Genomic DNA, 57,671 nt, shown 5'->3' on the forward strand with positions numbered 1-57,671 from the left:
GGCTGGGACACGGCAATCGGCCGGATCACCGACAGCGTTTTCTCGGATAACACCAAGGCCTGGAGCGGTGATCACTGCATCGATCCGGACTTAATCCCCGGCATCCTCTTCTGCAGCCACAAGGTCCTGAGCGAATCTCCCCGTTTGATGGACCTCGGCCCGACCGCCCTTGATCTGTTCGGCGTCGGCGTGCCGGAAAACATGGACGGCGTGCCTCTCAGAATTGACACCGATTCCTCCCCCCTCGCGAGCGCCGCATGAGCAAGAGGACCCGGCGGACGGCGGCGGCGTTCTGGCTCGGCGGCCCAATTCTCTGCGCAGCGGCCGTCCTGCTGTTCCCATCCGGTTGCTGGAAGCAATCCACCCCGGCACGCGGCAAGAAAATGCTCGTCCTCGGCTGCGACGGCATGGAACCGAAGCTTGTCCGCCGCATGATGGACGAAGGCCGTCTGCCGAACTTTTCCAGGCTCGCGGCAAAGGGCTCATTCCTTCCCCTGACCACCAGCATCCCTCCGCAGAGCCCAGTGGCATGGTCGAATTTCATCACCGGCGCGGGGCCGGGCGTCCACGGGATATTTGATTTCATCCATCGCGATCCCAGCCGGCAGGCGGCGCCGTATTACTCCACCAACCGCGTGGTGGAGGGAAAGCCGGCGAAGCCGTGGACACTGGGTCGCAAATACCAGATTCCCGCGGAGGATATCACGCCGTGGGTATCGACCAGCCATAACGAACTGCTGCGTCGCGGCACTCCCTTTTGGGAATTTCTCGGAGCGGCCGGCATTCCCGTGCAAATGTACAAGCTCCCTGCCAATTACCCGCCCAGCGAGACCGACCACGAGCATGTCTGCTGCCTCGCCGGCATGGGCGTGCCCGACGCCATGGGAGAACTAGGCACCTACCAGCAATTTTCAACGCGGCCGCGGCAGGAATCCCGCGCCCCGGACGGCTATCGCCTGCCGCTCCGCCGCGACGCCACCCTCGGCGCCTTCGTCGGCAGGTTGTACGGACCCACCAACGATTTTCACCAACGCACCCCCCAGATGACGGTCCCTCTGCGGATCTATCCGGATCCGAAGAATGACGTCGGCAAGGTCGTGTTTGTGAACGAGAATCCCACCGGAAACGAGACCGTCGAGCTGGTCCTAAGCGTGGGCGAATGGAGCGATTGGACGACCATTCGGTTCCTCAAGACACCGATGGGGCCGTCCTTCGACGCCATGGCCCGGTTCAGCCTTCAGCGCGTACGGCCGGACGTGGAACTGTATGTCACGCCGCTGAACTTCATCCCCACGTCCTCGCCCGTCACGTTCAGCGAGCCGCCCGGATTTCAAAAGGAGATTGGCGAGGCGATCGGTCCCTACCACACCCAGGGTTTCGCGGAGGCGTTTAACGCCCGCAAGCACCAGCTCCTGTCGGACGAGGAGTATCGCAGGCAATCGGCGACCGTTCTGGAAGAGAGCGAGCGCATGCTCGACTACGCGCTCGAGCGCTTCGACGAAGGTCTCCTATTCTTCTATTTCTCCAGCACCGATCTGCAGGCGCACATGTTCTGGTGGGACTCGGACGAGAAACATCCGGTCCGCAGCCCCGCCGACGCGAAGAAATACCAGGCCGTGGTCGAAGACGTTTATGTGCGAATGGATCGAGCACTGGGTAAGTGCATGGAGAAGCTGGGACCGGAGGCGACCGTGATCGCCATGTCCGACCACGGTTTCTGCAATTTCCGGCGCTGTGTCGGCCTGTGTACCTGGCTGCGCGACGAGGGATACCTCGTCCTTCACGAGAATCAATCGAACGCCCTCCTCGGCTCCGACTGGACAAAGACCCGGGCCTACGGTCTGGGGCTGAACGGCCTCTACCTTAACCTCAAGGGCCGCGAAAAATACGGCATCGTCGATCCCGCCCAGCGCGACGCCCTGCTGAAGGAAATCAGCGCGAAGCTCCTCGCCCTGAAAGACCCCGTTACCAACCAGCCGGTGATACGCCGGGTGTATCGTGCCGAAGAATGGTATAAAGGCCCGGAAGTAAAAAACGCTCCGGACCTGCTCATTGGATACGAGCGTGGGTATCGGGCGAGCTGGGCGACGTGTCTGGGCGAATTCGACAAAGCGGTGGTCACCGACAATGATAACGCCTGGAGCGCCGACCATTGCATCGCGCACGACATTGTGCCGGGGATCGTCCTGTCCAACCGCCGCATCGCCGCCGAGGCGCCGGCCTTGATCGATCTGGCGCCGACGATCCTGGCCGAATTTGGAGTGAACAAGCCCGACCAGATGGTCGGCAGTAACATCTACGCGACGTCGCCCGATCGAATCGCGGCGCGATAAGTATGGCGGCCCGGGACCGATGGGCCCTTGGAATCAAAGCGGGAGCGTGTAGCCGTGTTTGGTGGAAACGTGAAATTGGATAAGGCGCTACTGGAACGGGCCAGGCGTTACGCGAAAGCCGCCGGCTACGGCAGCATCGATGAGTTCGTGGCCCACGCCCTGGAAAACGAACTCACCCGCCTGGATGAAGCCAAGGGCGGCGGCCAGGAAACGGACCCCGCGGTATTGGAGCGGCTGCGCGGCCTGGGGTACATCGAGTGACCGGCCGAACCGTCAGGATCGCGCCTCCCGACAGGAACCTCTTTGGACATCATTCGTAAGATCTCGATCTGGCTGGGGGACTTCGCTTTCGGACTCCTGGCGCCCTTTTCGCCGGTCGTCGCGCTTTGGATCATCTCCGCCGTCACCGGCGTATTGATGCTGCTGATCTGGCGCTACACGTCGAATCAGTCGGCGATCGCCGACGTCCGGCGCAAGATCTCCGCGCACCTTCTCTCCACCCGGCTCTTCAAGGATGACCTGTCGGTGACCTTTCGCGCCCAGCGCCAGATCATCTGGCAGGCGGTCCGTTTGCTGGGACATTCCGTGCAACCGATGCTGATCATGATGGTCCCTTTCGTGCTCGTCATGGTACAGATCGGATTACGCTACGAGTACCGACCTGCGATTCAAGGACAAGCCGTACGCGTGAAGGCGACGTTGAAGAAGCCCGACGCGGTGCTCGCCGCCGGGAGCGTCCTCCAGTTGCCGGGGAGCCTCCGCATGGATCCCCATGACCCGTGTCGAGTCAGCGCCCTGGCGACGGTGGACTGGCGGCTGACGCCCACGTCCTCCGGGGTCTTCCTGCTTCATTTCGGAAATGGAGCGGATGTCGTGTCCATGCCGCTGGTGGTCGGCTCGGCGTTTACCCGCGTCAGTCGATTTCGGGGCGGGAGCTTCTGGGACCGGCTCTTGTACTCGGGGGAGGATTCGATTCCGGATTCGTCAATCTTCAAATCGATCGAGATTTTTTATCCAACGCGATCCACGCCGATCTTCGGCTGGGACCTCCACTGGCTGATCTCGCTGCTGATCCTCTCGATCGTCTTCGCGCTGATCTTCAAGCCCATGCTGAAGGTGCACATCTGACCGACGCCGGCGTCCGGATTACTCGGTGCCTAGCACCGCGAAGAACTCCGTAGATCCGGTGGCGACCCTGAGGCGAACACCTTTGGCCAGGGCGTCCTGGGTGAGAATCTTGCCTAACTCGTCAACGTCCTGCACCGGCTGGTCATTGGCCCGAACGATCAATTGGCCGGCCTTCAAGTCGGCGTTGTAGGCCTCGCCCGTCGGATCCACCTGGGTAATGATCACGCCGCTGATATCCTCGCGATCGAGACGAAACCGCTTGGCCAGGCGCTTGGTGACGTTGCGAACCTCCAGGCCCAGCGTCTCCACGCTCAGCGATTTCTCGACGACCGGCTCGGAAGGATCGGCGGTCTCCCGGGCCTCCGCCTGCGAGGGCCGAATCCGTCGACTGGTGCGAAGCGAGCCGGAGGGAGTAAAGTCCGGCGGCTGTTCGCCGATCGTGACGCGCAGGTCGCCCGCCGATCCGGAACGCCAGACATTGAGAACCACTTCCGTGCCCGGCGCGGTCAAGGCGATCACCTCCTTGAATTGATCGTGATTGGCGACGGCCTTGCCGTTGTACGAGAGCACGATGTCTTCGGCGCGAAGTCCGCCGCTCTCTGCGGGCGTCTTTTCGCCAACATGGCTAATGAGGGCGCCGGACAATTCGACGAGCCCGTAGGCATTCGCCGTCTTGCCGTCCACGGGTTGAATCTCAACCCCCAGGAATCCACGAACAACCTTCTTTCCGGACTTGAGCTGGCCGGCGATGCGAACGACGGTATTGGACGGAATCGCGAACCCGACGCCCTGGTGACCGCCCGAGTCGGTGGCGATGGCCACGCTGAGGCCGATGACCTCGCCCCGGGTGTTAATCAGCGGACCGCCGGAATTTCCCGGGTTGATCGGCGCATCCGTCTGCAGCCAGTTCTTGTAGTCAATGTCGACGTCGACTTCATTGCGCCCCGTCGCGCTGATGATCCCGTGGGAAACGCTGTGGCCGAATTTAAAGGGGCTGCCAATGGCCAGGACGATGTTCCCGACCTCTGCCATGTCGGAATCGCCGAAACGGGCGGGGTGCAGGCGGCCGGCGTCGATCTTGATCACCGCGACGTCGGTCATGGCGTCGGTGCCGACGACCCGGGCCCGAAACTCGCGGCCGTCGGCCAGCTTGACGCGGACGACGTCGGCGTCGGCGACCACGTGATTATTGGTGACGATATGGCCCTCCTCGTCGAGGATCACGCCGCTGCCGGCGCCGGTCGTCGGTACCGGTTGAAACTCCTGATCGCCGAACAGCTTCTTGAGTTCGTTATTGACTTCCCGGTTGACCGTGGCGGCCCGGATGCTGACCACCGACGGCTTGACCGCGTTCGCAATGAGGCTAAAGGCCCGTGAGAGCCGATCGAGTTCCCCCAGCGCCGCGCGATCGACCTCCGAGAGCTCCGGCGGAAAATGAAGCGGCGCGGGGTTATCAAACCCCCGGACGTTCCCCGCACCGAACACGAGGAAAAAGATCAACGCCCAATGCCCGGCAGAGCTTTCACGTTTCCTTCCAGCCAACGCCCCTTCACGAATAGTCAGCATGGGTCACCCCTCTGGCGAATCTCGGATTTAATATCCGCTCCACGACGAGGCCTCGCGGCCCCCGTCTATGAACACGCCGCCGCGTATGCTCGGCGGCCAACACGACTCACGCGTCGCAAACGGCGCGCAGCCATAACACACGTTCACGCGTCTGCGTCGGGTACAAGAAGTTATGGGAACCCGCCCCGAAGCGAACTGTGTCATCGCTTGTCAATATGGTATCCATCCCAACTCAAATAGTCACCCATACGGGTTGGGAAATCCGGTCGTCCCCTGTCGGAAAGCCCGTGAATACCGGACTCCAAGAGGTCCGAATCTCCGGCAATTCCCGCCTTCTTCCGATATCGGTGAGCCCAGCCTGAATTCACGAATAACAATGATGCGGATACGCGAAGGCGGAGTTAACAGCCGAGTTGTTCTTCCTGACTTTGAATGATCGAAGTCAGTTTTCGAACTTGGAGACCCGTGACGCTCGGCCAGCTCACCTCGGCGTCGTCGTGCAACAGTTGTCCGATTCGCCGGCACGCCAGGAGCACGGTGGTGTGGTTCTTATTGCCCATCATCCGCCCGATCTCGGGAAACGACAGATCGGTGTGCTTCCGGGCCAGGAACATCGCGACGTTTCGGGCCAGGGCGATGGTGCGGCTCTTGCGGGAGGTGTGCAGATCGGCCGGCGTGATGCCGAAAAAGGCCGCCGCGCCCTGCTCGATGTCGCTGACCGTCAGGATGCGGCCCGTCTGGCGAAGATGGTCTTCGAGGGCCTGGCGGGCGGTATCGAGAGTGATCGGGGACTTCATCAGGGAGGCAAAGGCAAGGAGCTTGACGAGGCAACCCTCCAACTCGCGGACATTGGTTTGTATTTTGTCGGCGATGTAGTGGATGACGGGCTCGGGAATGACCTTGTTCATTTTCTCGGCGCGGCGGCGGAGGATGTCGCCCCGGGTTTCGAAATCCGGCCGCTCGATCCGGACGATCATTCCCGACATGAGCCGGTTGATCAACGATTCCGGCAGGTCCGCGATCATGCGCGGGTGCGCATCCGAGGCCAGTATGACGCGCTTTCCAACGGCTTGGATGTCGTTAAAGGTGTGCAGGAACTCTTCCTGCGTGGCCTTCTTGTTGGCGAGGAACTGGATGTCGTCCAAAAGAAGGACATCGATCTCGCGGTAGCGGTGCCGAAAGGCGTCAAGCCGATGCTCGCGAAGCGCAAAGAGAAACTGGTTGGTGAATTCCTCGCCCGAGGCATACACCCAGCGAATCGAAGGCTTCGTCTCGGCCAGGCTGTTCGCGATGCCCTGGAGGAGGTGCGTCTTACCTAAGCCGCAGGCGCTGTGAAAGAAGACCGGCCCGGCGTCGCGATCGGGATTCTCCACGACGGAACAGGCCACCGAGTACGCCAGCCGATTCGTGGCGCCGACGACAAATTCGTCGAGTCGGCCGCGCAGCTTGCGACCCGGTCCGATCGCGGCGGGCGAGCCGTTTTTGCCCGGGCGGACGGACCGCTCGGCGTTTTTTTCGATGAAGGCGGCCTGGGAATTGAGCTGGCTTTTGCGCATATTGCGGAAGAGCACGGGATCGATGGAAAAGCTAACCTCCACTTCCTTGCCGATGACTTCCCGCGCGGCGAGCGAAATAGCGTCGGAAAAGTGGTCCTCGATCCAGCCACCGATGAACAGATTCGGCACGCCGACCTTCATGAATCCGTCGGCGCACGTCAGGTGCGTCGAGTTCTTGAACCAGACCTTGTACCGCTGGGCCCCAATTAGTTCTTCGATGCGACTGCGAATCTTCTCAACTGGCTCTTTGAGTTGGACGGACACGGCGCGCTCCTTCCACGTAGCGCAAACGTGCGACACGTTTGCAACAAGGACCCATGACGATTATGACAAAGGCAAGCTCGGTAAAAGAGGTTCGCTCCGTGCTCCTCCGGCCTTCCGCGGTCTCTCGCCGACTCGTCGCCGGCCCACGGTGAAACTTGCCGAGCGGCAGTTTACGTTTCGCCGCGCGGCGCGTCAATCAGGAAACTTTAGCGAAAATTTTATAGTCGCGATTTGCATCGTGTGCGCAAGAGCTTGCGCGATAAAAAAAATTTGATCCACCTGTTATAAACACGTGTCTGCCGCTTGTGTACAGGGAGTGGACGAAGGGGCGACAATTCACCGCATCCTTAGGTGTTCGCTCACTTTGAGTCATGCAGTCGAATCATCGCCCGGCGACGCATCGTCTCGACGAATCCGGCGCCGCGATAAAGTCGCATGGCCGGCTCGTTTTTCGCGTCCACCGCAAGCGTAACCTTTTCAAACCGCTCATGATACGCAAGTCGGAGAGCATCCTCTATCAATAGTCGGCCCAAACCCTCTCGGCGCCGGGCAGTGTGAACACCCATATACGCCACTTCCAAGATACGCCGTAAAGGGTTTTCGCCTAAGAGGATGCAACCGGCCGGGCTTCCCTGCACGCGGGTCAGCCGCCAGCGATGCGGCTGAAAAAGGCCCACTGACTTGTGGCCGGCGATGATATCTTCGATCTCCCTCAGGCCGGTCATTGCCGGGCAATCGAGGCTGCCCCGGTACGTTGCTTGAATCAACTCCGCGAAGTCCTGATGGCCGCTGGTCTTGTAGTCGCCCCAGCAAAGATCGGTCCGCACCGGCGACTCTTTCCACCCCAAGGCCATTCTCGGTACATCGCACTCCATGTAAATGAGATCCGTAATCGAATGAAAGCCGGCTTGCGACAGAATCTGGTCATTCTCCCGATCGTCCAGGTTCAGCAAACATTGAGCCAGCCGCAGGTTGCGCTGCGCCTGATCGGCTAGGATGTGATCGATCAGATCTTGCAGCGCGTCCCGCAATCCTCCGCACAGGCCGTATGCCGACAGGAACAGCAATCCCGTGCGGCCCGGCGACTCGAGGCAGGAACAAGCCGCGACAATTCGACCGCCCTCCTGTGCGAGCCATTGTTGGCCAAGATCGAGGGAAAGGGCGCGGGCGTGGTTAATGAACGTCGCGACGTGGATCTCGGTTTCCGATGGCGTTTGGCCCGGCGAGGCCAGCGTCAGCCGAAGCACCTGGCGGGCTTGAGCGGCGGGAACTCGCTGAATCGCGTACTTCGACATGGCGGAAACATCCCGTTCAGGGCGATGCGGGTCCGCAGATTGTTCGGATTGCGGCGAGAATGTCCATAGGGACCGGCCAGATCGCCCCGGCGCCCGTCACCACAGCGACGCGAGGACCAAGGGGCCGCCATCGTCCTGGTTGCGTCGGGCCAAAGATGGCGACCGTGGGAGCGCCGACGGCCGCCGCGAGATGCGCGACGCCGCTGTCGTTTCCGATGAAGAGATCTGCCGCCGCAAGCAGATCCGCGAGCGCGTAGAGCGCGCGACCTTCCACCGTTGGCGCCGCGGATCGCAGCCGGCCCAGGTCCGCAATCGAAAATTGTTCCGACTCGACAGGCCCGAGGATAAAAACCGAGTCCCATTTTTCAGCGGCTAGCGCGTCGCTGAGGTACAGAAAGCTCTCCAACGGCCAACATTTCCTGGCGGAACCGCTGCCCGGATGGATGAGGGCGATTCGCCCGCTCGTCCCGGTCATCCTGCGCAATTCTTCTCGCGCGGCGGCGACCGCTTCTCGTTCGAGTTCGATCCGCGGCGGACCGGCGTTCGTGTGCAACCCGGCGGCGCGAAGATCATCCAGCCATTGATCGCTGACATGCCCCGGCCAATCGGTTCGGGGCCGCGGATCGACCGTCACAACGCGCCGTACACCCATCCGGCGGAGCTTCTGCGGCAAGGAACTCTCGGCTCCACCCAGCAGGTCCACGACCAACGTGAATGTCGACAACCGGTGACAAAGCTCATCGGGAAGCCGGGCGCCGTCGGAGAATAGTGCATGACCGCCGCCGGTATTCAGGTCGATGAATTCATCCACGCCGCCCCGGCGGGCGAGCACCGCGAATTCCGTCCGCCCCATGAAACCAACGCGCGTCGCGCCGCTCAATCGCAACGTGAGAACGACGCGCAGGGTCATGACAAAATCGCCCAGCGCGCCGCCGTGGATGATCAGGGCGTCTTTGCAGTCGCTTTCAGGGAACATGGGAAGAGGGCCGCCCCTTCGTCTCCAATCGCCACAACAGGATGTTATCGACGATCCGCTCCGTGGATTCAGGCAGATAGCCGCTGCGGTTCCAGATAAAATGACCGTCCAGCCCGGCAATCACGTCGAACGGACAAGCCAAAACGACAACGCGGCCGTCGAGCGTGCGCGTGAACATCGGCGGAGGCGCGCCGCCGCGCGTCAGCCCCGCCCCGGCATCGGTCGCTACAAGATCGGTCAGGGGCCGGCCGTTGCGGAACGAGCCGCGAAAGATGGCATGCTCCGTGGGCAGGACGCCTCGTTCGCCGATTTCGATCTGATCCACCCATTCGCCGACGGACTGGATGCCAGCGGGCTGACCGTCGCCGGCATCAATGAGCAGAAACCCGCCGCCCTTCAAATACTCCGTAAGACGATCGGCAATCTCCCGCGGCAAGCCGCCCGGCGCCTTGACGGTCAGGTAGACCAAATCCGCTTCCGCGAAAGAAGGAGCGTCCGGGGTGATATCCGGAGCGACGAACAGATCTATCCCGGCGCGGTGCCGCAGTCCGATGCTGTAGCGCTGCCACGCGCCCGAGTGCGCGTTCCAATGTCCATCGTGCGACAGGCGCGCGAGGCGCAGCGCGCCCGCCGGCGGCGCCGCGCGACCGGGCGGCTGGCTCTCCCGGAGTATGCGCGGGAGTTGTGCGTAGGGCGGCGCGCTATAGACGCGAACATTGGCCATGATACGGAACAGGTCTTCAAAGCGGCCGCGATCCTGATGCCATGCGCCCGCGATGTCCTTGGGGCAAAGGAAGACCATGACTCGCGAGCCGTCGGACAACCCCCTCAACGGCACAATATGTTTCCACGGCGTCTGCCCGGCCCCGAACTGCGCATGATAAACGGCATGTCCTTTTTCCAACTCCTGAAAACGATAGCCGCGATCGCCGAACATTTTTTCAAAAAGCGCGGTCGCTGAGGCCGTGAACGCCCTGGAGGCGCCGTCGGAATGCAGGAAAACGGTCCCGCCGGCATCGAGGTAATGACGAATTCGCTGGTGCGTCGATTCCGGCAGCTCCAATCCGCGCCGCCCGCTGAGATAGAGCAGCGGCGCGTCCTGCATCTCCCGCAACTCGGCGTTCACGGATATCCGCTGCCAGCGGTGCAAGCGCTCAAACGTGCGCGACAGGTAGCGCGTCAGGTTGGCGACATCGCGGAAATAATATCCCGCGTCGCGATCTTGTTGGCCCCACACCATGCGCTGAATCACGACCGGTGCCTGCCCATGGACGAGAAAGATGAGGGCGAAAGAATCGGCGACGACATTTTCCCCCCAACCTCGGCGAGAGACTGCGTCAACGTACTGTCGATACCAGTCTTCGCCACCGAGGATCGCCTGCCCACTGGCCAAGCCCAGCCGCTCCAATCCAAACAGCTCATACCCGTCGTTCATCGTCGGATTCGGTGGATTTTCGCGCAAGTAGTCGTCGCCCCGCGCGATGGCGGCGCAGATTCGCTGAACCGGCTCCTCCGATTTCTTGTCCGGTCGAATGCCCCCAAAAAGCCGGTACGCGCCGCCGGAGCGCGTGTACAGTTGGTCGAGAACAATATAAAGGCTGTTGCATCCGGCGATCGTCATCGACGACGTCGGCGTCGATTCTCCGCGATAGCTCCACCCGCCGGAATCGTCCTGCGTTTCGAGCCAATGATGGCTGATCGTTTGGTAGGTTTGGGGACTAACCTCCAGCTTCGCGACGCCTGCGGCCCAGACGCCGAGGTTACCGAACTGCGTATTGGAGTGGTCCCAGCGCCCTCCCGCCTGCGTGTAATTGTACCCCCCGTCGGGCTGCATCGCCTGGACCAGCCACCGCAAATCGGCCGTCAGCAGTTTTCGAAATCGCTGCCGGTTCGGGCGGCTGATGCGCCGCTCCAGAAGCGCGCTCCACGTTGCCGACCGCAAGCTGTGAACGTAGGTCCCCATCTCGTTCGTGTCATCTTGAGCCAGCGCATCGAGGAGCATGGCCATCTTTGGCTCCGTCGTTTCGACGCCCGCGGTGACCAGCGCCAACGCCGCCAGCGCCGACGGCCCGCCGCGCAGCATTCCCTCCAGCTCCGGTGTGATATGCCCACGCGTGACGATCTCGGAGACGCGATTTTGGGCAATGGAGAGGGTCCAGCCCTCCGGCGTCTTCAGACGAAGAGTGCCGCCGGCGTTCTGCACAATGGTCCCCCGAACTTTCAAGGTCTGAGGAGGATCGTCCGTGGAAACGTACGTCACCTCGTCCAACTGGCTAATCCGATCCAGGAGGGCCGCCACGCCCCTGCGGATCGCGGCGTCCACATCGCGATCCGAAACGCCTTCCGCAAAAGACGGAATGCAACAGCCGATGACGATCAGATAAGCAATGGCTCGCGCGCGATAGTGCATAAGCATGGTGAGCCCCGCCGTGCAGCGATGGCCGACGGTCAGCGGCTGACGGCGACGTCGGAGAGCTTGCCCAACGCCTCTACGCAGAAGTCGATGTGCGCCGGCGTGTTAAAGGCGCCAAACGAAATCCTCGTCGTGCCGCCGTCTGTGTGGGTGCCAATCGTCTCGTGCGCCATTGGAGCGCAGTGCAAGCCTGAACGGGTCAGAATGCCAAATTCGGTTTCCAGAAGAGCCGACAATTCACCGGGCTCCAGCCCGCTCAGCCGAACACTGAACACGCCGACCCGCTCCTCCGCGTGCTGCGGGCCATAAACAACCAAACCGGGGAGTTCACGGGCTTTTTGCAGGAAGCGGGCACAAACCGCTCGATCATGTGCCGCCAGCGATTCAATGGATTGATCCTCGATCCATTGAAGTGCCGCCGCCAGGCCCGCCAAACCGATCGCATTGTGGCTGCCCGACTCGAACTTGTCCGGCATGAAATCAGGTTGCACCGGCCGCTCGCTGACAGAGCCCGTCCCGCCCTGCACCAGCGGCGTAATCGCTCCTTCGAGGCCCGGCCGTATATACAGCGCGCCGGTGCCCAGCGGACCAAGCAACCCCTTGTGGCCCGGAATCGCCAGCAGATCGATTTTCATGGCCTGCACGTCAATGAGAACATGACCGGCGGTCTGGGCCGCGTCGACCAGAAACGGAATCCCGCGCCGCTGGGCCTCCGCGCCGACAGCTTCGATCGGCTGCAATGTGCCGGTCACATTACTCGCGTGCGCGAGGACGATCAATTTGGTTCGCGGCCGAATTGCGGCGAGCAGGTCTGCGGCATCCACTCGCCCTGTCTCGCAGTCCGCCGGTGCATGAGTGACTTCGAGGAGACCCTCGTCCGACAACGCCTGAAGCGGACGCAATACGGAGTTATGCTCCATCCGCGAAGTGACGACGTGATCGCCCTTCCGCAAATAGCCTTTGATCGCCTGATTGAGCGCGGTGGAGCAATTGTGGGTGAACACGACATGATCGGTCGCCGGCGCGTTGATCAGCGTCGCCAGGCGCCGGCGGCAATCGGCGACGAGTTCCCCGCTCGCCAGTGCCTCCCGATACGCCCCGCGGCCGGCCGACGCGCCCAGTTCCTCGGCATAACGCCGCATGGCCTCGAAGACCTCCGGCGGCTTGGGAAAGCTCGTGGCGGCGTTATCGAGGTAGAGTCGCGAGGTCAAAGGGCCGGCTCCAATGGTTGGGGGAGAGTGCGTTTTCCAGTATTCTATGCGATTCGAGGCGGACAGGCACCCCCAGGAGCGATCCCCATGGCACGTAAGCTGATATTAAAAAAGGCGGTGCCGCCGTTGGATAACCGAGGGCGATGCGATTGGGCCGCACGGGATCCCCTCCTCGCTGCCTACCACGACGAAGAATGGGGTCGCCCCATCCGCACCGATGCCGGCCATCTGGAGCGAATGGCGTTGGAAGTCTTCCAGTGCGGCCTCTCATGGAAGATCGTACTGACCAAGCGGCCCGCGTTTCGGCGCCTCTTCGAACGGTTTGACGTGGGTCGCGTGGCATCTTTCAAGGCCCGAGACGTGGAGCGCCTCTGCCGCGACGCGTCGATTATCCGCAACCGGCTAAAAATCAAAGCCATCGTGGCCAACGCGCGGGTGTTTCTCAAGATCGCCGAAGAGCATGGTTCGTATCGGCGGTGGTTTGATGCTTTGCCCGCCACCGACCCTCGCGCACAAAAGGCCCTCTTCCCGCTCTTCAACGAGACCTTTCGGTTCATGGGTCCGGAGACGACGAAATGTTACCTAATGGGGGTCGGAAAGATCGCACCGCCACACGAGCCGCAATGCTGGCGTTTTGAGTGATAACTTTTTTAAGCATAGGGACTTCGGGGAGTCCGCCAATCGTCGCCAAATCGGTAGAAATGGCCCGCACTGGCAAAATCCGCTTGCATTTACCGATTAAACGAGTAATACTTGGTCGTAGAAGGGCCCGCCGAGAGGTCCTGATCAACCATTAATGTGACTGGGGCTCGGCTACACATTTTTCGCAGCGTGATTGCAGACTGACGACGGAGCGTGAGGAACAGTCTGACCCAGGATGGTCGAGCAGGGATCGCAACCGCGCAAGCGGCGCGCCGCCGCTTCCTCGCGCAGGATACCGGGTCCAGGAGGATTCCAAGGATGAAGGTTATGGAAGAAAAGTCCCGACATGAGATTATCACTCGGGCAAAGATCAGTTACGCGGAACAGAAGACCAATGTGTCCATGCGGGCCTGGATCGATCGCGAGCTGAGCGAGCTGGGCCTGCCGGCCATGAGCGACGAGGAATGCCGCAATTACGCCCTGTCAAACGGGCCGCGGATTTTCTAGTCAGCGCCGAACGCGCATTCGGTCCCCCTTCGAGTCGCCGCTCATAATCGCTCGGTAATGCTCTTTCCCTGCAGAAAGTGCAACAGATAGTCCCGGCCGCCGGCCTTGCTGTCGGTACCGGACATGTTGAAGCCGCCGAACGGCTGCACGTCCACCAGCGCGCCCGTGCATTTGCGATTCATGTACAGATTGCCGACGTGAAACTCGTGGCGGGCCCGTTCCAGTTCCATGCGATCGCGGCTGTAGAACCCGCCCGTCAGGCCGTATTCCGTCCCGTTCGCGATGGCCAGTAAATCATCGAGCCCGCGGCCTTTGATGACTGCGAGGACAGGACCGAAGATCTCCTCCTGGGCAATTCGCGCGTCGCGCGCAATGCCGGTGTAAATCGTGGGCGGGATGAAATAACCGCCGGTTGGTACCTTGGTCCCGCCGAGCGCCAATTGGCCTTCCTTCTTGCCGACGTCGATGTATCCGTTGATCTTGTCGAAGGCCGAGGTATCGATGACCGCCCCCATGAAATAGTTTTCGGGGCCGGTCGGGTTGCCGATCGTGAGACGCTTCGTCCGCTCGACGACTTTCTCCACCAGGACGTCGTGGACTTTTTCATCCACCACGAGGCGGCTGCAGGCCGAACATTTTTGACCCTGGAAGCCGAAGGCCGCCGCGACCACGCCCTCGGCCGCGGCATCAATGTCCGCCGACTCCGTCACGACGATGCAGTCCTTGCCGCCCATCTCCAGCGTCGTGCGCTTCAGCCAGATCTGGCCGGGATGAACCTTAGACGCGCGCTCGAAGATCCGCAGGCCCACGTCGCGCGAGCCGGTGAACGCGATGAAGCGCGTCCGCGGATGATCGACCAATGTATCGCCGACTTGACCCCCGGGGCCGGGGCAGAAATTCAGCACGCCCGGCGGCAGCATGACCTCCTCCATCACCTCGACGAACTTCGCGGCGATAATCGGCGACGTGCTGGCGGGTTTGAGCACGACCGTATTTCCCGCGACGATCGCCGCCGTCGTCATGCCCGCCATGATGGCAAAGGGGAAGTTCCAAGGCGGGATTACGACGCCCACGCCGAGGGGGATGAAGCGGACCTCGTTCTCCTCCCCCACCTGCGGAACTACAGGTTGTGAGCCGCCCAGCCGCATCATCTCGCGGGCGTAGAATTCGAGAAAATCAATGCACTCGGTCGCGTCCGCGTACGCCTCGATCCACGACTTCGAGACTTCATAGACCATCCAGGCCGAGAATTCGTACACCCGGCGGCGAATGATGGCGGCCGCCTTAAGCAGGTACCGCGCGCGAATATCCGGCGGGACCCGCGACCAGCTCTTGAACGCCTCATCCGCCGCGGCAATGGCCGCGAGCGCATGTTCCTGCGTCGCCTTCGCGGTCGTGCCGACAATCTGCTCGCACCTCGCCGGATTCAACGACTCGATCTTGCCGGTCGTCTCGATTTTTTTTCCGCCGATCCGCAGGGGATACCCACGTCCTAATTGGGATTCGACCAGCTTGAGGGCGTCGAGCATCTTCTGCCGCGGGCCGGGTTCGTTGAAATCGACGTAGGTCTCCGGTTCGTAAGGGATCAACATAGGCAGTTCACCTGTGGCTTATCTAATGGCGCGATTCCCAACGACATGGTTATAGCACGAAAACACGACGGATTCGACGCCCCGATGCACGAAAAGGCGGGTCCGGAAATGCGGCGAAGGCCCGATTGGTTGCGGCGCGGCCGCCCCGCTAAGATGGCCCTTGGGGATGACTCTCCAAGGGTGCGGGTATGCCCAAACGCGGCGAGCTATTGATTTTCGCGGGTTCGGCAAGCGTCAATTTCACCGCCGCCGTTTGCAAGCAACTTCATGTCCGGCCGGGCAAGTGCTTCACTCAGAGATTCTCCGAGGGCAATACTTTTGTGCGGGTCGGTGACAACGTCCGCGGCAAGGACGTTTTCTTTGTCCAATCGATCAGCTACCCGGTCAACGACAATTTCATGGAACTCCTCTTTTTCATCGACGCCTTCAAACGGGCGTCGGCGCGAAGCGTGACGGCCGTCATCCCGTTCTTTGGATATGGCAAAGGCGACAAGAAGGACGAGCCGCGCGTGTCGATCCGCGCGCGGGTCTGCGCCGATTGCCTGGAAGCCGCAGGGGTCGATCGCATCGTTACGATGGACTTGCACGCCCCGCAGATCCAGGGCTTCTTCCGCGTGCCGGTCGACCATCTCTACGCACTGCCCGTGATCCAAAAGCATTTCAAGGGGCGGATGAAGAACGACTGGGTCGTCGTGGCCCCGGACGTCGGCGCCGCCGGAATGGCCAACGCCTACGCCTCCGCGATGGGGGCCAAGACAGTCATCGCCGAAAAGACTCGTGTGGACCACAAGGAGCGGGCGGTCGTCAAGCGCCTGATCGGCCACGTCGCGGGCAAAAACGCGCTGATCGTCGATGATTTCACGATCACCGGCGGGACGCTCATCGCCACGGCCCAGCGACTCAAGCAGGAGAAGGCCAAGGACATCTACGCCGCCGTGGCCCACGGCGTACTCGGCAAGGGAACAGCGGCCAAACTCGACGCCAGCCCCATCAAGGAACTGGTCATTACCGACAGTCTGGAGTATCGCTTCGAGCCGCTGCCCAAAAAGGTGAAGGTCGTTTCCGCCGCGCCACTGTTCGCGAAGGCGATCCGGAACATTCACAACCAAACGAGCGTGTCGGAGCTTTTCAAGTTGTAGTCGGGAGTCTACTGTCAGCCCCCCGCCACCAGTCGACACAACTGCACGCAAAGATACCCGCCGATAGTCCCCAGGGCATACCCCGCAATCGCCAGCAACACCCCCACCGGGGCCAGCACCGGGCTGAACGCCGCCGCAACGACCGGGGCTGAGGCTGCGCCGCCGATGTTTGCCTGCGAGCCCATCGCGAAATAGAAAAACGGCGCGCGGACCAGCCGACCGACGACAATGAGCACCGCCGCATGGATCGCCATCCACGTAATGCCGACGGCGAGGTACCAGCCCGCGTCGCGCAGGTGCGCAAAGTCCGCCCCCGCCCCGATGCACGCAATGAGAAGATACAACATCAAATTGCCCATCGATGATGCGCCCACGCCCTCCAGTGTCCGCACCCGCGTGAACGACAGAATCATCCCGATGCCCGTCACGATGAGCATCTTCCATACAAAGGCATCCGCATAGTCGCGAAGAGCAGCGAACGGCCCCGCCGCCAGCCATTGACCGACGCCATGGGCGACCGCCGTCGCGCCAAACGCAACGGCCAGGACGGCCAGCCAATCTCCCACCTTCGCGTTGCGCATGACACGCGCGTGAAAGGCCTCCATCGACCGTTGCAAGTCATCGATTGCCGACCGATCGGCCCGAAACCACCGATCCACGCGCTCGCTGCGACCCGCAAGGTACAACAACAGGCCCATCCAGGTGTACCCGACGGCGATATCCACAATGACCATGGGGCCGATGAGCGCCTCGGCATGCACCGCGCGGCTTACGGCCAGGCCATTGGCCGACCCCCCAACCCAGGTGCCCGCAAGATAGGACATCGCCAGCCAGGCGTCAGCGGGAAGTACGCCCTTCCAAAGCGCCAGCGCGATTGGCCCGCCCAGCACGACGCCCACGGTCGCCGCAAGAAACATGATCAGGGCCCTGGGTCCAAGTCGGAAGATCGCGGGCACGTCGAGTGAAAGGGTGAGCAACACGAGGCTCGCCGGCAGAATAAAGTCCTTGATCCAGCGATATAGTTCGGAATGATTGGGGATGATGCCGAGCGTCGAAAAGAGTGTGGGAACGAAGTAGCAGAAAGCAATGGCGGGGACGACCTTAAACAGGCGGCGCAGGCGGGCATGATCCTGTGCCCACACAATCGCGGCGAGCGTGGCGACCAGCACCGCAAGGATGGCGATGGGTTCACGGAGCAACGGCGGATCGATGGCGGCAACGACCCCCGTTCCGTTCGCCGACCAGGAATCTCGCATCCCGTCGATGGTAGCTTCGTGCCGGCCTTGCGCCTATGCGTTTACACACATTCCCGATATGCAGTCCCGCGCAGACGGCTGCCAAGGTATGGTATAATCTAGCGACCTTGGAGGGCGTTGGGGCGTGTACCGCGCGATTGCGATTCTTGCCTTTGCCAGTGTGGCGGCCTTGAGCGCCGAAGCGCGCGCCCATCCCGGGCCCCACCACGACATCGAGCGATTAACGAAACTCCTTGCGAAAGAGCCGGGTCGAGTAGACCTTCTAATGGATCGGGCCCGCGCCTACCGGTACGACGGTCAGGCGGCCCGCGCGCTGGACGATCTGGACCGCGCGGAGCGCGTGGGCGGCGATGTTTCAATGATTGCGTTGGAGCGCGGACTGGCCCTGGCCGAATTGGGCCGCGATTCCGAAGCGGAAACCGAACTCACGAAGCATCTTCGTGGGCCAAATCCCAAAGCGAGCGCCTATGCCCGGCGCGCCGCGCTGCGCGAGCGCGGCGGTCGTCCGAACGAAGCCACTCGCGACTACACGGCAGCCCTGGCCCTCGCGGCCGACGTAGAGTGGTACCTCCGCCGGGGACGCTTGCAGGAAACGCAGGGCCTGCTCAACGACACCGCCGCAGGGCTTCGCGAAGGACTGGCACGCTGCACCGGGGCTGTGGCGATCCGGTTGGAATTGCTTCGATTGGAGACGACCCAAGGGCACTTCGAATCCGCGACGCAGCTCATTGACGAAGCGATCGCGCAGGCCGACGTCAAGACCGAGTGGTACCTGAGGCGGGCGGACGTCCAAGCAGCCGCCGGCAATTCTGTGCAAGCCGCATGCGATCGAAAAGCGGCACTGGCCGAGGCAGACCGGGCGGTCGCGCGGCGTCCGACCGCGCTGCGCCTCTTGACGCGGGCCAGGGTTTTTGTCGCCCTGGGCCAGCCCGAAAAAGCGGCCACGGATCTGCGGGCCGCCCTGCGCAAGGCTCCCGGGCTCGTAGAGGCGGCGGAGTTGTTGACGACAATTCAAGGACCAACACACACGAGCGTGCCGAATGCCAGGAACTAACCGACAGCGGGCATGGCCCGTTCTTTTTCTATTTGTCATTGCGTCAACGGCCTCCGCCGTCAACGTCACGTATCAGGAAGGCGTCAACGGCTACACCGGTACGGCCGACACGTTCCTCCAACAAGCCGCGCCGGCTTCGAACAATGGCGCGCTCGACCGCTGCGAGTGGGACAGCGACGACCCCGTCGGCACAGGACAGGACAACGTCGCGCTGATCCGCTTCGAGAACATCTTCGGCAATGGTGCCGGACAGGTCCCGCCGGGCTCGCAAATCTTCTCCGCGACGCTCTCCCTCGTCGTCTTCAACTCAGGAGATGCCGGCACAGTTCGCGAGGCGGCCATCGACTGGAGTGAATCGACAACATGGAACACCTTCGGGCCAAGCCCCGGCGTGCAGGCCGGCGACTACGGCGCCAGCGTGGCTACTGTCGGCGGATCGATTACGACGCAAAACATTACCGTCACCAGCAGCCTCGCGACCTGGTCGGCCGATCCCGCGGCCAATCGCGGGTGGATCATCCTCCCGACGGGCAATGGTGGCGTCGAGTTTCGATCCAGCGAATACGCGGTCAATCCTCTCCTTCGGCCCAAGCTCAGCATCTCGTACGGCACGCCTCCTCCGCTCGCGCTGGTGCGACAACCGTATCTCCAAAGGGGCACACCCACGTCCATGACGATCTGCTGGCGGACCAACATCGCCAGCGACAGCATCGTGCATTACGGCTCAAACCCGGCGATGCTCGATCAGACGGCGTCGAGCGGGGCCAGCGTGACGGACCACATCGTGACGATCAACGACCTGTCGCCGGCGACGACCTACTATTACGACGTCGGCTCAACTGCCGAGGTGCTCGTCGGCGGAGACGCGGATCACTATTTCGTCACATCGCCGAGCGCGGGCCAGCCCACCGCGTTCAAGGTCTGGATCGTCGGCGATTCCGGCACGGGCGACGCCAATCAGGCGGCGGTGCGGGATGCGATGCTTGCCGCGACCGGTGCGACGCCGCCGGACCTTTACGTCCACGTCGGCGACATCGCCTACAACAGCGGGACCGATCAGGAATTCACCGACAATTTCTACGCACCCTACGAGGCGATCCTTCGCCACACCGTCTGCTGGCCGACGCTCGGCAATCACGAGGGCGCATCCTCCGACTCGCAAACTCAGTCCGGCCCGTATTACGAGGGCTACGTCCTGCCCGCCGCCGCCGAGGCGGGCGGGCTCGCGTCGGGCACCGAGGCGTACTACTCCTTCAACTATGCCAATGCGCACTTCATCTGCCTCGACTCCCACGACACGCCGCGCACGCCGGGCTCGGCCATGCTGACCTGGCTCGCCGCCGACCTCGCGGCAACGGACCAGCACTGGATCATCGCCTTCTGGCATCATCCGCCCTACAGCAAAGGCTCGCACGATTCCGATGACCCGTTCGATTCCAGTGGCCGATTGGTCGAGATGCGCGAAAACGTCCTGCCGATCCTCGAAGCGGGCGGCGTCGATCTCGTCCTCGCCGGTCACTCGCACATCTACGAACGCTCCTACCTCGTAGACGGAGCCTACGACACCCCGACGACCGCGGCGGGACATATCGTCGACGCCGGAGATGGCCGGCTCACCGGCGACGGGGCCTATCTCAAGCCCTACGGACTCGCCGCGCACGAGGGCGCGGTCTATGTCGTGGCGGGCCACGGCGGGGCGAGCCTTGGCGGCACGGGAGGACACGTCCTCATGTATTTCGACGAGCTGGCATTCGGCTCGTGCCTGTTGACCATCGACGGAAACCATCTCTCGTTGCAAAACCTGCGCTACGATGGTGCGATCACGGATACGTTTGATCTCATCAAACCTCCGCCCGGCGACATCGACGCCGACGGCGACGTGGACTTCGTCGACCTCGACCTCTTCGTCGCCGTTTTGCTCGAACAGGAAACGGACACCGGCCGCATCAGTCGCGCCGACCTGGACGGTAGCGGCACGCCCGACGGTCTCGACGCCCAGCCATTCGCCGCGGCATTACTCGGGTTATAGTAACGGGATGCCCCGCCGCTCGGCCGCTTCTCTTCCCCAAGCCTCAAGCCTCAAGTCTCAAGCCTCTTACATGGTGCCCCCCTACTGGCACTACGCCATCATAGTGCTGGCCGGACTCATTGCCTATTGGCCCAGCTTTCGCGGCGTCTATCTGCTCGACGACGACCTGCACATCGTCGCCAACCCCGAAATTAAACAACTCTGGCCCATCACGCGGCATCTGTCCGATCCGGATCGGCCGGTCGTACGACTCTCGCTAGCCATCAACTACGCGCTGGGCGGCATCGAACCGTTTGGGTTTCACATCTTCAACCTCGCCATCCACTTCCTGGCCGCGCTGACGCTGTACGGACTGATCCGCGGAACGCTCGCGCTCCGCGCGCCAAGTCCTGCTCAAGCCTCAGGCCTCAAGTCTCAAGCCTCATCCTTGGCGTTCACCGTTGCCCTGCTCTGGGTCGTGCATCCCCTGACGACGCAGGCCGTCACCTACATTATCCAGCGCGCCGAATCGACGATGGCCCTCTTTTTCCTCCTCACCCTCTACTGCGTCATGCGCGGCGCTCGCTCGGCCCGCGCGCCGCTCTGGTACGCCGCCGCCATCGCCGCCTGCGCCGCGGGGATGGGGTGCAAGGAAGTCATGGCGACCGCACCGCTTGTCGTCCTGCTCTACGATCGCATCTTCCTCGCCGAATCGTGGAAGGACGTGCTGCGCCGCCGCTGGCCGCTCTACGCCGGCCTCTTTCTGACTGGCGCGATTCTGCTTCGCGGCGGGGCGGCGGCGGGACTGACGGGAGCGGAATCGGCGAACGCCGCGACCGTCGGCTTCGGGTTTGAAGGCGTCACGCCCTGGCAATACCTCCGCACGCAGCCCGAAGTCATTCTCCATTACCTGAGGCTCGTCGTCTGGCCGCACCCGCTCTGCTTTGACTACGACTGGCCGCCGGCCACGCTCTCCTCCCGGACGATCTCGGCCGGTCTGGCGATCCTCGCGGCGGTCGTGGCATCGGCCTGGGCCGTGTGGCGAGGCCGCCCAATCGGCTTCCTCGGCGCGGCGTTCTTCCTGATCCTCGCACCCACATCAAGCTTCGTGCCCATCAAGGACCTCGCCGTCGAGCATCGCCTGTACCTGCCGCTCGCGGCGGTCATTGCCCTGATCGTCTTCGTCCTGCACCGACTCCTCGGCTCGGCCGATTCGCGCTCAACGCCGCTGCACGCCGTGCTGCTTGGCGGTGCGGCGCTACTGTTCGGACTACTTACTTATCAACGCAACACCCTCTACCAAAGCGAGATCGGCCTTTGGACCGACGTCGTCGCGCAGCGACCGGGTAACGCCCGGGCGTGGGATCATCTGGGCAATGCACAGATGGACGCCGATCAGACGGACAAGGCCATCGCTTCCTTTCAGGCCGCGCTGCGGATCGTGCCGAATTGGGCGCTGGTCGAGAACAACCTCGGTAACGCACTGGCCAAGGCCGGTCGGCTGGAGGAGGCCGCCGCCGCATTGCAGTCCGCGCTGGATCACGCTCCCGTCCTTACTCATGTCCACCTGAACCTCGGCATGGTCCTGCACAAGCTCGGCCGCCTGGGCGACGCGGTGGAGCACTACCGGCTGGGGCTGGCCGCGTCGCCGCAACTGGTCCCGTCGCAGAACAACATGGGGATCGCCCTGCGCGATCTGGGCCGGCTGGCGGAGGCGGAGGAAGCGCATCGAACCGCGCTGCGCTATGCGCCAAACGACGCCGACACGCGCTACGCGCTGGCGTATGTTCTGGAGTTGCAGGGCAAGCGCGCCGAAGCGGCGGCGGAGTATCGCGAGGTCCTGCGGATCGAGCCGGGCCACGCGAACGCGAAAGTGCGGTTGGCGGCGCTTGGACAACCGAAGTGATCGCCGCCTCTTTACGCCGAAGGCGTTACATCCGTTAGCCCGGGGTTGGTCGCACCAGCGACTTACCCTGGGTCGCCGACACGCGCATGCAACCCAACCCCATCGGGGTTGCGCCACAACCCCGTTGGGGTTGAGACCGTCTTCGCATCGCAAACCCAAGGTAGCCCCGGCGCGCCGGGACAACCCTGGGCTAATGGATATAGCCCCGTTGGGGCATTTGCGGCGCACCGGCTATTAGCCGGTGCCACACGATAACACGCCATTGGCCAGGACATACTGCCGCTTGCACCGCGAACATGCGGCGTTGGTCGTGATTTCCGGCAACCGCTCGCCGCATTCGCAGACCCAGCCCGCCTGTTTCGCCGGGACGCCGAGCATCAGCGCGTAATCCGGCACGTCGCCGGTCACGACCGCGCCGGCGCCGATGAAACAATGCCGGCCCAGCGTGTGACCGCAGAGGATTGTCGCGTTGGCGCCGATTGTCGCCCCCTGGCGGACGAGCGTCTTGTGATAATGCTCCGCGCCCCGCTGGGGGTACTTCGAGCGCGGGTCAGTGATGTTCGTGAAGACCATCGACGGGCCGCAGAAGACATGGTCCTCCAGCTCCACGCCTTCATAGACCGAGACGTTGTTCTGAATCTTGACGTGGTCGCCGATGCGGACGTTCGGGGCGATGTTGACGTTCTGGCCGATGGAGCAGTTCTTTCCGATCCGCGCGCCGGTCTGCACGTGCGAAAAGTGCCAGATCTTCGTGCCGGCGCCGATCTCCGCGCCGTCGTCGACGTAGCTGGACGCGTGTACGAAATAGTCCTTGCCCACGTGCTGCCCTCTCCGGTCGGTCTCCACGAGACTCTGCGTCGCCTGCTCCAGGATCTCCAGCACCTCGATCGCGCTGGCCGCGTCGGCGATCTCCGGCGGGCCCTTATCGAGCCGCTCGACAAAGTAGGCCATCTCCGCGGTCAGCGGCGGCGTGGCGTCGTACGCGATCGACTCGGGCGGACCTTTCGGCTTGACCGGCGCACCGGCCATCCAATCGATGTCGGCCGGGTATCCATAATAGTGCAGACCGCCGCCGGACGCCGAGTCCACAAACGTGAGCATGCCCTTGTCGCCGATGATCACGAGCCGGTGCTCCTTGAACGGGTGCAGCCAGCTCACGAAGATGTGACCGGTCACGCCGCCGGGGTACTTGAGAACCGTGAGCGTCGAGTCGTGCAGCGGCCGGTCGAGGAACATCGCCCCGTGCGTGCCGATGTCGATGGGCCGCGCACCGATCAGGTATTGGAAGATCGAGATGTCGTGCGGGGCGAAGCTCCAGAGGATGTTTTCCTGCTGGCGGATGATGCCGAAGTTGAGGCGGTTGCTGTAGAGGTATTGCAGGCGGCCGATCTTGCCCGCGGCGAGCAGTTCCTTGATCCTGCGGATCGCGGGATGGAAGAGCAGGACGTGACCGACCATGAGGGGGACGCCCTTTTTGTCCGCGAGGGCCTTGAGGGCCTTCGCTTCGGCGGAGGTGAGGGCCAGCGGCTTTTCGACGAGGACGGGCTTGCCGGCGGTGAGGATCTGGCGGGCGATATCGAAGTGCGTCTCGGCGGGCGTGGCGACGGTGAAGGCGTCGAACCCGGCGGCGAGGGCGTCCGCAACTTCGCCGAAGGTCGGGATGCCGGGGTAGCCCTGGCCAAGCGTGGCCAGGGCCTTCCTGTCGCAGTCCACGACGGCGCCGAGATGGCCGAAATCATGGAGCGTCTTGACGTGGTTTCGGCCCCATCGACCCGCCCCGACGACGCAGATACGCTTGGCCATGGGCAGGTTTTACTCCGGCGGTGGACTTCGGGCAAACGACGGGAACCACAGAGACACAGAGGCGCAGAGATATTTTTTCCTTTTTTCTGGAAGCGCCACTGGCTGGGATTTGGTGGGACGGGAGAGTTTGGTCTGCGGAATGGGAGGACGTTCAGCATGGTCCCCCCCCGTGGGTGAATGAGCCTGAAGGAGGCTGAATGAGCCGGAACGTGATCCAGCCATGACGCACGCAGAGGCGCGGAGGCGCAGAGTTTTTTTTGTTGGTGGAACAAGGCGGAACCAGGCGGAACGGGTCCACCAATGGCGCAGATGGGGACAGATGGAGGAGGTGAACAGGAGAGCAGGTGACCGGGGGGGAGGGGGGGCCGAAATTGAGCGGAATTGAGCGAGAAAACGGACGGGATTTGCACTTTGTTGGCGACATGGTCTCGTACCTCGATGCGGGCGCGGAGTTCCCTTGCGTACGGGGATATTCTCCCGCAGCACATGGTACCTAACAACAACCTAATACAATAGCGCATTGGAAAAGAAAGTCAAGTGAAGGTTTGAAGTTCCTCAGGCAGGAGACCTGGCTTAATTGCAAAATCGCATGGGGAAAAGATGGTGTTTGCAAAGCCCTTCGCGGAGGAGCGAATCGGCGCGATCCTTCGGCATATCCTCAAACTGCTGAGACTCGAACCACTCAGAGAAGGCCTTGATGTCGTCGTCGCCGGCCGACCACGACGTTTTCATCCCAACGGAACCTGGAAATACGACGCGGCCTTTGCGCCGGATGGGGCCCTCACCACAGCCGCCTCCCAGCAAGTGAGAATAATCCGGACCCGCATTAGCGAGGTCGCCAGGTCGCGACACGCCGTTTTCCAACGCGAATTTACGATAGTAAACCATTAACTCTGGGCGGGAGACCTTGGCGGATTCCAAGATTGCCGCGCGCAGTATTTCTTTGTCCAATTTCAACGCGACAGCCCGTCGCAATGCCCACAGCCATTGGCGGGCGACGTCCACGTCCTGTTTCAAATACTCAATAAGGTTGGCGGGCGGGTTTTGCAACTCGATCTTTTGGATCGCCTCGTCTAACGATCCAATCAGGCAGCGATCGCCGGGATAAACCGTTTTTTCTCGCATCCGTTGGAGAATCGGCAGGGTCTCCACATCGCCCGCGTCGGCGAGGATTTCGACCACATACCAGGTCCGCTCACTTCGAGCGATGATTTCCCTGAGCGACGCCAATGTGGTTTTGTCTATCAGGGGAACTATTCGATACGCCGCAGTTCTGCCGCCCATGCCGCCGCGTTTGATGACATCCATTAACATTTCCCGCCGGGCCCCATCCGACGGCAGTAATTCGAGAAGGGTTTCAATGGCCGTCGCCGCCTCGGTGTAATGGATGGTCGAATCAGGCCACGTCGCCAATCGAATCAGGAATGATCGTATCGCAGGAGACGAACGAAACGCCGGATTCCACAGCGAAAGGTCCGACGCGACAAACATCTGGACACGATGTACGTCATGGTAATAACTACTAGGGGCGGGATATGCTCCCGAAGTCTTGGAACTTCGTTCCACGCACTCGTTCATGTCAGACGCGACAAGCTCGGCGACGCGATCGTTTCCTTTTTCACACAGGACTTCCGTTGCTTTGAGTCGCAGAAGGCCGGGCCGGGCGGTGCCCATGAGGTTGATGATCTCTGGGGCGAGGCGCTCGAATGCTCCGGGCGGTAGCCGTCTGAGCATGTCCAAGGAATCCCAAATTTCACGGGCTGTTTCATGGGTTAATCGGCATGACAGATCGCCGAATATACTGGTTGGCGCGCGCGCTGGCGTGTTCGTCGTCGGGCGCAATAGTTCCTTTAACGGGGTCTTGGGACGTGAATCGCTGATGACGACATCAAAATCTCCCCCTTCTACAAGACGTATCGTCATGACATCGGGGCAATCCCTACGGGCATCAAACCCATGTGTTATCACCAGGGGTCGGCGCACGTCGCTGCGATACCAGATGTCGCGGGAGTTCCTCGGGCCGTCGGCACGCTGGAAGACGAGGTTCCGTAAGGAATCCACGACCTGACCGGCGGGGTCATACGTCAGCACATCGACCAAGACGTAATCGGGGGGCTGGATCCTAGAATTGGGGTCGACACGCAGCGGGACTTCAACCGCCATCTGGTACAACCACATCCTCGCCAATTGGGAACAATCGTGGAACCCTCCCGGGCCGAGCGTTCTCATTTCATTCAGCTGCGCACCGTATTCAGGAAGGTATCCATCACAATCGTGCGGGTCCCATTCGAAGTCGAGAAAACGATAGCTATTTGTTGCACCGCGCAGCAATTCGGCGAACAAGGCCAGAGGATTGGGCCCTTCCAATTCCTGCTTGTTCTCAACGGGTTGTTCGGCTGCGAGTGCTTGGAATATGATCCATCCGGGCAGCCCCACGGCCAATGCGATCAATGCGATAGCAATGATTCGATGCCGAGCCCGCATCCGCGTACGCACGATGATGCTCCAAGAGACTATTTCATTCTACACCGTGTCGCCGTAATAGTCATACGATTATCACGCTGATCGGTTCAGGACCATTTTTAGATACTGCCCCGTATAGCTCCGCTCATTCGCCGCGATCTCCTCCGGCGGGCCTTCGGCGACGATGCGGCCGCCGGCGTCGCCGCCTTCGGGGCCGAGGTCGATGATCCAGTCGGCCTGTTTGATCACGTCCAGGTTGTGCTCGATGACCACGAGGCTGTGACCGGCGGCCACCAGGCGGTTGAGCACGTCCACGAGTTTGTGGATATCCGCGAAGTGCAGGCCGGTCGTCGGCTCGTCGAGGATGTAGAGGGTGTGACCGACGGCGGTCTTGCCGAGTTCGGCGGCGAGCTTGACGCGCTGGGCCTCGCCGCCCGACAGGGTGCTGGCGGCCTGACCGAGGGCGATATAGGCGAGGCCGACGTCGGAGAGGGCCGTGAGGAGCTGCATGATGTTGGCGAAGGGCTCGAAGAAGGCGAGGGCCTCCTCGACGCGCATCTCGAGGATGTCGGCGATGGACTTGCCGCGGTACTTGATCTCCAGCGTCTCCGGGCTGTAGCGCGAGCCCTTGCACTCGGCGCAGGGGACGAAGATGTCGGGCAGGAAGTGCATCTCGATCCGCCGCGTGCCCTGGCCCTGGCAGGCCTCGCAGCGGCCGCCCCTCACATTGAAGCTGAAGCGCTGGGCCACGTAGCCGCGGACCTTGGCCTCGCGGGTCTTGGCGAAGAGCTGCCGCACGAGATCGAAGACGCCGGTGTAGGTCGCGGGGTTGGAGCGCGGGCTGCGGCCGATGGGCGACTGGTCGATCTCGATGACCTTGTCGATGTGGCTGATGCCGAGGATCTGCCGGTGCGCGCCGACGGGCTCGCGGCTGTCGGAGAGTTTGCGCCGGAGCGCCGGCAGGAGGACCTGACTTACGAGCGAGGACTTGCCCGAGCCGGATACGCCCGTGACGCAGCAGAAGACGCCGAGGGGGAAGCGGACGTCGATGGACTTGAGGTTGTTCTCCGCCGCGCCCTTGATCTCGATGGCTTTCTTGGCGGAGACGGGGCGGCGCTCCGAGGGCATGGCGATGGCGAGCTGCCCGCGGACGTATTGGGCGGTGATCGACTCCTTGGAGGCGAGCAGTTCGGCGCGCGGGCCGTTGACGAGGATGCGGCCGCCATGTGCTCCCGCACCGGGGCCGACGTCGACGATCCAGTCGGCGGCGGCGATCGCCTCGACGTCGTGCTCGACGACGAGGACGGTGTTGCCCAGGTCGGTCAGTTGCCGCAGCGTGCGGATCAGCCGGGCGTTGTCGCGCTGGTGCAGGCCGATGGTCGGCTCGTCGAGGACGTAGCAGACGCCGACGAGACCGCTGCCGACCTGCGTGGCGAGGCGGATGCGCTGGGCCTCGCCGCCGGAGAGGGTGGCGGCGGAGCGGGAGAGGGTGAGGTAGCCGATGCCGACATCGATCATGAACTGGAGGCGCTGGCGGATTTCGCGGATGATGGGTGCGGCGATGGTTACGTCCGCGCCGGTGAACTGCATGGAGGAAAAGACACCGGCCGCGGCGTCGATGGAGAGCGCGGCGATCTCGTCGATGTTGCGGCCGTCGATCCGCACGGCCAGCGCTTCGGGGCGAAGGCGGGCGCCCTTGCACGACGGGCACGGGCGCTGCGACATGAATTCGTGCAGGCGGGTCTTGAGGGCATCGCTGTCGGCGGCAGCCCAGCGGCGCTTGAGGTTGGGAATGACGCCCTCGAAGTGATGGCCGTGCTTCTGTTCGTCGCCGGACTTCGTGCCCCAAAGCAGAATCTCCCGCAGAGGCGCGGAGAGCGCGGAGTATGGCGCGCCGGGCGGGACTTTGAAGGCCTCGCAGAACTGTTTGAGCAGCTTCGCGTGTATCGGCGTGAGACCTTTGCCGCTTCGCCCCCACGGCGCGATCGCGCCAGCTTCGAGAGGAATGCCCGGGTCGGGCACGACGGCCGCGGGGTCAAACTCAAGGACGATGCCCAGACCGTCGCACTCCGGGCAGGCGCCGTGCGGTGAGTTGAACGAGAAGAGCCGCGGCTCCAGGGGCGGGAGGCGGACGTCGCATTCCGTGCAGGCGAAGCGCTCGCTGTAGGTCTCGTCGCGCCAGCGATCGGGATCGTTGGGCGCGGCCGAGGCGACGACGACGAGACCGTCTGCGACCTTCAGGCTCGTCTCGACCGACTCGGCGACGCGCGAGCGGACGTCGGACTTGACGATGATGCGGTCGACGACGGCGTCGATGCGGTGCGTCTTGGCGGGATCGAGCTTTGGGGCTTCCTTGGCCTCAAAAAGCTCACCGTCGATGCGGACGCGAACGAACCCCTCGCGCTGAATGCGGCTGAGCACGGCCTTGTGCTCGCCTTTTTGATTGCGAACGAGCGGGGCGAGGATCATGACCTTCGTTTGCCCGGGCAGGGCGAGGATCGCCTCGACGATCTGCGCTCGCGTCTGCCGCGCGACGGCCTTTCCGCACTTTGGGCAGGTCGGTTGCCCCACGCGGGCGAAGAGGAGCCGTAGGAAGTCGTACAGCTCCGTCGCCGTCGCGACGGTCGAGCGCGGATTCGCGCGGACGCTCTGCTGGGCGATGGCAATCGTCGGCGGCAGGCCGGTGATCTGCTCGACATCGGGCTTGATCATCTGCCCGAGGAATTGCCGGGCGTAGGCGGAGAGCGATTCGACGTATTTGCGCTGCCCCTCGGCGTAGATCGTGTCGAAGGCGAGGCTGCTCTTGCCCGAGCCGGACAGACCGGTGATGACGACGAGCTGGTCGCGGGGGATGTCGAGGGAGACGTCGCGGAGATTATGGGTTCGTGCGCCGCGGATGTGGATGAACTTGGTTGACGTCTCCGGCATGGGGCGACACACCTCGCGGCCCGCGGTTCATGGGGCGCGGCGTCAGTGTATTCGACCCGTGAGGGTGGACAAAGGATGGTCGTGGCGGAAGTACTATTGGGAGGGCTGAGTTGTCGCCCGCCACTCGGCGGCTTTGGCGTCGTAGCCTTGGTTCGGCTCGGCCGCATGCCAGGCATCGTAGAGGGCCGCCAGCGCGGTGGCCACCTCGGCGACATCCTGCGGCCGCGCACCTGTCGCCCCGATCAGGATGGTGTGTGCTTCGGTGAGGCTTGCCTCCGCCGCCGCGAACTCGCCGGTGGCGTTGCGCGCGCGGCCGAGGATACTGAGGAACAGACCCAGGCGAATGGCATTACTGCCGGTGAAAACCCTGCGAGCCGCCGCCTCTGTCGGGCCCAGCAGGTCGATCGCCTCTTGAGGCCGTGCCTGGGCCAGGAGAAGACCGCTCATGTTGCCGATCGCTGAGAGCGTGAGCAGATGTTGATCACCCAGCACCCGTCGACACTTTTCCAACGCTTCCCGCGAGTAAGGCTCGGCCTCCGTCAGCTTGTTCTGTGCTCTCAACAAACCGGCAAGGTTAAAGAGGGAGTTCAGCGTGTCCGGGTGCTCGTCGCCCAGAAGGCGCCGTCGGATCTCCAGAGATTCGCGCGAAAATGCCTCGGCCTCGGCGAACTTGCCCTGCTGTCGGAGTATGGCCCCCAGGGTATTGATGGAATTGACCGTATAGGGGTGTTCGTCGCCCAGTGTGCGGCGGCGGATCGCCAGCGCCTCGCGACTCGACTCTTCCGCTTCAGTCAGTTTTCCCCGGGTCAGCTGCAGCAGGCTCAGATTGCCTAACGAGGTGAGCGTGTCCTGGTGCTCTTCGCCCAGCACTCGGCGGCGCTTGTCCAACGCCTCGCGGCACGATACTTCGGCCTCCTCCAGTTTGCCCGCGGATTGGAGCACCGTGCCCAGGTTGCTGATCGCCATCAGCGTGTGTGGATGGTCGTCACCGAGGACGCGGCGGCGCTTCTCCACGGCCTCGCGGGCAAAAACTTCTGCCTCCTCCATGCGGCCCGCCGTCTTGAGCAGCATGGCGATATTGCTGATCGCCGTAAGCGTGTCGGGATGTTCGTCACCCAGGACACGGCGGTACCTCTCCAGGGCCTCGCGGTAATAATCTTCCGCCTCCGCCATTTTGCCCAAGCCATATAGCATGACCGCCATGTTGTTGATGGCGATGATCGTGTGGGGATGGTCGTCGCCCAGGACGCGGCGATATTTCTCCAGCGCCTCGCGGTCATATGCTTCGGTTTCGGCGACCTTGCCCTGTGCTTTGAGAAGCATTCCCATGTTGACGAGGGAGGCGAGCGTGTCGGAGTGCTCCTCGCCGAGGACGCGGCGTCGCCCGTCCAACGCCTCGCGGACATAGGCTTCAGCCTCCAGCAGCTTTCCCTGGTCTCGAAGCAGGATTCCCAGCTTATCGATGGAGTCGAGGGTGTCGGGATGATCGTTACCAAGGACACTGCGGCGCTTCTCCATCGCCGCGCGCAAATGCGGTTCCGCCTCCGGGAAATTGCCCTGAGCCCAGAACAGATAGCCCATCTCTTTCATTGAATCGAGCGTATCCGGATGTTCATCGCCCAGTTCACGGCGACGGATCGCCAGTGCTTCTTCCTGCGGCGCAGTGGCCGCGTCGAGCAATCCCAGATCGCGCAGGGTCGTAGCCGACGTCTGCAGGAGCCGCGCTCTTACCAGCGGTTGATCGGCGAATTCGTCATCGATGGCGCGGAGGGCCGGCTGGAAGAAATTTTCGTCCAGCGATTCCAATGCCAGACCCGTGAAGTCGCTGCCGGCGACAAGCTTTTCCAGCTCCGCGACGCGGGCTTCGACTTCATCCGGCGGCAGGTTTGAGGCCTTGGCGGCGGCCCGCGCCTTTTCGAGCAGATCGCCCCGGAGCTTCACACCCATCGTCTGGGCGTTGATGCCCGAGAGCTGCACCTGCTGGAAGCTCGCAACTTTCGCGAGTTCGTCGGCCCGTGCCTGCGTTTCTTGCTCAGCCGTCTCGGCTCGTGTGAGCGCGTTTTCGGCGGTCCGGCGCGCGCGGATTTCGCGAATGCCGAACGCAATGGACACGCCGCTCCCCAGAAGAAGGGCCGCCGCCACCACCGCGCCCGCAACCACTAGCCCGCGATTGCGCCGAACGAACTTGCGCAAGCGATAGCCGGTGCTCGGAGGAGTCGCCAGGATGGGCTCGTTCGCCAGATGGAGGCGAATGTCGCGAACCAACTCACCGGCGCTCTGGTACCTTTGCTCCGGTTCCTTGGAAAGACACTTCAGGATGATCGTCTCGACGTCGCGATCCAAGTCGCGACGAATTGAAGAAGGACGAGCCGGGCTCGTGTGAACGATGTGACGAACGACGTCGTCGATCCGCCCCGAAACCGGATAGGGGAAGCGCCCCGTCACGAGTTGGTAAAGGATCACTCCGAGGGAATACACATCCGTGCGAATATCCAGCAGATCGGAATCACCGCCCGCCTGTTCCGGGCTCGCCCAGGGTAGCGAGCCGACGAACTGCCCGGTCATGGTCATGCCGCGCGCGGAGGAGCGCTCCGCGGCTTCCTGGACCCACTTGGCCAGGCCGAAGTCGAGGATGCGCGGCTGACCCTCCTCGTCGATTCGAATGTTGCCGGGTTTGAGATCGCGATGAATGACGCCGCGCAGATGGGCGACATTGACGGCATCGCAAATCAACGCGAAAAGTCTCAATAACTCGTCAATGGACAAATCCGCGCCGGCCACATAGGCGTCGAGGGGCTGGCCCGCGATGTAGTCCATCACATAGTAGGCATGACCGGCGGTGGTGCCGTGGTCATGGATGCCGACGATGTGGGGATGATCGAGCCGGCTGAGCAAGTCGATTTCACGATCGAAACGTAAGCGTTCGGACGCCTCGGCGAACGGGCCTTCCTTGAGAACCTTGATGGCCTTCTTGCGCAGCGTGGATTCCTGAATGGCCTGATAGACGACGCCCTGACCCCCGCGATGGACTTCGCCCAGAACCCGGTAGCCGGGGACGTGAAGAGGCGCTGGATCGTGTTGGGTACGCGGGGAAGCCGTATTCTGAAAGCTGGAGCCCCCAATCCCCCGGCTGTTCGATATCAACTCGAACTGGGCCCATGCGGCGCTGACGAGCTTTCGCTCAGAATTGGATGCGCGGACGTCCCGGCCGGGGTCTGCCTTCGAAGGCTCATGAAGAGGATTGGAGGCTCCAGCGGTCTCGCGGGGCATGCGCACATCTCCGACCCTTCAGACGACAATCCACCGGCGTCCTTCACGCCGATCCCGTGAAAAATTGCGAGCTGCTTCCCAGGTCCTGCCGAAGGCGGTCGTGGCCGCGGGCTCGGAGCATGTGGACAGCCCCCACGGAGCGATTCATCGCGGCGGCCACATCGGAGACCGTTCGCCCTTCCAGATCATAAAGGTGGACCGCCGTGCGATAGTCCGGAGGAAGCCGCTCGACTGCGGCCTTGAGGACTTCGGCCGCATCCCGACTCACCGCCTCGCGGCTGGGCGTGGTTGTCGTCACGCCGAGGCATTCGAGGAGTCCGACATAGGAATCGGTGACGGTGGCTGGGGCGATCCGTCGGGCGGGATCGGGGCGCTTTTGCCGCGACAAGCCCCGAATGGCATCGCGGATGGCGTTTTCGGCGATGCGGGTCAGCCACGCGAGGAATGACTGGGTATCGCGTGCCGTAAGCTGATCGATGTGCAGGAAGGCCTCGAGGTAGGTCACCTGCATCACGTCGTCCTCATCGAGCAGGGCCTGCCAGCGCTTATCGATGCGGCCGGCAATCCTCTGTCGGACCTCGCCGCCGAACCGTTCCAGAAGTAGACGTAATGCGGCCACGTCCCCCTCTACGGCGCGCTGCAGCAGAGTTGTGTCGTCATCCGCCATGGGCCGCTCCCCGCCCCAACCCGGCAGTCCCGGCGAGCCGGGACACATTTGCCCAAAAAAGACCTGGCAACCCCCTATTAGAACCGGAATCCGCGTGAAAGTCGCGGGGGAAAGATCGTCCAGAGAGGGCAGGACCGGATCAGAGGTGATCGATCAATTTTACTGCCCAGTAGCACGGGACTGGAGGATTGTCATGTGTTGCACACGGTTTTCATTGAGGTTTCTGGCGGTGGCGGGCGTCGCATCGGCCTTTCTGTGGCGACCAATCAGCGCCCACGCCCAGTGCGATGGGAGCTGGTTTCAGCAAAGTCCGGCCGTTACGCCATCGGCTCGGGGACTTGTCGGGATGGCGTTTGATTCCGAGCGACAGGTGACCGTCCTGTTCGGCGGTCAGCTTTCCAACGGAGATGAGGTCGACGAGACGTGGGAATGGGATGGGACCAACTGGGCCCAAATAACCCCGGCCATGTCGCCCTCGGCCCGTGCCGGCCATGCGATGGTGTACGACTCAGGCCGCGGCGTCACCGTTCTCTTTGGCGGCGCAGCAAACGCCGTCACTAGCGACGAGACGTGGGAGTGGAACGGCACGAACTGGACCGAAAAGGCCCCGGCGGTTTCGCCCCCCGCGCGCAATGCCCACGCGATGGCCTACGACAGCGCCCGGGGTCGAACCGTACTCTTCGGCGGCGCGGACGCGAACGGCCTCCTCGACGATTCGTGGGAGTGGGATGGAACGAATTGGTCGCTCAAGAGTCCGTCGAACGCCCCAACATCGCGACTTGGGCACGGTATGGTCTATGACAGTGTCCGAGGCGAAACGGTCTTGTTCGGGGGTATTGTAGATATCTCCAACGTCAATAACCTGATTTTCAGCAACGAAACGTGGGAATGGAACGGCACGAACTGGTCCCAGAAACTGGCCGCAACGGCGCCTCCCCCCACTTTTTTTTCCCCGATGTCGTTCGATTCCGGTCGAGGCAAGACCATACTCTTCGGCGGCGTCGTCGCGCTCAATCCAACTGTGGCCAGTGCCGAATCCTGGGAATGGGATGGACTTGATTGGACGCTTACGCATCCCGCCGCATCGCCGTCCGCGCGGTTCGCCCAGGGAATGGCCTACGACAGCGTCAGACACCTCACGGTGCTCTTCGGCGGCTCGGATGGCATCGCCAGCAATGACGAAACCTGGGAACTGAATGTTCCCACGATCATCATCGACCAGCAGCCGGCCGATCGGTCAATCGCTGCGGGCGAGAGCGCCAGCTTCACGCTAGGAGCTTCCGCCGGGGCTGTTCTGCTCGACTTCGCGTGGCGGCGCAACGGCACGCCGCTGTCCGACGGCAGCGCGATCAGCGGATCCGCCACGCCGACGCTGACGATCAATCCCGCGAGCGCCGACGACGCCGGCAATTACGCCTGCGTGGTCAGCAATGCGTGTCAGACGGTCATCAGCGAATCCGCCGCGCTGACTGTTACCACACCGCCAGTGGACGCAGACGGCGACGGTGTCGCCGACGATGTCGACAACTGCCCGGCGGTCTTCAACGCGGATCAAGCCGATGCGGACGCCAATGGCGTAGGCGACGCGTGTGAGACGCCGGAGCCCCAGCCCGTCCCCGACGCCGCCTGTGGGACCTGCGGCGCGGGCACGATTGCGATGATGCCCATCAGCGCCCTGGCGCTTTCATTCCGCCGTCGTCGGTTTCGCTGACTACAGCCACTCCATGAGTATCCAAAAACGCGCGTGACAGTGGAGGGCCAAAGATCGTCCATAACGTGCCGGACCGTACTTGGACAAAGGCAATATGCGAGGTCACATCAAATGTCAGTAATGCGTGTCAATACCATTGTAGTGATCGTCGTCGGATTCGTGTGCATCGAGGCCCGCGGCCAATTCCCTGCGGCGATATCTCCGGTCGAATCCATTCCTACCAATGGGGGCGCTGGTCCATTTGTTACGACGGACGGTCTCGGACATTGGGTGGCCGTCTGGACGTCGAACGATGATCTGAACAACACGATTGGTTCGGACTTCGACATCCTCGTTTCGCGCAGTTCGAACAATGGGCTGACGTGGACGGTTCCCGTTCCCCTGAACACCAACGCGGGGCCTGATTCGGGAGGCGACTTCAGTCCACAGGTCGCGACCGACGGCCAGGGCCGTTGGGTGGCGGTCTGGTCTTCTACCAACGATCTCAGCCCGAATATGGGGACCGACAACGACATTCATGTGGCCCGCAGCACGAACAACGGAATGACGTGGACTTCTCCCGCCGCGCTGAATACGAACGCGGCAACCGACGCGGGCGACGATTCCGTCCCACAGATCTCGACGGACGGCAAGGGTAATTGGCTCGCCGTGTGGAACTCGGACGACGATTTGGGCATGACCATCGATACCGATAACGACATTCTTGTGGCCCGAAGTTCGGATAATGGCGCGACGTGGACGCCGCCGACACCGGTCAACACGAATGCAGGCGGCGACACGGGCAGCGACACTGCGCCTTCCCTCGTCACCGACGGCCAGGGGCACTGGATCGCAGTGTGGGACTCCAGCGAGAACCTCGCGGGTATCGGGCCGGACCGGAACATCCTTGTCGCCCGAAGTTCGAACAATGGTGCGTCCTGGACGCCGCCAGCGCCGCTCAACACCAACGCGGCGACCGATACCGGCAACGACAGCGATCCCTGGATCGCCACGGATCGCGCAGGGCATTGGGTCGCAGTGTGGCATTCCAACCCGGGCGTCGCATTCGGTACGGACTTCGAAATCTTTGTCGCACACAGCGAGGACAATGGTGCGACATGGAGCGCTCCGGCGGCACTCAACAGCAACGCCACAAGCGACTCGGGCAATGACGTCGACGCGCGGATCGCCAGCGACGGTCAGGGGCATTGGGTGGCCGACTGGGAAACCGAAGAACCGTCGGGTGGAATTGAAAGCGATGGCGACATCCTTGTGGCGCTCAGCACGGACAATGGAATTACTTGGACGGCGTCCGTGCCATTGAATGGCAACGCAGGCACGGATGCAGATTTGGATCAAGACCCGCAAATTGCGACCGACCGCGCCGGTCATTGGATCGGCATTTGGGCCGCGAACAAAGCTCCCAGCGGAACAGCGGGGATTGTCGTCGCACGTTTCGCGCTGCCGGACTGCAACTCGAACGGCGTGCTCGACGCGGAAGATATCGCCAGCGGTGGGAGCGCCGATTGCGACGGCAACGGTACGCCCGATGAGTGCGATCCCGATGCCGACGGCGATGGAAAGCGCGACGCCTGCGACAATTGCCCGGCGGTCTTTAACGCGGATCAATTGGATTCGGATGCCGACGGCGTGGGCGACGCCTGCGCGCCGCCGCCGCCGCCCGACGCCGCCTGCGGTACTTGCGCGCCGGGAGCGTTCCCCGTCGCCGGACTGGTCGTCCCTGCATGCCTGATCGGCCGGCGCATTCGGCGGGTGGCGCCTCCGCACCAGATTTGAAGCGAGAACCGGAAGACAATTTACGGAGATTGACAATGTCTCAACGCAAACAACTTCGAAAACACGGTCTGCTTTTTTCACTGCTCGCTGCGCTGATCGTTACGGCTCACGGGCCCGGTCGGGCTAGTGGCGAGGTTATCACTGAGATCATCGACGCGACCGGCGGCGCGGGAGAGCCGCTCAACGAGCCCCAGGCCATCGCCGTGGACGGCGCGGGCAACGTGTACGTGGCGGCCTTAAGCCAAAACGTCTTCAAGATTACTAGAGGGGGGGCGATTACGGTGATCATCGACGCCACAGGTGACGGGACAAATGCTCTTGATGTTCCCACCGCCGTCGCCGTCGATGGCGACGGCAACGTCTTTGTTGCGGGGAGAATCAGCGACAACGTCTTCAAGATCACACCCGCCGGCGTTATCACCCAGATCATCGACGCGACCGGCGACGGCACGAATGCACTGGACGAGCCGCAGGGCATTGCCTTCGATAGCGCTGGCAATGTCTACCTAGCGGGTTCAGTAAGCGATAATGCGTTCAAAATCACGCCGGCCGGGGCCAGGACGCAGATCATAGACGCGACCGGCGCGGGCGGGGCCAGCGCTCTCAATGATCCCGTCGGTATTGCAGCAGATGCCGACGGCAACGCCTTTGTGGCGGGTCTCAGCAGCAACAACGCCTTCAAGATCACTCCTGCCGGGGCCATCACGGAGATCATTGACTCGACCGGTGATGGCGCCGGTCATGTGCTGGTCTCTCCTCTGGGTGTCGCTCTGGATACCACGGGAAACGTGTACGTCACGGGGAGTGATAGCAACAACGCGTTTAAGATCACGCCTGCCGGGGTCATCACCCAGATCATCGACGCGACCGGCGACGGCGCGGGCCAGCCGCTGCTTGATCCCGCCGGCATTGGCGCGGATGCCGCGGGCAACATCTTTCTGGCGGCAGAGAACAGTGACGGCGTCTTCAAGATCACTCCCGCAGGCGTGATCACCAAGATCATCGGGCCGGACGGCGACGGGGCGGGCAATACGCTCAACGATCCGTACGGTCTCGCCGTGGATCCCGGGGGCAACGCCTACGTGGCAGGCGTGCTCAGCGACAACGCGTTTCGGGTTTCGCCGGACGACGACGGCGACGGCAAAGCGAACGATGCCGACAACTGTCCAAACGCATTCAACGCCGACCAGGCCGATGGCGATGGCGACGGTAAAGGCGACGCGTGCGACAACTGCCCGGCAGTCTTCAATGCGGATCAGGCGGACGCAAACGCCGACGGCGTCGGCGACGCCTGCGCGCCGCCCCCGCCGCCCGACGCCGCCTGCGGAACCTGCGCGCCGGGGGCGTTCCCCGTCGCCGGATTGCTCGTACCGGCCGGCCTGATCGGTTGGCGACATCGCCGACGACGCATTCACGCCCGGACAGGCAATTCCCCAATTTGATACCAAAAGTGATTCAGGAGACACAACTATGAAGTATTTCAGAACACCGAGCCGGTGGAGACACTCCCTGGTCACATGGTTGGCCTGTGCGCAAATCCTGCCTTGCGGCTGCGTGCAGTTTCCAATGGGACTCACGCAGCAGACAGACAATTTCGAGGGGACGATCGATTTCTCGACCGAGCGGGTGACGCCCTTCACGCTCCATGGCACTGAGCCCGACATCGGAGAGTACACCGCGCGGGGCGAGGTTCTGTTTCGTCCTGGCGACCAGCCAGACTCGCTGATCGGCGAAGGCGTGGCGGTTTTCACGACTACCGATGGCAGCAGGCTGGCCGGCGTGGTGACGTGGCAGGCCGGTCCCGAGATCAATGGAGAGCGAGACAGCAGTATTGAGTTTTCCTGGCGCGATTCGGTTCAGTTCAGTGACGGAACAACCGTCTCGAGCGACGGGCAATTTGCGCAAGCGGAAAACCGGCCGCGCGGGCTCGTGGTCATTGCCATCATCGCGATCCTCATCGCCATGCTGCTGCCTGCGGTTCAAAAAGTGCGTTGAACGAAGCGCATCACCGCGCGGGGACTGGGTGTAATGATCGCCTTGCTGCCCGCGGTTTAAGAGTGATGGGGTCAAAAGATGGGCATTTTCCTGACAACCACTCGCCGCCCACCCTCGCGCCGGCGGAATTCAAAAGGGAGACGATCATGATCCGATCCAACGGTGCCGTCATCGCACTTCTCGTTTCCAGTCTCCAGTTTCTGGTTTCCAGCAGGCCCGCTACCGGGTTCCCCATCGATCAGCAAGCCTACGTCAAGGCCTCGAACACCGGCGCAGGTGACGTCTTTGGCCTCTCGGTGGCCGTGTCGGGCGACACGGTCGTGGTCGGCGCCGCTGGCGAGTCCAGCATGGCCACGGGCGTGGACGGCGAACAGGACGACGACAATGCTGCGAACTCCGGCACTGTCTATGTCTTTGTCCGCACCGGCGAGGTCTGGAGCCAGCAGGCCTACCTCAAGGCCTCGAACACGGACCCGAACGACTTTTTCGGCACCTCGGTGGCCATATCAGGCGACACGGTGGTGGTAGGGGCTCCGAACGAGGCGAGCATCGCCACGGGAGTGAATGGCGACGACACCGACAACACCCTGTCCAACTCCGGCGCTGCTTATGTCTTTACGCGCAGCGGGACGACCTGGACTCAGCAGGCCTACCTCAAGGCTTCCAGCGTCGGGCCGAACGCCCTCTTTGGCACGGCGGTGACGATGTCGGGCGACACGGTGGTGGTCGGCGCCCCCGGCGAAGACAGCAACGCGACGGGCGTGAACGGCAATGAGGGCGACAATAGCGCTGTGAACTCCGGCGCGGCGTACGTCTTTACGCGCAGCGGGACCACCTGGAGCCAGCAGGCCTACGTCAAGGCTTCCAACACCGGGGCCGAAGACCAATTCGGCTTGTCGGTGGCCATTACAGGCGACACGCTGGTGGTTGGCGCCCCAAGCGAGGACAGCAGCGCCATGGGTGTGGACGGCGACGGGGGCGACGACAACACTTCCGCCTCCGGCGCTGCCTATATCTTTACGCGCAGCGGAACGTCCTGGAGCCAACAAGCCTTTGTCAAGGCCTCCAACACCGGGGCCAATGACCAATTCGGCATCGCGGTGGCGGTGTCGGGCGACACGGTCGTGGTCGGGGCGGACGGCGAGGCCAGCAACGCAACGGGCGTCAACGGCAATCAGGCCAACAACAGCGTTTCAAGCTCCGGCGCTGTCTATGTCTTCGTACGTGACACCGGTGGCGCATGGAGTCAGCAGGCTTACGTGAAGGCGTCGAACACCGGAGGCAGTGACTTTTTTGGCCGCGCGGTGGCGGTGTCGGCCGACACGTTGGCGGTCGGCGCTCAATTCGAGGACAGCAATGCCACAGGCATCGACGGCAACGGGTCCAACAACAGCGCTTCGAGCTCCGGCGCCGCCTATTTTTTCGTGCGGTCCGGCGGTGTCTGGAGCCAGCAGGCGTACACGAAGGCCTCGAACACAGGGGCCGGTGACCGGTTCGGCCTCTCGTTGGCCATGTCGGGCGACACGTTGGCGGTCGGCGCCCCAAACGAGGCCAGTAGCGCCATGGGAGTCAATGGCAACGAGGCCGACGACACCGCCTCCAACTCCGGCGCGGCGTACTTCTTCACGATCGACATCGACGGCGACGGCATCCGTGACTCGCAAGACAACTGTCCGACTGTTTCCAATCCTGATCAGGCCGATTGCGACCAGGACGGTGTCGGCGATGCGTGCTCGGCCGATCCGGACAACGACGGCGTTCCGAACGCATGCGACAACTGTCCTTCCATAGCCAATCCGGATCAAACGGATTCTGACGGAGATGGTATCGGCGATGCCTGCGATACCTGCCAGACCGTCGCCAACCCGGGACAGGAAGATGCGGACGGCGACGCGATCGGCGACGCCTGCGATAACTGTATCTCCGTCGCCAATCCGGATCAGGCCGACGCCGACGGGGATGGCAAAGGAGACGTCTGTGACAATTGTCCGGCGGCGTTCAATGCCGACCAGGCCGATGGTGACGGCGACGGCACAGGCGACGCCTGCGACAACTGCCCAGCTGTCTTCAATGCGGATCAAACCGATTCGGACGGGGACGGCATCGGCGACGCCTGCGCGCCACCGCCTCCTCCCGACGCCGCCTGCGGTACTTGCGCGCCGGGAGCGTTCCCCGTCGCCGGACTGGTCGTTCCTGCCAGCCTGATCGGCCGTCGGTTGCGACAACGGCGTGTTCGCACCGGTGTCGGCAAACTACATTAAGGAGATTCACTTGAACAGGTTTCAGCGCTCAGACAGTCTTTTCCTTCACTGCGCGCTCGTTGCCTCACTGGCTATCACGGCCGTGGGGGCAAAACGAGCAGGTGCCCAGCTCATCATCACGGAGATCATCGACGCCACCGGCGGCGCGGGGCATGGCCTTCTTCGTCCTTTCGGCATCGCCGTGGACGCCGCCGGCAACGTCTACGTGATCGGAGTGGGCAGTAACAACGCCTTCAAGATCACGCCCGCCGGGGGCATTACGCAGATCATCGACGCGAGCGGCGACGGCAACAATGTCCTTGCTGGTGCCGCCGGCATCGCCGTGGACTCCGCGGGAAACGCGTATGTGACAGGACAGAACAGCGAAAACGTCTTCAAGATTACGCCCGCCGGCGCCATTGTCCAGATCATCGACGCAACCGGCGACGGTACGCATGTGCTTGATGAGCCAACCGGCGTCGCCGTGGATGGTGCGGGTAACATTTACGTGGCGGGAACCGTCAGCGACAACGCCTTTAGGATCACGCCCGCCGGGGTCAAGACCCAAATCATCGACGCGGCGGGCAGTGGGCCGGGCAAAGCCCTAGATTCTCCTCGCGGCGTCGCCGTGGACGGCGATGGCAATGCTTACGTAACGTGTATCAGCTCAGGCAACGCCTTCAAGATCACTCCCGCCGGAGTCATCACCCAAATCATCGACGCCGCCGGCGACGGTGCCGGCCATGTCCTCGCCTATCCTGAATTCGTTGCCGTAGACGCAACAGGCAACGTGTACGTGACGGGCGCTGATAGTGACAACGCCTTCAAGATCACGCCTGCCGGGGTCATCACCCAGATCATCGACGCGACCGGCGACGGCGCGGGCCAGCCACTGCCTGATCCCGCCGGCATTGGCGCGGATGCCGCGGGCAACATCTTTCTGGCGGCAGAGAACAGTGACGGCGTCTTCAAGATCACTCCCGCAGGCATGATCACCAAGATCATCGGGCCGGACGGCGACGGGGCGGGCAATACGCTCAACGATCCGTACGGTCTCGCCGTGGACGCCGCGGGCAACGCCTACGTGGCAGGAATTCTCAGCGACAACGCGTTTCGGGTTTCGCCGGACGACGACGGCGACGGCAAGGCGAACGACGCCGACAACTGTCCGACTGCATTTAATGCGGATCAGGCCGATGGGGACGGAGACGGCAAGGGCGACGCCTGCGACAACTGTCCGGCGGACTTCAATGCGGATCAACTTGATTCTGATTCCGACGGCATCGGCGATGCTTGCGCACCTCTCCCTCCTCCCGACGCCGCCTGCGGGACCTGCGCGCCGGGCGTGTTTCCGACGGTGGGGTTGTTTACGCCGATCGTGCTCGTCGGCTGGAAGCGGCGGCAGCGGCCGGCAAAACGAGCCGTAGGTGGGGCGAATCGCAATACGACGAAGAACCGTGTCGCTGGAATGGGTAGCAGGTATGCACTCACATGGGCGATGCTGTTCGTGTTCTGCGCGGCATCCGGCGCCTCGGCCCAGCCGGTCCGGCTGCTCGTCAGCAGTGAGAGCAGTGACCAAGTCCTTCGCTACAACGGCGCGACCGGCGCCTTCAGCGACGCCTTCATCCCGTCCGGCGTCGGCGGATTGGATGGGCCCCAGGGTCTGGTGTTCGGCCCGGACGGCAACCTGTACGTCGGCAGTTTCTTTAGCGATACCGTCCTGCGTTACAACGGCGCGACCGGCGCCTTCATCAACGCCTTCGTCCCGGCCGGCAGCGGCGGGTTAAATGGGCCCAAAGGCCTGATTTTCGGCCCGGACGGCAACCTCTACGTCAGCAGTACCGTCACCGACAGCATCCTTCGCTACAACGGCGCGACGGGCGCCTTCATCGGCGCCTTCGTCCCTACCGCGTCCGGCGGGCTGAATGGGCCCAGCGATCTGGTCTTCGGCCCGGATGGCAACCTGCACGTCAGCAGTGAAAGCAGCGACAGCGTCCTGCGCTACAACGGCGCGACCGGCGCCTTCATCGACGCCTTCGTCCCGGCCGGCAGCGGTGGGCTGGACGGGCCCTTCGGACTGGTCTTCGGCCCGGACGGCAACCTGTATGTCAGCAGTGGCGGCACTGACAGCGTCCTGCGCTATAACGGCGCCACCGGCGCCTTCATCGACGCCTTCGTCCCCGCCGCCGGCGGGGGGCTAAATTTGCCCCGTGGGCTGGCCTTCGGCCCGGACGGCAACCTGTACGTCCCTGGTCTGCTCCCCAGCACCATCCTGCGCTACAACGGCGGGACCGGCGCCTTCATCGACGCCTTCGTCCCGACCGGCAGCGGCGGACTGGATGGGCCAAGATTCCTGATCTTCTACTACGACGACGGCGACGGTGTATCGGGCGCCGCCGACAATTGTCCCATCGTTTCCAATTCCGATCAAGCCGACGCGGACGGCGATGGGAAGGGCGACGCGTGTGACAACTGCCCTACCGACTTCAATGCAGATCAGGCGGACGCAAACGCCGATGGCGTCGGTGATGCTTGCGAGCCGCCGCCTCCTCCGCCTGACGCCGCCTGCGGCGCCTGCGCGCCGGGGGCTTTTCCCTTCGCCGGACTGGTCGTCCCGGCCTGCCTGATCGGACAGCGTTTTAGGCGAAACCACTCAAGACTCGGAAAAAAATTTTAGGGAGTTAACTATGTTCAAGCACAAACAGTTGGGAAATTACAGGTTCTTCCTTGCCGCCGTCTCAATATTCCTGATGGCCGCGCCGGGAGTTGACCGGGCTGGCGGCGAGATCATCACCGAGATCATCGACGCAACCGGAGGCGCGGGGAAGCCGCTTAATGCGGCCCTGGCCATTGCTGTAGACGGCGCGGGCAACGTGTACGTGGCGTCCGGAACCCATAACGTCTTCAAGATTACTCCAGACGGTGCGATTACGGTGATCATCGACGCCACAGGTGACGGGACAAATGCCCTTGATGTTCCCACGGCCGTCGCCGTCGATGGCGACGGCAATGTCTTTGTTGCCGGGCAAGTCAGTGACAACGGCTTCAAGATCACGCCCGCCGGAGTCATCACCCGCATCATCGACGCGACCGGCGACGGCACGAATCCCCTGGACAACCCACAGAGCATTGCCGTCGATGGCGCGGGCAATGTCTACATTGCGGGATCGGACAGCAACAATGCCTTCAAGATCACGCCGGCCGGGATCAAGTCGCAGATCATCGACGCCGCCGGCGCGCCCGGAGCCAGCGTTCTCAATAATCCGCTCGGCATCGCCGCGGACGCCGACGGGAACGCCTATGTGACTGGTTATGGCAGCAACAACGCCTTCAAGATCACGCCGGCTGGAATTATCACCGAGATCATCGACGCGACCGGTGATGGCGCCGGCCATGTGCTGGACTCCGCTCTTGGTGTCGCCCTGGATGCCGCAGGAAACGCATACATCACAGGAAGCAACAGCCAGAATGCGTTCAAGATCACGCCTGCCGGAGTCATCTCCCAGATCATCGACGCGACCGGCGACGGCGCAGGCCACGCGCTGCTTGATCCCGCCGGCATTGGCGTGGATGCGGCGGGCAACATCTTTCTGGCGGCAGAGAACAGTGACGGCGCCTTCAAGATCACACCCGCAGGCGTCGTCACTCAGATCATCGGGCCGGACGGCGACGGGGCGGGCAATACGCTCAACGATCCGTACGGTCTCGCCGTGGATGCCGCGGGCAATGCCTACGTCGCGGGCATTCTCAGCGACAACGCCTTTCGGATTTCGCCGGACGACGACGGCGACGGTAAGGCGAACGACGCCGACAACTGTCCGAATGCATTCAACGCCGACCAGGCCGATGGCGACGGCGATGGGAAGGGCGACGCCTGCGACAACTGCGCGGCGATTTTCAATGCGGATCAACTTGATTCGGATTCCGACGGCATCGGCGATGCTTGCACACCTCTGCCACCGCCCGACGCCGCCTGCGGATCTTGTGCGCCGGGAGTGTTTCCGGTCGCCGGACTGGTCGTTCCCGCCTGCTTGATCGGCCGTCGGTTGCGGCGATGGCGCGTTCACACCGGTGTCGACAAACTAAATTAAGGTGAATTATATGTGCAGATTTGTACCATCAATCAATCGTTGCTTGCCGCGCGCCCTCGTCGCCATTCTGACCGTCTCCGCCCTCGGACTGAGTCGCGCAAGCGCCCAGCTCATCATCACCGAGATCATCGACGCGACCGGCGGGGAAGGCCAAAACCTCATAAGCATCGAGAGCATCGCTGTAGACGCGGCGGGCAACGCTTATATCGCGGGCGTGGGCAGTAACAACGCCTTCAAGATCACGCCCGGCGGAAGCATCACTCAGATCATCGACGACAGTGGCGATGGGGCGGGTAATGTCCTCACGCTTCCCCGCAGTATCGCCGTGGACGCCGAGGGTAACGCCTTCATCGTAGGACAGTCCAGCGATAACGCCTTCAAGATTACGCCCGCGGGGTTTATTACTGAGATCATCGACGCGACCGGCGCTGGCCCGGGCAATGGACTTGATGGTCCTACGGGCATTGCCGTGGATGCCGCAGGCAACGTGTACGTAACCGGTGTCCAGACCCATAACGCCTTCAAGATCACGCCCGCCGGGGTCAAGACGCAGATCATCGACGCAGCCGGCGCTGGCCCCGGACAGGACCTTGATAGTCCTCGCGCCATCACGGTCGACGCCGCGTTTAACGTGTATGTCGCAGGGGCGAACAGCGACAACGTCTTCAAGATAACGCCCGCCGGGGTCATTTCCGAGATCATCGACGCGACGGGCGACGGCGCAGGAAATGTCCTAGATTTTCCTTTCCTCGGCATTTTCGTGGACTCGGCGGGGAACGCCTACGTGACGGGGGCGGCCAGCAATAACGCCTTCAGGATCACGCCCGCCGGGGTCAAGACGCAGGTCATCGACGCGACGGGCGACGGTAGCACTGTCCTGGATGGTCCCACCGGCATCGCCGTGGATGCCGTGGGGAACATTTACGTAGCGAGCGAAAACAACGACGTCGCCTTCAAGATCACTCCCACCGGCGTCATCAGCAAAGTCATTGACGCGGGCGGCGACGGTGCGGGTCATGGCTTGGACGCGCCATTCGGCATCGCCGTGGACGACGCGAGCAACATCTACGTAGCGGGAGCAAACAGCGACAACGCCTTCAGGATCGCGCCGGACACGGACGGTGACGGCAAAGCCGATGATGCCGACAACTGCCCCAGCGCATTCAACGCCGATCAGGCAGACACCGACGGCGACGGCAAAGGCGATGCCTGTGACAACTGCCCCGACGTGTTCAATGCTGATCAGGCGGACGCGGATTCAGACGGCGTCGGCGACGCCTGTGCGCCGCTGCCGCAACCGCCACCGCCCGACGTCGCTTGCGGAACCTGTGCGCCGGGCGCCATGCCCGCGGCGGTGTTGAGTCTGTCGTTTTTGATGGCGACGCGACGGCCGCCGCCGACCAAGCGAACCCTTTGGAGAGCCAGTTATATGAAGACGAAGAATCGTGACTCGGGAATCGGCAACAAGTGTAGCCCCGCGTTGGCGGCAATCCTGGTGTTCACCGCGGGGTCCAGCGCGTCGGCCCAGCCGGTCCATCTGCTCATCAGCAGTGGAAACACCGACCAAGTCCTGCGCTACAACGGCACGGCCGGCGCCTTCATCGACGCGTTCGTTCCCGCAGGCGGCGGCGGGCTGATTGGGCCCGCGGGCCTGGTCTTCGGCCCGGACGGCAACCTCTACGTCAGCAGTTACGACATCGACAGGGTCCTGCGTTACAACGGCGCGACCGGCGAGTTCATCGACACCTTTGTCTCGGCCGCTTCCGGCGGGCTGGATGCACCCAACGGCCTGGTCTTCGGTCCGGACGGCAACCTGTATGTCAGCAGTGAAAACACAGACGGGGTCCTGCGCTATAACGGCACGACTGGCGCCTTCATCGACGCCTTGGTCCCTGCCGGCGCCGGCGGGTTGGATGAGCCCCAAGGCCTGGTCTTCGGCCCGGATGGCAACTTGTACGTCAACAGCGGAACCACCGACAGCGTCCTGCGCTACAACGGTGTGACCGGCACCTTCATCGACGCCTTCATCCCCACCGCCAGCGGCGGGCTGGATGGGCCCCACGGGTTGGTCTTCTGCCCGGACGGCAACCTGTACGTCAGCAGTGGCTCCACCGACAGTGTCCTGCGTTTCAACGGCGCGACCGGCGCCTTTATCGACGCCTTCGTCCCAGCCGCCAGCGGCGGGCTGGATGTGCCCTTCGGTCTGGTCTTCGGCCCGGACGGCAACCTGTACGTCAGCAGTCAACGCACCGACAGGGTCCTGCGCTACAACGGCGCGACCGGCACCTTCATTGACGCCTTCGTCCCCGCCGTCTCCGGTGGGCTGGATAATCCGTCGTATCTGATCTTCGACAACGACGGCGACTTCGACGGCGTGCCTGACGATGCCGACAACTGTCCGTTCGTCCCCAACACCGATCAGACTGACGGCGACGGTGATGGAGTGGGAGACGTGTGCGACAACCTCGCGTTCGATAACGACGGCGATGGCGTGCCCAACGGCGCCGACAATTGCCCCATCGTTTCCAATTCCGACCAAGCCGATCCCGATGGCGATGGCAAGGGCGACACCTGTGACAACTGCCCGGGCGTATTCAATGCGGAACAAGCTGATGCGAATGCCGACGGCATAGGTGATGCTTGCACGCCTCCGCCACCTCCCGACGCGGCCTGCGGGACCTGCGCGCCGGGAGTTTTGCCGGCATCGTTCTTAAGTCTCTCGCTGATGATGTGGGGACGACGGCGGAATTATGGCCGCAAAGATTAGTGAGGAGGCCCTTCGGCTTAAGCGGCGCTCGGAGCATCCGCACCTTCGTAAGGAACCAAGTACTTTTCTGGAGGCGAGAGAGATATGCCACGATCAGTATCAGCAAGCAATAGGCCTGCGAGCCGAAATGCAGTCCGGCTCGGCGGTCTCATCGCGTGCGCGGCATTTGTGATCGCGGGGGAACGCTCGAGCGCCGCCGCCCCGCCGGTGCCCGGAGGATGTCGGGCGCCATCTCCGAGTAGCCATAGCAACGGCGGCTGCCCGGTTGCTATTCCGGATAACAATTCGGCCGGCATCACCTCTCAGATTATGGTTTTCGGCTTGCCGTCCGTCATCTGGGACGTGAATGTCGTGACCTTCATCCATCACACGTTTCCCAGCGACCTCGACATAACGCTGACGTCGCCTGCAGGAACCGTCATCACGCTTTCGACTGACAACGGGGGCAACAATGACAACGTCTTTAGCGAAACGCTCTGGGACGACCAGGCGGGCGAGGATAGCCCTCCGGGGCCGGTCGGCGACGCCACGTACGCGGACGGAGTCGCGGAACTCACGGTTGCGCCGGAGGAACCTCTAAATGCCCTCGCGGGCCAGGATCCCAACGGCACGTGGACGCTGACGATCGCCGACGACGCGGCTCCGGATATCGGCTCTTTGTGCGGTTGGTCGCTTCTGATCTCAGCGGTCTCGGCCCCGCCGACGGTTGCCGGTACCAGCTCGTTTTCGCAACTTGCGGCCTTCGCCATCCCTGACAATAACCCAGCGGGCGTGAGTTCCGCGCTCGATGTCGACGGACTGACGGGAACGATCTGTTCGGCGCGCGTCAATACCTCCATCACGCACACGTTTCCCGGCCATATTGACATGACGCTGACGTCGCCTGCCGGAACTGTCATCACCCTCAGCACGGACAATGGGGGGACAAGTGACGACGCCTTCAATGGGACGTGGTGGCAGGATAATGCGGGCGCGACCAATCCGCCGGGCCCCGCGAACGACAATGCTCCTGCGCCGGGTGTCACCGAGACTCCGCTGGCGCCGGAAGAGGCCTTCGCCGCACTGATCGGTGAAAACCCCAACGGAATGTGGACGCTGACCGTCGCCGACGACTCCGCGGGCGACACGGGAACCTTGCAAAACTGGACTTTGGAGATAACGACGTGCACGGCGCCCGACGGCGACAGCGACAACGTCGGAGACGCCTGCGACAACTGCCCGAACGATCCGAACCCGGGACGGGAGGACGAAGATCTAGATGGCATCGGCGATGCGTGCGATCCGTTTCCCAGCGCGAGCGGTAACGATCGCTTCGGTCATCGGTTCATTGACTCCAACGCGCTGAATGGACCCCCCTTCCAGTTCGTTGACATCAGTAACACGGGGACACAGATCACGCCATTTAGCAACACTACCGTCGCCGGGCCGCTGGCCATCGGCTTTCCGTTCAGTTTCTACGGGGCGAACTTCTCCAACGCATTTCTCGACGACGACGGCTGGCTGCACTTAGGCGACGCCGCCCCCGCCAGCGACCAGACCAATGACTGCCCTCTGCCCAGCACTGACGGTATCAACAACATGATCGCCGGCTTGTGGGATGCGCTCGATCCGATCGACGCGATTCCCAACGGCAGCGCCTTTCATCAGTCGTTCCCTGCCGGAAGCTGCCCTTACAACGACTACCCCGGGGCGTGTTTCATCGTCGAGTGGCTCAACACCTACCGCGAAACCCTTGCGGACAGCGTTACTTTTGAGTTTATCCTGCTCGATAACAGCGACATCCTCGTCCAGATTCTCGACGCGGGTAACGAGATGGGCAGAAGTTCAACGACGGGAATCGAAAACCTCCTCGAAGATGACGGTCTGACCTACGACCCGGACGGCGGCGGGGGGCTGAAGTGCAATGTTACGGGCCACCTCGCGGACAATCTGGCAATCATGTTCTTCGTCGATCCGCTGGATAACGACGGCGTCCCCGGCTCGCTCGACAATTGCCCGTCAACGCCCAATGCCGATCAGGCCGATTCCGACGGCGATGGGCGGGGCAGCGCCTGCGACAACTGTCCGACCGTGGCCAATGACGATCAGGCGGACCCGGACGGCGACGGCAAGGGCGATGTCTGCGACAACTGCCCTGGTGCATTCAACGCTGACCAGGCCGACGCCGACGGTGATGGGAAGGCGGACGCCTGCGACAACTGTCCGGACGTCTTCAACGCCGATCAGGCGGATGCGAACTCTGACGGCATCGGCGATGCCTGCGAAGTTGCTCCACCGCCCGACGCCGCCTGTGGAACTTGCGCGTCGGGTGCTCTGCCCCCCGCGCTGCTTAGCTTCTCGCTGATGATGTGTGGCCGCTGGCGGCAGCGTCGTAGGTAGGAGTTTCCATTGAATCAGACCCGGCAACTACGCCTTCAAGCCACAAAGTGCCGACGCTGGCACGCGATGCTTCATCCGGTGAGCCTCGCTCGGGCACGGTCGGGCATGACTTCGGCGAAGAACTTGGTGTCCGGGCCCAGCCACTTGCGCATGTCCTTGTGGATGTCGCGGATCGAGAAGATAGGAATCCATCGGCCAGGTGCCTGCACGCAGGGCAGGCCAGCCCCCGAAGCGCCGACCGGCGCAGACAGGAGAGAGAAACATGAGCCACTTGATTCAATCTGTGGGCAAGCATTTCCCATTTCGGCGAACCACATTGGCCAATGTCGCGGTACGCCCCAGGACCACGTGCGTGCTAGCGGCCGCACTCTGTCTGGCGATTGTTCCCGCCGCCGACGGGCAATGTCCCTCGTCGTTTGCCCCGTCGGTCAACTACGGCGTGGGCAACGCGCCCCGGTGCGTGGCCATTGGCGACCTTAACAGCGACGGCCGGCTCGATCTGGCCACCGCGAATGAAGGCAGCGGCACTATTTCCATCCGGCTCGGCAATGGCGATGGATCGTTTCAGAGCATGAACAACTACGGTGTGGGCAACGGTCCACGATTCGTGGCGATCGCCGATCTGAACGCCGACGGCAAGCCCGACTTGACTTCGGTGAACAACGCCAGCAACAACATCTCGGTACGGCTGGGTAACGGCGATGGGACGTTTCAATCGTTTGCGAACTACAACGTCGCCGGAATCCCGTTTGCCACGGCGGTCGGCGATTGGAATGCGGATGGCACGCCGGACCATGCGGTCGCGTGCAATGGCGGCACGAATGTGTCGGTGCTTCTGGGGAACGGGGATGGCACGTTTCAGGCAATGGTCAACTACGTCGCGGGCAACGGTTCCCAATCGATTGCCAGCGGCGATATGAACGGTGACGGGATTCCCGACCTCGCCGTGGCGAATAACTTCAGCAGTGATGTCTCGATCCTTCTGGGCAATGGAGATGGCACGTTCCAGGCGCCCGTCAACTTCGCCGTAGGAAACGGTCCCCGATCGGTTGCAGTCGGCGACGTTAACGGTGACGGACGGCTCGATCTGGCGACGGCGAACGATGGCGGCGGCAGTAATGTCTCAGTGCTGTTGGGGAACGGTGACGGCACATTTCAGGCATTTGTCAACTACGGCGCGGGCGGCGGCGCCCGATCCGTGGCCATGGGCGATCTCAATCTCGACGGACGGCCTGACCTGGCGGTCGCCAATAGCGGCACCGCGAACATTTCCGTATTGCGGGGCATCGGCGATGGGACGTTTCAGGCGGCGGTCAACTTCAATGTCGGCAATAGCCCATTCCATGTGGCGATTGGCGACCTCAATAACGACGGCCAGCCCGACATGGTCTCAGCGAACAACGGCGGCAGTAGCGTCTCCGTGCTAATTAACACCAGCCCGTCGATCGGGATCAACCCCCAACCCGTCAGCCAATTCGTGGCCGTCGGCGAGACCGTGATCTTTACGGTGACGGCGACGGGAACGGGGCCATTCACATACCAATGGCGGCGGAACGGCGTGGCGCTGACCGACGGCGGCCCTTTCAGCGGCGCGGCCACCGACACCCTGACGGTGAGCAGCGTCACGGCGGCCGAGGTCGGTTCGTACGACGTGCATATCACGGGCGGTTGCAACGGCACGATCGGCGTGACAAGCAGCCCGGCGACACTCTCGGTGTGCGTCGTCCCTGGCGATTTCAACGGCGACAACAGCTTCGACAGCGCGGACATTCAGGGAATCGTGGACGCGCTGCTTCAAGGTTAGGGCAGCGGTGCGAGGTTTTCGAAACGCTTCAAACCTCGCATTCGAGACAGCCGCCGATCGGACTCGAACCGATGACCTGCGGTTTACAAAACCGCTGCTCTACCAACTGAGCTACGGCGGCACGTGGTCTGCACAACATGGATTCTAATTGGACTGGTCGGAATTCGCCATGCGGACCGCCCTCAGAACGGCGCGCCTTCGTCTTCCGGACCCCCCATCGGGCCGACATCGGGTATCGCGTCGTAGGATTGGCTCGTATAGGCGCCGCCGTCGTCGAGATAGGCCGGCGCGGCGTTGTCGAAGCGCGTGAACTCGGGGTTGAAGTGCAGCTCGACGTCGCCGGTCGGGCCGTTGCGCTGCTTGGCGACGATCAATTCCGCCTTGCCTTTCACTTTGTTGTACTGCTCGGAGAACTCCGCCGAGGCGTTCTTCTTCTTGTGAAGATAGTATTCTTCGCGGTGGAGCAGGATCACCACGTCCGCATCCTGCTCGATCGCCCCGCTTTCGCGCAGATCGCTCATCCGCGGGCGGTTGCCCTCGCGGCCCTCCACCTGGCGATTGAGCTGGGCCAACGCCACCACGGGGATGTTTAACTCGCGGGCCAGGGACTTGAGCCCCCTGCTGATCGCCGAGATCTCCTGCTGGCGGTTCTCCTTCGACGCCCGGTCGAACATCAATTGCAGGTAGTCGACGAAGACGACCTTGATGTCGTGGAGCATCTTGAGCCGCCGGGCCTTGGCCCGCAGCTCCATGACGCTCATTCCCGGCGTATCGTCGATGAACAGCTTGTAGTTGCGCATGTTGCCGCAGATAAGCTTGAGCTTGGTTTTTTCCGCCTCGCTCAGCTTGCCGTGCCGCAGCCGTTTCAAGTCAAGCTGGGCGTGCGAGCAGAGCATGCGCTGGGCGATCTGGAGCTTGCTCATTTCCATCGAGAAGAACGCGGCGGGGAGGCTCTCGACGATCCCGATGTACTCCAGCATCGACAGTCCCAGCGCCGTCTTGCCCATGCTCGGCCGCGCCGCGATGACGACGAAATCCCCGTGCTGCATTCCCCCGAGCATTGAATCGAGCTCGGTGAATCCTGTCGCCACTCCGGTCAGGGCGCCTTCCTGCAAGGTCTCGATCTGCCGCATCGTCTCGTCGAGAAAATCGCGGATCGCCACGGCCTGGTTGGAGACGCGCTGCTCGGTCACTTCGAACAGGTGCTTCTCCGCCGCGTCGAGGATGTGCGACGCCTCCTCCTGGTCGTCGTAGGCGGATTGCAGGATCGTGTGGCTGCATTGAATCAGATCTCGCAACAGGCCCTTATCGCGCACGATCCGGGCGTAGTATTCGCTGTTTGCCGCGCTGGGTACCGATTCACACAGATCGACGAGATAGTCGCGGCCGCCGACCTCTTCGAGGAGGCCGCGCTTGCGCAGCTCGTCCTCCAAAACGATCAGATCGATCGGCTTGTTGACGTCGTACAGGTCGATCAGCGTCTCGAAGAGCAGGCGATGGTCCGCGCGGTAGAAGCGGCCCGACTGATCCCGCGGGATGATCTGCAGGACCAGGCCGATCGAGTCCCGATCGAGCAGCATCGAGCCCAGGAGGCTGATCTCCGCCTCCAGGTCCTGCGGCGGGAGCTTGCCCGCGGCGGCGGGATCAGTTGTTCGAACTCCCGGCGTCGGTCGGTTGAGCGCTGGCGTCGGCGGCGGTGCGATTCTGGTCATCCTTGTCCTCCGTTCGCGATCCTTCTTCTTCGCCCTCGCCGAGGGTCTTTTCGGCGACGACCCACACCTTTACCGATGCCCGAATATCATCCGACAGGACCACCGGGACTTCGACCGCCCCGACTTCCTTGAGGTTGTGCGACATCTTGATCTGGTCGGCGTGAACGCTGTGGCCCTCCTGCATGAGCGCGTGGGAGATTTCCCGCGGGCCGACCGAGCCGTACAGGTGGCCGTCGGGCGTGCAGGCGGCGCTGATCGTCACTTCCGCGCCGGCCAGCCGGTCGGCGGTCTGCTTGAGCAGCGTCTTGATGCGTTCGCGCTCCTGCGCCGCAACTTTCTTGTCTTCCTCGATCGACTTGAGGTTTGCCGAAGTCGGTTCGAGGGCCAGATGGTGCGGCAGGAGGTAGTTGCGGGCGTATCCGGACGACACCTCGACGATGTCGCCGCAGAGACCCAGCTTGTCGATGTCTTTTCGTAAGAGCAGTTTCATAGTATCTATCGCTCCTATCCGCAAAACGGCATCAAGCCGATAAACCGCGCCCGCTTAATCGCCCGGCAACTGGAGCGCTGATGGTGCGCACAGTTTCCGCTGCGCTTGCGCGAAAAATGTTTGCCCTGGTTGCTGACCAATTTCTGCAACGACGCGAGATCCTTGTAGTCGATCTCGTCGATCTTTTCACGGCAGAAGCGGCACTTGGCAACCTCGCGGGTGCGCAGGCGCTTCTGCTGCTTTTTCTTGTCGAATTTCTTGTCCTTCTTCCGAAATCCAAATCCGAATCCTGACATAATCTACCTCTCTGGGCCAATCGTCCTTTAGAACGGAATATCCTCGCCCGCAGGCGCCACTTCCTCAACCGGCGGCATCTCATCCATACCGCCACCCCTCGCCGGCTCGGCAGGGCGCCCGGGCGGAGGTCCGCCGGGTCCGCGCTGCCCCCCGGAGGGGGCGCCGATGAATTGAAAATTCTCCACGACCACGTAGAGCTTGCTTCTTTTTTCCCCTTCCTTGCCTTGCCATTGGTCGTACTTGAGACGACCCTCGACCATCAACGGCTTTCCCTTGTTCATATACTGGTTCAGCGTCTCAGCCTGCCTTCCATACGCACGCATGTCGACGAAACAAACATCTTCGCGCGATTGCCCATCCTGGCCTTTCCATTTTCGATTGATGGCCATGCCGAATTCGCAGACCGGTGTATTGCTCGGCAGGTACGAGAGCTGCGGATCGCGCGTCAAATTGCCCGCCAGGATCACCTTATTGAAATTCGCCATGGTCCATTCCTTTCACGCGCCTGGCATCAAGTGCTCGGCCGCACGAAGCTCCTTATCTCTCGATCTCGTCGGGAAGATCGGCCACCGCCACCGCCGACACGGCGTCCAGGTCCTCCACCGGGGGGAGGGCCTCCGGGCCTTCACCCGGCGCGCCGAACCGACCGCGACCGGCCGCGCTCCACTCATCGCCGCGGGACAGCGTCTTGGGCGGCGCGGCAGCGGCCATCGCCTTCTCCACGTCCTCCGGCGTCAATCGATCCCGTCGAATCACCAGCACGCGCACCAGCTTCTCGCTGAGCTGCACGTCCCGCTCGATGCCCGTGATCTTATCCGGTTCGGCCTCGAAATAGGCGAGCACGTACAGACCGCGCTTGTGGAGGCCGATCGAGTAGGCGAGTTTTCGATCATCCCACTTCTTCAGTCCCAGCACCTTGGCCGAGGCGCGATCCAGAACTCTCCGCACTTCGGCCTCCGCCGCCGGCCAGTCCGTTGCCAGGGCCGCATCCATCAGAAACATCGCTTCGTAACTCTTCACGTTCAATTCTCCCTGTACTTTACTGTTCGTCCGCGTCTTCCGCCCGGTTCGTGCGATTCATGGCCGCGTGGATCCCGTCGTTCAACCAGCATTCCACCGCTTCAGCCGCCTTTGGAATCATCGCTTCCGCGACCGGCGCCTCGCTCTCGGCAAACGTCCCGAGCACATAATCCGCCACGTCGCCCCGGGCCGGTCGGCCGATTCCCAATCGCAGCCGGGCGATTTCCTGCGTGCCCAGGCAGCGCAGGACGTCATCCAAACCCTTCTGTCCGCCCGCTGATCCGCTGCCACGCATCCGCAGCCTGCCCAACGGCAGGTCCACGTCATCCGAGACGATCAGCACATCCACCGGCGAACACTGATAAAACTGCACGGCGGCCACGACGCTCTTGCCGCTCAAATTCATAAAAGTCGTCGGCCGCAGCAAGCACACCCGTTCGCCCGCCGCCAGACCTTCGGCGACGAGGCCGGAGAACTTCTCCCGCCAGGTCCCCAGTTGCCAGCGCTCGCACAATTGCTCCGCCACACGGTAGCCGACATTGTGCCTCGTCCGGGCATACTGCCGTCCCGGATTTCCCAAGCCGACGATCAGTTTCATTCCTTCGCCGCTTTGGCCGGTTTTTCCTTTTCAGCGCCTTCGGCGCCTTCCTCTTCAATCTTGCCCTTGGCGATGACCTCCGGCTCCGCCGCGCCTTCCACGGGCGCCGCCGCCTCGGTCGAGACCTCCGCCTGCACCTGCGGCACCCGGCAGGTCGCCACGACCGTCTCGGGATCGTTGACGGCGCGAATGCCGGCATCCAATTTGAGGTCCTTGACGTAGAGCACCTGATTGAGCGCAAGATCGGCGACGCTCACACGGATGTTCTCCGGAATGTTCGTCACCAGACACTCGACTTCCAGTTCCATCAGGTCCTGCCGCAACTGGCCGCCCTCGGCCGCGCCCTTCGGCGTGCCGCGAAGCTCCAGGGTCACGTGGACCTTGACGGTCTCATTCAAATCCACGCGGGCCAGGTCGAGGTGGACCAACTCGGCGCCCAAATGGTCGTATTGCGCGTCTTTAATCAAGCACGGCTGGACCTTGCCCTGCACGTCGAGGTTTACCAGGTGCGCCCCGTGCGAAATTTGTAACTCCACGTCGCGCATCTCCAGGGCCACGGCGAGCGGATCCTGCTTATGACCGTACACGATGGCGGGCAACTTGCCCTTGCGCCGCAGACGCGCCGCCGCGCGCGATCCGGCCGCCTGCCTCGACTCTGCCTTGATGGTGGGAATCTCCATGAAATCGTCCTCACGAATTAAACAGACTGCTGACCGATCGATGTTTGTGGATCCGCGCGATGGCCTCGCCAAAAATGTCCGCCACGCTGAGCAGGACGAGATTCGGCAGGCTCTTGCGGGCCTCGTTGGACATT

Annotated in this window: 41 protein-coding genes and 1 tRNA gene (2 of these 42 cut by a window edge); 20 read left to right on the forward strand and 22 right to left on the reverse strand. The window is 62.8% G+C overall.

All coding sequences use genetic code 11. From position 1 onward, the window contains the following. The 4 genes in view from VJZ71_07195 to VJZ71_07210 are tightly spaced (at most 54 nt apart) and all read left to right on the forward strand, a layout consistent with a single transcriptional unit that may run on beyond the window. Positions 1-261: the 3' end of an alkaline phosphatase family protein gene (locus tag VJZ71_07195; protein HKQ47836.1), read on the forward strand. It extends 1,929 nt beyond the left edge of the window; the window shows 261 of its 2,190 coding nt (coding positions 1,930-2,190); its start codon lies off the left edge, out of view; it ends in the stop codon at positions 259-261. Continuing rightward, positions 258-2,333 (forward strand): alkaline phosphatase family protein, encoded by a 2,076-nt coding sequence (locus VJZ71_07200; protein HKQ47837.1) that lies wholly within the window; start codon positions 258-260, stop codon positions 2,331-2,333. The genes VJZ71_07195 and VJZ71_07200 overlap by 4 nt, the downstream gene beginning before the upstream one ends. Before the next feature lie 54 nt (positions 2,334-2,387). Beyond that, on the forward strand, positions 2,388-2,594 hold the full coding sequence (locus tag VJZ71_07205) for a hypothetical protein (GenBank protein HKQ47838.1): 207 nt from the start codon (positions 2,388-2,390) through the stop codon (positions 2,592-2,594). A gap of 42 nt (positions 2,595-2,636) precedes the next feature. Next, positions 2,637-3,461, forward strand: coding sequence for a hypothetical protein (locus tag VJZ71_07210; protein HKQ47839.1), 825 nt, complete (start codon positions 2,637-2,639; stop codon positions 3,459-3,461). Between the two features lie 18 nt (positions 3,462-3,479). Here VJZ71_07210 and VJZ71_07215 read toward each other — a convergent pair whose 3' ends face one another. The 6 genes from VJZ71_07215 to VJZ71_07240 all read right to left on the reverse strand — a co-directional run bounded on the left by VJZ71_07215 (position 3,480) and on the right by VJZ71_07240 (position 12,742). Then, a complete protein-coding gene (locus tag VJZ71_07215) occupies positions 3,480-5,027 on the reverse strand; it encodes a trypsin-like peptidase domain-containing protein (GenBank protein HKQ47840.1) in 1,548 nt (515 codons plus the stop codon). Between the two features lie 401 nt (positions 5,028-5,428). Next, a complete protein-coding gene (gene dnaA / locus VJZ71_07220; protein ID HKQ47841.1) occupies positions 5,429-6,847 on the reverse strand; it encodes a chromosomal replication initiator protein DnaA in 1,419 nt (472 codons plus the stop codon). Positions 6,848-7,206: 359 nt separating this feature from the next. Then, positions 7,207-8,142 carry a GNAT family N-acetyltransferase gene (locus VJZ71_07225; protein HKQ47842.1) on the reverse strand — a complete coding sequence of 312 codons (936 nt, stop codon included), beginning with the start codon at positions 8,140-8,142 and terminating at the stop codon, positions 7,207-7,209. Between the two features lie 16 nt (positions 8,143-8,158). Then, positions 8,159-9,118, reverse strand: a complete 960-nt coding sequence (locus VJZ71_07230) for a glycosyltransferase family 9 protein (GenBank protein ID HKQ47843.1) — start codon at positions 9,116-9,118, stop codon at positions 8,159-8,161. After that, the gene (locus tag VJZ71_07235) at positions 9,108-11,534 is read right to left on the reverse strand and encodes a DUF4159 domain-containing protein (GenBank protein ID HKQ47844.1); all 2,427 of its coding nucleotides are present in this window, start codon (positions 11,532-11,534) and stop codon (positions 9,108-9,110) included. The genes VJZ71_07230 and VJZ71_07235 overlap by 11 nt, the downstream gene beginning before the upstream one ends. Before the next feature lie 32 nt (positions 11,535-11,566). Beyond that, positions 11,567-12,742, reverse strand: coding sequence for an aminotransferase class V-fold PLP-dependent enzyme (locus VJZ71_07240; protein HKQ47845.1), 1,176 nt, complete (start codon positions 12,740-12,742; stop codon positions 11,567-11,569). A gap of 87 nt (positions 12,743-12,829) precedes the next feature. Between VJZ71_07240 and VJZ71_07245 the strand changes: the two genes are divergently transcribed. Both VJZ71_07245 and VJZ71_07250 read left to right on the forward strand, forming a co-directional pair. Continuing rightward, positions 12,830-13,384, forward strand: coding sequence for a DNA-3-methyladenine glycosylase I (locus VJZ71_07245; GenBank protein ID HKQ47846.1), 555 nt, complete (start codon positions 12,830-12,832; stop codon positions 13,382-13,384). Between the two features lie 318 nt (positions 13,385-13,702). Continuing rightward, the gene (locus tag VJZ71_07250) at positions 13,703-13,891 is read left to right on the forward strand and encodes a hypothetical protein (GenBank protein ID HKQ47847.1); all 189 of its coding nucleotides are present in this window, start codon (positions 13,703-13,705) and stop codon (positions 13,889-13,891) included. Between the two features lie 41 nt (positions 13,892-13,932). On the opposite strand, the gene pruA is transcribed toward VJZ71_07250, so the two are convergent. Then, on the reverse strand, positions 13,933-15,483 hold the full coding sequence (gene pruA, locus VJZ71_07255) for an L-glutamate gamma-semialdehyde dehydrogenase (protein HKQ47848.1): 1,551 nt from the start codon (positions 15,481-15,483) through the stop codon (positions 13,933-13,935). 188 nt (positions 15,484-15,671) lie between these two features. Here pruA and VJZ71_07260 point away from each other — a divergent pair, with 188 nt between their 5' ends. Beyond that, positions 15,672-16,622 carry a ribose-phosphate diphosphokinase gene (locus VJZ71_07260; GenBank protein HKQ47849.1) on the forward strand — a complete coding sequence of 317 codons (951 nt, stop codon included), beginning with the start codon at positions 15,672-15,674 and terminating at the stop codon, positions 16,620-16,622. 14 nt (positions 16,623-16,636) lie between these two features. Here the strand turns inward: VJZ71_07260 and VJZ71_07265 are convergent, their stop codons facing one another. Further along, positions 16,637-17,878, reverse strand: a complete 1,242-nt coding sequence (locus VJZ71_07265; protein ID HKQ47850.1) for a DUF819 family protein — start codon at positions 17,876-17,878, stop codon at positions 16,637-16,639. A gap of 265 nt (positions 17,879-18,143) precedes the next feature. Here VJZ71_07265 and VJZ71_07270 point away from each other — a divergent pair, with 265 nt between their 5' ends. From VJZ71_07270 to VJZ71_07280, 3 genes are all read left to right on the forward strand, one after another. Beyond that, the gene (locus VJZ71_07270; GenBank protein HKQ47851.1) at positions 18,144-18,932 is read left to right on the forward strand and encodes a tetratricopeptide repeat protein; all 789 of its coding nucleotides are present in this window, start codon (positions 18,144-18,146) and stop codon (positions 18,930-18,932) included. Next, entirely contained in the window at positions 18,919-20,961 is a 2,043-nt protein-coding gene (locus VJZ71_07275; GenBank protein HKQ47852.1) for a metallophosphoesterase, read from the forward strand. The genes VJZ71_07270 and VJZ71_07275 overlap by 14 nt, the downstream gene beginning before the upstream one ends. A gap of 70 nt (positions 20,962-21,031) precedes the next feature. Beyond that, the gene (locus VJZ71_07280; GenBank protein HKQ47853.1) at positions 21,032-22,846 is read left to right on the forward strand and encodes a tetratricopeptide repeat protein; all 1,815 of its coding nucleotides are present in this window, start codon (positions 21,032-21,034) and stop codon (positions 22,844-22,846) included. A gap of 234 nt (positions 22,847-23,080) precedes the next feature. Here VJZ71_07280 and VJZ71_07285 read toward each other — a convergent pair whose 3' ends face one another. From VJZ71_07285 to VJZ71_07305, 5 genes are all read right to left on the reverse strand, one after another. Continuing rightward, positions 23,081-24,649: a Gfo/Idh/MocA family oxidoreductase gene (locus VJZ71_07285; GenBank protein HKQ47854.1), complete on the reverse strand. Its 1,569-nt coding sequence runs from the start codon at positions 24,647-24,649 to the stop codon at positions 23,081-23,083. A gap of 573 nt (positions 24,650-25,222) precedes the next feature. Further along, entirely contained in the window at positions 25,223-26,383 is a 1,161-nt protein-coding gene (locus VJZ71_07290) for a hypothetical protein (GenBank protein ID HKQ47855.1), read from the reverse strand. Between the two features lie 822 nt (positions 26,384-27,205). After that, positions 27,206-30,040, reverse strand: a complete 2,835-nt coding sequence (uvrA, locus tag VJZ71_07295; GenBank protein ID HKQ47856.1) for an excinuclease ABC subunit UvrA — start codon at positions 30,038-30,040, stop codon at positions 27,206-27,208. Between the two features lie 93 nt (positions 30,041-30,133). Continuing rightward, positions 30,134-33,310, reverse strand: coding sequence for a serine/threonine-protein kinase (locus tag VJZ71_07300; GenBank protein ID HKQ47857.1), 3,177 nt, complete (start codon positions 33,308-33,310; stop codon positions 30,134-30,136). A 43-nt stretch (positions 33,311-33,353) separates the two neighbouring features. Then, on the reverse strand, positions 33,354-33,977 hold the full coding sequence (locus VJZ71_07305; GenBank protein ID HKQ47858.1) for an RNA polymerase sigma factor: 624 nt from the start codon (positions 33,975-33,977) through the stop codon (positions 33,354-33,356). Between the two features lie 193 nt (positions 33,978-34,170). Between VJZ71_07305 and VJZ71_07310 the strand changes: the two genes are divergently transcribed. From VJZ71_07310 to VJZ71_07355, 10 genes are all read left to right on the forward strand, one after another. Next, positions 34,171-35,688, forward strand: coding sequence for a kelch repeat-containing protein (locus VJZ71_07310; protein HKQ47859.1), 1,518 nt, complete (start codon positions 34,171-34,173; stop codon positions 35,686-35,688). Positions 35,689-35,799: 111 nt separating this feature from the next. Next, positions 35,800-37,464, forward strand: coding sequence for a hypothetical protein (locus tag VJZ71_07315; GenBank protein ID HKQ47860.1), 1,665 nt, complete (start codon positions 35,800-35,802; stop codon positions 37,462-37,464). 35 nt (positions 37,465-37,499) lie between these two features. After that, positions 37,500-38,906, forward strand: a complete 1,407-nt coding sequence (locus VJZ71_07320; GenBank protein HKQ47861.1) for an NHL repeat-containing protein — start codon at positions 37,500-37,502, stop codon at positions 38,904-38,906. Between the two features lie 28 nt (positions 38,907-38,934). Next, positions 38,935-39,459, forward strand: coding sequence for a hypothetical protein (locus VJZ71_07325; protein ID HKQ47862.1), 525 nt, complete (start codon positions 38,935-38,937; stop codon positions 39,457-39,459). Between the two features lie 146 nt (positions 39,460-39,605). Further along, on the forward strand, positions 39,606-41,720 hold the full coding sequence (locus VJZ71_07330; GenBank protein ID HKQ47863.1) for a thrombospondin type 3 repeat-containing protein: 2,115 nt from the start codon (positions 39,606-39,608) through the stop codon (positions 41,718-41,720). Between the two features lie 10 nt (positions 41,721-41,730). Continuing rightward, positions 41,731-44,376 carry an NHL repeat-containing protein gene (locus VJZ71_07335; GenBank protein ID HKQ47864.1) on the forward strand — a complete coding sequence of 882 codons (2,646 nt, stop codon included), beginning with the start codon at positions 41,731-41,733 and terminating at the stop codon, positions 44,374-44,376. 10 nt (positions 44,377-44,386) lie between these two features. Continuing rightward, complete coding sequence (locus tag VJZ71_07340) at positions 44,387-45,790, forward strand: SBBP repeat-containing protein (protein HKQ47865.1); 1,404 nt, start codon at positions 44,387-44,389, stop codon at positions 45,788-45,790. Positions 45,791-45,833: 43 nt separating this feature from the next. Then, positions 45,834-48,557 (forward strand): thrombospondin type 3 repeat-containing protein, encoded by a 2,724-nt coding sequence (locus VJZ71_07345; protein ID HKQ47866.1) that lies wholly within the window; start codon positions 45,834-45,836, stop codon positions 48,555-48,557. Between the two features lie 321 nt (positions 48,558-48,878). Next, the gene (locus VJZ71_07350; protein HKQ47867.1) at positions 48,879-50,936 is read left to right on the forward strand and encodes a proprotein convertase P-domain-containing protein; all 2,058 of its coding nucleotides are present in this window, start codon (positions 48,879-48,881) and stop codon (positions 50,934-50,936) included. A gap of 262 nt (positions 50,937-51,198) precedes the next feature. After that, positions 51,199-52,740, forward strand: a complete 1,542-nt coding sequence (locus VJZ71_07355; protein ID HKQ47868.1) for an FG-GAP-like repeat-containing protein — start codon at positions 51,199-51,201, stop codon at positions 52,738-52,740. Between the two features lie 48 nt (positions 52,741-52,788). Here VJZ71_07355 and VJZ71_07360 read toward each other — a convergent pair. The 9 genes from VJZ71_07360 to VJZ71_07400 all read right to left on the reverse strand — a co-directional run. Beyond that, positions 52,789-52,861 (reverse strand) — tRNA-Thr (locus tag VJZ71_07360). Between the two features lie 61 nt (positions 52,862-52,922). Next, a complete protein-coding gene (gene dnaB / locus VJZ71_07365) occupies positions 52,923-54,452 on the reverse strand; it encodes a replicative DNA helicase (protein HKQ47869.1) in 1,530 nt (509 codons plus the stop codon). After that, entirely contained in the window at positions 54,385-54,942 is a 558-nt protein-coding gene (rplI, locus tag VJZ71_07370) for a 50S ribosomal protein L9 (protein ID HKQ47870.1), read from the reverse strand. Before rplI ends, dnaB begins: the two co-directional genes overlap by 68 nt. A 14-nt stretch (positions 54,943-54,956) precedes the next feature. Beyond that, entirely contained in the window at positions 54,957-55,238 is a 282-nt protein-coding gene (rpsR, locus tag VJZ71_07375; protein HKQ47871.1) for a 30S ribosomal protein S18, read from the reverse strand. Between the two features lie 27 nt (positions 55,239-55,265). Next, positions 55,266-55,724, reverse strand: coding sequence for a single-stranded DNA-binding protein (gene ssb, locus VJZ71_07380; GenBank protein HKQ47872.1), 459 nt, complete (start codon positions 55,722-55,724; stop codon positions 55,266-55,268). A 52-nt stretch (positions 55,725-55,776) separates the two neighbouring features. Beyond that, positions 55,777-56,259, reverse strand: coding sequence for a 30S ribosomal protein S6 (gene rpsF / locus VJZ71_07385; protein HKQ47873.1), 483 nt, complete (start codon positions 56,257-56,259; stop codon positions 55,777-55,779). A 19-nt stretch (positions 56,260-56,278) separates the two neighbouring features. Continuing rightward, positions 56,279-56,857 carry an aminoacyl-tRNA hydrolase gene (gene pth / locus VJZ71_07390; GenBank protein HKQ47874.1) on the reverse strand — a complete coding sequence of 193 codons (579 nt, stop codon included), beginning with the start codon at positions 56,855-56,857 and terminating at the stop codon, positions 56,279-56,281. Continuing rightward, positions 56,854-57,537 (reverse strand): 50S ribosomal protein L25, encoded by a 684-nt coding sequence (locus VJZ71_07395; protein HKQ47875.1) that lies wholly within the window; start codon positions 57,535-57,537, stop codon positions 56,854-56,856. Before VJZ71_07395 ends, pth begins: the two co-directional genes overlap by 4 nt. 10 nt (positions 57,538-57,547) lie before the next feature. After that, a protein-coding gene (locus tag VJZ71_07400; GenBank protein HKQ47876.1) for a ribose-phosphate pyrophosphokinase crosses the window boundary here: on the reverse strand, positions 57,548-57,671 show its end. It continues 842 nt past the right edge of the window; 124 of the gene's 966 nt are visible here — the last part of the coding sequence; the start codon falls outside the window, past its right edge; it ends in the stop codon at positions 57,548-57,550.

This window comes from Phycisphaerae bacterium, assembly GCA_035275405.1.
Classification (GTDB): domain Bacteria; phylum Planctomycetota; class Phycisphaerae; order UBA1845; family UTPLA1; genus DATEMU01.

Coding starts and splice junctions, on each gene's coding strand:
- VJZ71_07200 (HKQ47837.1), top strand. CDS start 258: ATGAGCAAGAGGACCCGGCGGACGGCGGCGGCGTTCTGGCTCGGCGGC.
- VJZ71_07215 (HKQ47840.1), bottom strand. CDS start 5,027: ATGCTGACTATTCGTGAAGGGGCGTTGGCTGGAAGGAAACGTGAAAGC.
- VJZ71_07225 (HKQ47842.1), bottom strand. CDS start 8,142: ATGTCGAAGTACGCGATTCAGCGAGTTCCCGCCGCTCAAGCCCGCCAG.
- VJZ71_07230 (HKQ47843.1), bottom strand. CDS start 9,118: ATGTTCCCTGAAAGCGACTGCAAAGACGCCCTGATCATCCACGGCGGC.
- VJZ71_07235 (HKQ47844.1), bottom strand. CDS start 11,534: ATGCTTATGCACTATCGCGCGCGAGCCATTGCTTATCTGATCGTCATC.
- VJZ71_07245 (HKQ47846.1), top strand. CDS start 12,830: ATGGCACGTAAGCTGATATTAAAAAAGGCGGTGCCGCCGTTGGATAAC.
- VJZ71_07250 (HKQ47847.1), top strand. CDS start 13,703: ATGAAGGTTATGGAAGAAAAGTCCCGACATGAGATTATCACTCGGGCA.
- pruA (HKQ47848.1), bottom strand. CDS start 15,483: ATGTTGATCCCTTACGAACCGGAGACCTACGTCGATTTCAACGAACCC.
- VJZ71_07260 (HKQ47849.1), top strand. CDS start 15,672: ATGCCCAAACGCGGCGAGCTATTGATTTTCGCGGGTTCGGCAAGCGTC.
- VJZ71_07265 (HKQ47850.1), bottom strand. CDS start 17,878: ATGCGAGATTCCTGGTCGGCGAACGGAACGGGGGTCGTTGCCGCCATC.
- VJZ71_07270 (HKQ47851.1), top strand. CDS start 18,144: ATGGATCGGGCCCGCGCCTACCGGTACGACGGTCAGGCGGCCCGCGCG.
- VJZ71_07275 (HKQ47852.1), top strand. CDS start 18,919: ATGCCAGGAACTAACCGACAGCGGGCATGGCCCGTTCTTTTTCTATTT.
- VJZ71_07280 (HKQ47853.1), top strand. CDS start 21,032: ATGGTGCCCCCCTACTGGCACTACGCCATCATAGTGCTGGCCGGACTC.
- VJZ71_07285 (HKQ47854.1), bottom strand. CDS start 24,649: ATGGCCAAGCGTATCTGCGTCGTCGGGGCGGGTCGATGGGGCCGAAAC.
- VJZ71_07290 (HKQ47855.1), bottom strand. CDS start 26,383: ATGCTCAGACGGCTACCGCCCGGAGCATTCGAGCGCCTCGCCCCAGAG.
- uvrA (HKQ47856.1), bottom strand. CDS start 30,040: ATGCCGGAGACGTCAACCAAGTTCATCCACATCCGCGGCGCACGAACC.
- VJZ71_07300 (HKQ47857.1), bottom strand. CDS start 33,310: ATGCCCCGCGAGACCGCTGGAGCCTCCAATCCTCTTCATGAGCCTTCG.
- VJZ71_07305 (HKQ47858.1), bottom strand. CDS start 33,977: ATGGCGGATGACGACACAACTCTGCTGCAGCGCGCCGTAGAGGGGGAC.
- VJZ71_07310 (HKQ47859.1), top strand. CDS start 34,171: ATGTGTTGCACACGGTTTTCATTGAGGTTTCTGGCGGTGGCGGGCGTC.
- VJZ71_07315 (HKQ47860.1), top strand. CDS start 35,800: ATGTCAGTAATGCGTGTCAATACCATTGTAGTGATCGTCGTCGGATTC.
- VJZ71_07320 (HKQ47861.1), top strand. CDS start 37,500: ATGTCTCAACGCAAACAACTTCGAAAACACGGTCTGCTTTTTTCACTG.
- VJZ71_07325 (HKQ47862.1), top strand. CDS start 38,935: ATGAAGTATTTCAGAACACCGAGCCGGTGGAGACACTCCCTGGTCACA.
- VJZ71_07330 (HKQ47863.1), top strand. CDS start 39,606: ATGATCCGATCCAACGGTGCCGTCATCGCACTTCTCGTTTCCAGTCTC.
- VJZ71_07340 (HKQ47865.1), top strand. CDS start 44,387: ATGTTCAAGCACAAACAGTTGGGAAATTACAGGTTCTTCCTTGCCGCC.
- VJZ71_07355 (HKQ47868.1), top strand. CDS start 51,199: ATGAGCCACTTGATTCAATCTGTGGGCAAGCATTTCCCATTTCGGCGA.
- dnaB (HKQ47869.1), bottom strand. CDS start 54,452: ATGACCAGAATCGCACCGCCGCCGACGCCAGCGCTCAACCGACCGACG.
- rplI (HKQ47870.1), bottom strand. CDS start 54,942: ATGAAACTGCTCTTACGAAAAGACATCGACAAGCTGGGTCTCTGCGGC.
- rpsR (HKQ47871.1), bottom strand. CDS start 55,238: ATGTCAGGATTCGGATTTGGATTTCGGAAGAAGGACAAGAAATTCGAC.
- ssb (HKQ47872.1), bottom strand. CDS start 55,724: ATGGCGAATTTCAATAAGGTGATCCTGGCGGGCAATTTGACGCGCGAT.
- pth (HKQ47874.1), bottom strand. CDS start 56,857: ATGAAACTGATCGTCGGCTTGGGAAATCCGGGACGGCAGTATGCCCGG.
- VJZ71_07395 (HKQ47875.1), bottom strand. CDS start 57,537: ATGGAGATTCCCACCATCAAGGCAGAGTCGAGGCAGGCGGCCGGATCG.